The sequence below is a fragment of the Pseudodesulfovibrio sp. 5S69 genome (genome assembly GCF_037094465.1).
Classification (GTDB): domain Bacteria; phylum Desulfobacterota; class Desulfovibrionia; order Desulfovibrionales; family Desulfovibrionaceae; genus Pseudodesulfovibrio; species Pseudodesulfovibrio methanolicus.
In genome coordinates, this window is the sequence record NZ_CP146609.1 from 3,932,050 (window position 1) to 3,989,720 (window position 57,671).

Genomic DNA, 57,671 nt, shown 5'->3' on the forward strand with positions numbered 1-57,671 from the left:
TGGGCACGAGCCCGGCCACCACCGCGTCCACGCCCGGGTCCGTGGCCAGGATGCGCACGGCCTCGGCATGGACATGGTCGTCGGCCCCCGGGGTGATGTCCAGGGGGTTGGTCACGGTGACCAGGCCACCCAGCCGGTTGGCGTCCACCAGGGCCGTCAGCGACTCGCGGGTCGCGTCCGCCAGCGGGGCCAGGACCATGGAGTAGTCGTCGGTCTGGATGGAGTCGGCCATGCCCACGGCCTCGAAGCCCGCGCCGGACATGGCGGCCAGCCGGTTGCCGCCGATGGTCTTGCCGTTGAGGCGCTCGGCCAGCATGAACAGGTTCTCGAACTGGGAGAAGGAGTGGGCCATGATGGCCCCGGCCTGGCGCACGCAGGACTCGCAGACCGCGTAGTCCCCGGCCAGGGAGGCGGTGTGGCCGCTGGTGGCGGACTTGCCCTCCGGGGTCCGGCCCGCCTTGTAGAAAACCACGTCCTTGCCCGCGCGCACGGCCCGGCGCACGGCCCGACAGAAATTCAGCCCGTCCATGTCGTTGAACCCTTCGGCGTAGACCGCGATGACGTCCACGTCGTCGGCCTCGGCGAAATGCGAGACCATGTCGCCCAGGGTCAGGTCGGTCTGGTTGCCCACGGAGACCATGTAGGCCGGGTTGAGGAAGGGGCACTGGGAAAGACGGGTGAGCATGAACGCGCCCGACTGGGAGATGAAGGCCGCCCGTTGGTGATCGCCTGGGGCCAGGGGAGGCAGCTTCTCCTCGGGGATGAACCAGGTGTCGTAGCGGCCGGGCCGGGAGACCACGCCCATGCAGTTGCCGCCCAGGAAGACCGGGCCCGCGCCGCGCGCGTGCGCCTCGTCGATGCGGGCGATGACGTTTGCGGCGCGCTCGCGGCTCTCCTCGGTCTCGCCCAGGCCCCCCGGGATGAGCATGACCGACTCGGCGCAATCCAGGGCCACCAACTCGTCCACCAGGGCCGGGACCTGCTCCGCGCCCACCGCGACCACGAACAGATCGAGCCGACGGTCCAGGGACTTCAGGTCCGGGACGCAGGCCACCCCGTCGATCTCGGTCTCGCCCGGCTTGACCAGACGCACGTCCTCGGCCGGGAAACCCGCTTCGAGCACGTTCTTGAGGATGATCCGCCCGAAATTCATGCGCGAGGCCGAGACCCCGACGATGCCGATGGTCGACGGCTTGAGCAGCTTGGCGATGCGCTCCACGGGCCGGGGGGCGCGTACGTCGGTCCGGTCCGAGAAACGGCACAGCCCGTCCAGGGGGACCATCAGGTAGTCGGCGTAGGCGAACGGGTTGATCTCCAGCTCCTCGATGTGGAAAGGCGCGTCCGGGTTCTCAGGGGAGTAGTGGTTGGCCATGTCGATGAACGAGGAAAAACACTCGATGAGTTGTTCGTCGGTGACTATGCGGCGCTGGCCCCGGGTCAACCCGGCCAGCTTGCGGTAGGAGATGGTCTTGCGGAAGAGCTCGAAGAAACGCGCCCCGTCGGTCAGGGCCGTGGAGGCGATGGTCAGGGCCTGGCCCTTGCGGAAGCGCTCCGCATACAGCTCGGTGTCGGTGCCGCCCAGCCCCGCGGTGACGACCATGCCGAACTCGCGGGTCTTGCGGATGCCGACCAGCAGTTCGTTGCCGAAGGCCGTGGAGTCCGGCTCCATGAACTGGACCATGAGCACCCCGCGCAGGTCGCGGGCCACGGCGGTGACCAGGGGCTCGCCAGCAAGGCCGCGATACGGCGCGGGCGCGGAGCCGGGGTCGCGCTCCAGGGCGGCGGCGAAATTCTCCGGGACCTCGTAGAGCATGCGCCGCACGGCCGAGCGGATGGCGTCCGGGCGGTTCTCGACCACGCGCACCCCGCCCGCCTCGGTCTTGTGCACGATGGAGGGCGAGACGATCTTGAGGACCACTTTTTCGCCGGGCAGGACCGAGAGCTGCTCGTCCGTGAACCGGCCCGAGCGCGGCAGGAGCACGCATTGCGGCGGGGTCTCCGCCCCCGAGGCCTTGAGCAGGTCGTAGACCTCGTACTCGAACAGGGAATCGCGACCCTGTTCATTCGCCTGCGCGAACAGGGCGTCGATGGCCTCGAAATTGATCTCCACCTGAACCGAACCAAAGGCATAATGGGCATCCGCCACGCCGTTCTCCGAATATCCATCGGGCGTCACGCGCCCGGCTGCTGGTTATTTGACGTACTCCGCCCGATCGTAGGCCTGGACGATCCGGTCATAGCTTCCGCTCTCACGGATGGCCGCAAGCCCCTTGTCGAAGCCGTCGCACAGGGACTTCTCGACGAAGACCACCTGCCGCTCCTGGGCCGGGAAGATCGGACTGAACCTCACGGCCTGGTCCAGGTCCACGGCCCGGCCCGCCGGCGAGTTCTTGAGCCGGTTGCGCCAGTAGAGAAAGACGCGCTTCTCGGAGATGACCACGTCGACCCGCCCGGAAAAGAGCATGCGCACCTGCAGGGACTGGTCGGACAGTTCGCTGTACAGGTCGTTGCCCCCGGTCATGGCCGCGAAATCGGGGCCGAGATAGCTGGCCGCATCCTGGAACCCGAGGACCACGTACCCGGCCAGGTCGGCGATGGAGCCGATGTGCAGATGCCGTCCGGCCAGGCTCACGGCATAGTTCCGGAAGGTCAGGGTCGGCACGGAGTAGAAGACCGGGCGTCCGATGCGCTCGGCCATGTCGTAGCCCACGCTGGTGGCCAGGCAGTCCACATCCCCCTCGGCCAGGGCCAGGGGCAGCCGCAAGTTCGGCAGGTAGACGAACTGCGCCTCCATCCCGGCGGCCCGGAAGGCCGCCCGGAGGAGATCCACCTCAAGCCCGGCGTCCTGCTCCCGGAGCACGTAGGGCGCGATGGCGAAGCCCACGCCGACCCGGATCTCGCGCGCCGGGGCGACGGTCGCGGACAGCAGGACCGCGGCCAGCGCGGCCGCGAAGTAAAAGGGGCGCAGTCTCGACATCATGCCGGACCCTACATCGACTCCACCGGCGAGTCCAGCCGGGAGCGGCCGCTCACAGCCAGTCCACCGAGGGCTCCGGGCGCGGAGGGAGGGCCGGATAACGCCGGGCCGGACGGCCGAGCATGAGCGCTCCGTAGACCGCTTCGTCCCCGGCCACGCCGAGGAGCTCGCGCACACCGGCGTCGTACGCGGCGGCGGCCATCAGATAGCCGCACCAGCAGGCGCCGAGCCCGGCGGCCGTCAGGGCCAGCTCCAGGTAGGCGGTGGCGATGACCCCGTCCGGCTGCGGGGTGATGCCCTGCTTGGGCCCCACGGCCACGGCCAGGGCCGGGGCGTTGCGGCAGATGATGTCCGTACCGCCGTCCCAGAGACGGACGATGCCGGGCAGATGCAGGGAAGCGGCCAGCCTGGACTCGGCCTCGGACTCGGCGCGCATCCATTCGGCCACGGCCCCGGCCACCTCGGCTACTTTGGCGCCTCCCTCGGCCACGACCCAGCGGGTGGGCCGGGCGTTGTGGCCCGACGGGCAGTATTCGGTCACGGACAGGACCCGGCCGAGCAGGCCCCGGTCCACGGGCTCGTCGCGGAAGGCGCGCACGGACCGCCGCGCCTTGAGGAACTGCTCGCTCTGGTCAAGGGATATGTTCAGCGAGCGGTCCACCGGGACGCTTCCGTCGGCAAAGCGCGTGAGCCGGATGGCGTCCGCCGGGCAGACGGCCATGCAGTGGCCGCAGTCCAGGCAGTAGGCCTGTTTCCTTTCGTGGGGTTCGGGCAGCCCGCCCTCCTCGAAAACAATGCACCCGGCCGGGCAGTCGGCGGCGCAGAGTCCGTCCCGCTTGCAGCGGGTCTCGTCGATGGTGAACAACGACATATTCTCTCCTCCTTGGAGTGGCCGGGCCAGTGTGTCTTCTTGCGCCGTTCACGGCAAGCATTACGTTGACCGGCAAGCGGTTTTACCGTATTTCCTGTGCCACGGGCAGGATGGGGAGTCTTGCCCTCTTTGCGACGATTCGACCGAAAAACGGTCCATTCATACAACGAGGTTTTTCATGAGCAGCAAACCCGAGGCCCCGGAAAAGGGCAAGGACTTCATCCGCCAGATCATCGACAGGGACATGGAAAGCGGCAAATACCACGGCCGTGTCCACACCCGGTTCCCGCCCGAGCCCAACGGCTACCTGCACATCGGCCACGCCAAGTCCATCTGCCTGAACTTCGGCCTTGCCCGCGACTACGAGGGCAAGTGCAACCTGCGCTTCGACGACACCAACCCGGTCAAGGAGGACATGGAATACGTGGACTCCATCCGCGAGGACGTCCACTGGTTGGGCTTCGACTGGGACAACAACTTCTACGCCTCGGACTACTTCGAGAAGCTCTACTTCATCGCCGAGCTGTTCATCAAGATGGGCAAGGCCTACGTGGACCACCAGTCCGCGGACGAGATCCGCGAAAACCGGGGCACCCTCAAAGAACCGGGCAAGGACTCCCCGTACCGCGACCGGACCGTGGAGGAGAACCTGGCCCTGTTCCGATCCATGCGCGCGGGCGAACTTGCGGACGGCGAGTGCATCCTGCGCGGCAAGATCGACATGAGCGCGCCCAACGTCATGCTCCGCGACCCGGCCCTGTACCGCATCAAGCACGCCGATCACCACCGGACCGGCGATGCCTGGTGCATCTACCCCATGTACGACTTCACCCACGGGCTGTCCGACGCCATCGAGGGCATCACCCACTCCATCTGCACCCTGGAGTTCGAAAACAACCGGCCGCTGTACGACTGGTGCGTGGACACCCTCATGGAAGGACTGAAGCGGCCCGAGCTGTTCGGCGAGAACGCGTCCCTATATAATGAACTGGCCGCGCTCCCCGGCTTCACCGACCGCCCCCGGCAGTACGAGTTCGCCCGCCTGAACATCACCGGCACCGTGCTCTCCAAGCGCAAGCTCATCCAGCTGGTCAAGGAGGGCTTCGTGAACGGCTGGGACGACCCGCGCATGCCGACCATCTCCGGGTTCCGGCGGCGCGGCTTCACGCCCGAGTCCATCCGCGACTTCTGCGACCGCATCGGCGTGGCCAAGGCGGACTCCATGGTCGAATACGCCCTGCTTGAGGCCTGTCTGCGCGAGGACCTGAACAAACGCGCCCCGCGCTACATGGGCATCATGGACCCGGTCAAGCTGGTCATCGAGAACTACCCCGAGGACCAGGAAGACGTCTTCGAGATTGCCCTCAACCCCGAGGACGAGTCCTACGGCGCACGCAAGGTACCCTTCACCCGCGAACTCTGGATCGAGCGCGACGACTTCATGGAGGAGCCGCCCAAGAAATTCTTCCGCCTGGGCCCGGACCGCGAGGTCCGGCTGCGCGGCGCGTACTACGTCAAGTGCACCGGGTATGAAAAGGACGCGGACGGCAAGGTCACCGAGATCCGGGCGACCTACGACCCCGAGTCCAAGGGCGGCTGGCTGGAAGGCGGCCGCAAGGTCAAGGGCACCCTGCACTGGGTCTCGGCCAGACACGGCCTCGACGCCGAGGTACGCAACTACGGCCCGCTGTTCACCAGGGAAAACCCCAACGCCGTGGAAGAAGGCAAGACCTTCACCGACTACGTGGACCCGCACTCCCTGGAATCGCTCAAGGGATGCAAGGTGGAACCGGCCATGGCCGACATGGACGCCGGGACCAACTTCCAGTTCGAGCGCACCGGCTACTACTGCGCCGACCTGCGCGACCACAAGCCGGGGCAGGCCCTGGTCTTCAACAGGACCACCACCCTGCGCGACACCTGGGCCAAGATCCAAAAAAAGTCCAGCTAGTCCGAACCAAATAAATCACCAATGAAAAGGCCGTGTTATGCGGCCTTTTCATTGCCCTTGCGCGCGCCGTTCGAAAAAATATCCATTTCCCGCTTGACACTGATTGCTCAATCAATCTATACCTGCATCAACGACTGATTGCACAATCAATCGATACGAGGAAAACGACACGATGACCAAGAAGGAAGCCATACTCAGCGCAGCCCAGGAGGCCTTCGGGCAACTGGGGTTCCACGCCGCCACCGTCAAGGACGTGGCCGGGCGCGCCGACGTTTCCTTCGGACTCGTTTCGCATTACTTCGGCAGCAAGCAGGAGCTCTTCCTGGCCGCCGGATTCGACATGGCCGACCGGCTGATACTCTGCCTGAGCGAGGCGACGGCCAAGGCCAAGAACGGCATGGAGGCCATCCGCGCCTACATGACCGCGTATTTCGCGTTTACCGAAGACCACCGGGTCGGTTTCCCCGTCCTGCTGCGCTGTTCTCCCTTCAGCCACATGGAGCCCGGTGTGGACGGCGCCAAGGTGATGGAGAAGTTCAGCATCTTCATAGACGAATTGAAACGCTGCGTCGCCCTGGGCATCGAGGACGGGACCATCCGCTCCCTGCCCCTGGAACAGACCGCGCTGATCATCTACGGCAACATCGTCGGCTCCGTCCGTACCAGCCTCCTGTCCCCCTACGAGTCGACCGGGCTGTTTGCCGAGACCATCAATCACGTGGAGCGCAGCATCACCGTGGACACGGACCAGGCAAGCGACTGTAGCCGGATGCACGATCAGCCGTTGGCCCAATAGGGCGAACCGGCAACGAGAAGAGAACGAGCGAGGTAACGAAGATGTTCAAGAATCTTACCGCCGCAAGAATACTGGAAATCATACTGGGCAGCCGCGCTTGGCTGAACTACATGGAATCCTTCAAGACCTGGTCGCAAGACTGGGCGGATAAACAGCACCCTTAGTCCCGAACGGATCAACACCTCCTAAGGCGCACAGAAATGGACCGCAACCCACACCTGACAGCCTGACAGATACGTTTCGGACACCCCGGCCTAGCCGGGTATCAGGGAGCCGCGAAAGCGGCTCCCTTTTTTTGTGTCTCACCGGTGTCGCACTTGCAACATAAATGTTGCACAACGTCGCATCATGCGACATGTGCGACACTGCTGCGACAGTAGTATGGGCGAACCTATTTTGGGTGTTTTTTTATAACCTATAGAAATAGCAAATTATAATAGAAATAACCCAACTTTGGCACGCCGGTTGCTAATTAGCTCATAGCGTTTCGCCAGTAACCAACAAACTCTGCGGGAGGGCATGATGTTTGAAAAGAACGTAACCAAGGTTGTCCAGGACTGCATTCTCGACAGCGGCATTCAGGCCAAGATCGTCGCCCAGAAGATCAACAAGCCGTATTCGACCCTGATGCGCGAAATCAATCCCTTTGACGCCAGCGCCAAGCTGGGCGCGGAGACCCTGCTCGAAATCATGAAGGTGACCCACGACATCCGTCCGCTCCAGTTCATGGCTTCCGAGATGGGCTTCAACCTGGAGACCGGCAACGCCTAGCCGATTCCAGTGACCGATTTTCGGCCGGGCCTCGCGCCCGGCCTTTTTTTTGTCTTTGCGGAAGCACCGGAGAATCCCGTCGGATGCCTTGCCAATGTCGCCCGTTCAGCTTAGAAATACATGGTTATCTGAGAACCCGAGGACGACGAGCGACACATGACCACACACAACGGAGCCAGGCTGCCCAGGGCCGACTCTCTCAGCCGCCGGGCCAAACTGGCCCAACTGGCCTTCATTTCGGCCATCGTCCTCGTCTTTTCCTGCGCGCTGATCCTGTTCAACGCCTACCGCCTGCACGTCCGTCTGTCCGAGCGCGCGGACAGCATCGCCCACCTGGCCCGGACCAGCCTGGCCAGCGCGGTCTGGCAGGTTGACTATGCCTCGGCCCGCGACTTCATCGACGCCGTGCTCCAGGACGACACCGTGGCCTTCGCCCAGGTGGTCACCGGCCGCGAGGTCATGGCCGCCAAGAGCCGCCCGCGCTTCACCGGCCACGACTTCGACTATTTCACCAAGGACCGCCGGTTCATCACCAAGTCCGTGGAGATCCGCAAATACGGCGACTGGATCGGTTCCTTCAACCTGGCCGTGACCACCGAGGGGTACGTCCAGGAGATGGCCATGTACGTGGGCCTGACCCTGGCCCTGGCCCTGCTCCTGATCCTGACCCTGACCCTGGCCGCGGTCCGCTACATGCGCAAGCACTTCCTGACCCCGCTCATGGACCTGGAGGAGTCGGCCACGACCATCGCCGACGGCAACCTGGACGCGCCCATCGACACGTCCGCGTCCAACGAGCTGGGCAGCCTGGCCCGGGCCATCGACGACATGCGCCAGTCAGTGCGCCACCTGATCCGCGACCTCCAGGAGGCCAATGCCAAGCTCCAGAACCACCAGAACCTGTTGGAGAGCAAAGTCAAGGAGCGCACCGAGGAGCTCAAGCGCAAGAACGAGTCCCTGAACGGCGCCCTGGACCAGGTCCGCCGGGCCAAGAAGGCCGCCGAGATGGCCAACACGGCCAAGAGCAGCTTCCTGGCCTCCATGAGCCACGAAATCCGCACGCCCATGAACGCCATCCTGGGCATGGCCGACATCCTCTGGGAGACCGAACTGTCCGAGGACCAGGCGCACTACGTCGACGTCTTCCGCACCGCGGGCGAAAGTCTGCTTGAGATCCTCGACGACATCCTGGACCTGTCCAAGATCGAGGCCGGGCACCTGACACTGGAAAAGACCTGGTTCCAGTTGGCCGACATCCTGGACCGGACCTGCGGCGTGATCCAGGACAAGGCCTCGGAAAAGGGCCTCCGCCTGAGCTGCAACACCGCCCCGGAGGTGCCGGGGAGGATCAACGGCGATCCCACCCGGCTGCGCCAGATCCTCCTCAATCTGCTGGGCAACGCGATCAAGTTCACGGACACGGGCTCGGTATCCCTGAACGTGGACCTGGCCGCGAAGGACGACGAGACCGCCCTGCTCCACTTCTCCATCACGGACACCGGGGTGGGGGTGCCCGGCGACAAGCTCGGCGCCATCTTCGACGCCTTCACCCAGGCGGACAGCTCCACCACCCGCCAGTTCGGCGGCACCGGGCTGGGCCTGGCCATCAGCAAGGAGCTGGTCCACATGATGGGCGGGCGCATCTGGGCGGAAAGCATGCCGGGCAAGGGCAGCATCTTCCACTTCACGGCCCGCTTCGGGGCCGCCGCCGGGACCGAGAGCACCCCGCCGCCCGCACCGGTTCCGCCCGACGACGAAGCCCTCCTGCCCCCCCTGAACATTCTCATGTTCGAGGACTCCCGGTACAACGCCTTCGTGGCCCAAACCTATCTTGGGTCCACTCCCTGCACCATGACCGTGGCCGAGGACGGCGCGAGCGGCGTCGAGCTCTTCAAGAAAGGGGGCTGGGACCTGGTCCTCATGGACATCCAGATGCCGGTCATGGACGGCTTCGAGGCCACCCGGGCCATCCGCGAGTGGGAGCGGGAGCACGGTCTCGACCCGGTGCCCGTGGTGGCCATGACCGCCTTTGCCATGGACGAGGACGCCCGGCGCTGCATCAAGGCTGGGGCGGACTACCACCTGCCCAAGCCGGTCAAGAAGAGCACTCTGTTCGAAACCCTCCGCAAACTGGCCGCAGGCCGTCCGGCCCGGCCTAAAGGAGACGACCATGCCTGATTGCCGCCTGTTGTGGTGTCACGGTTCCCTGAGCCAGCCCTGGGGGACCAAGAGCCTGGCCCTGGCCGACGTTGCCGGGGAGTTCGATCTGACCATGGAAGGCCCGGATTTCAGCGACCTCGCCGACCCCGACGAGCGGGTGGAGCGCCTGGTTTCCATCCTGGCCGAGGACGACCGGCCCGCCATCCTGGCGGGGTCGAGCATGGGCGGCTACGTGGCCGCGGCCGCGGCCCTGCGCGCGCGGATCCCGGCCCTCTTCCTCCTGTCCCCGGCCTTCTATCTCCCCGGCTACGCGGTGCACGTCTTCCCCGCCCTGCCCGGGCGCGTCACCGTGGTCCACGGCTGGAACGACGACGTGGTCCCGCCGGACAACGCCATCCGCTTCGCCCGGACCCACAAGGCCACCCTGCATGTGCTCGACGACGGCCACCGCCTGGAGGCGTCCACCGAGACCCTGTGCATTCTCTTCGCCCGGTTCCTGGCCGGAGCCACGGCGGACTTCGAGGAACGCGCATGACCCGGACCCTGACGGTCCTTGGCCTGGCGCTCCTGTGCGCGGGCCTGGTCCTCCCGGCGCATGCCGGGGACTTTCCCCTGCGGCCCTATTACCCCGAGGTGCCGGTCATCACCGCCGGGCAGCTCCTGGCCGACTACGACGACGCCGTGATCGTGGACACCCGCTCCCGCCTGGAATACGAAGTGGCTCACATCAACAAGGCCGTGCTCCTGCCGCCGGGCAAGGGCGACTTCGCCCGACGGCTCAAGGCCCTGCGCCCGAAGTCCGCCCCGGAGCCCCTGGTCTTCTACTGCAACGACCGCACCTGCCCCAAAAGCTACCAGGCGGCCCGACTCGCCCTGTCCCAAGGGTTCGGCCATGTCTACGCCTATGACGGCGGCATCTTCGACTGGATCACCGCCGCCCCGGACCGGGCCACCCTCATGGGCGAGACCCCGGCCCGCAGGGAGCGGGTCATTTCCCCAAAGACCCTGGAACGCAGGCTGCTGTCCTTCGAGGAATTCGAACGCGAGGCGAAAAAACCGAACACCCTGGTCATCGACATCCGCGACCCGTTCCAGCGGGACGTGATCCCCCGCCTGGGCCACGTCCGGGCCATCCCCCTGGACCCGCTGCTCGACCTGGTCACCTCGCGCATCTGGACCGAAAAGCGGCTGCTCTTCTTCGACGCGGTGGGCAAGCAGGTCCTCTGGCTGCAATACTTCCTCAAGGCCTGCGACTATTTCGACTACGGGTTCCTGGACGGCGGCGTCCGCGCCATCGCCGGCGATCCCGCCCTGGTCCGCCCGGTGGTCGAGGCCGACCGGACCGTGGCCTGCGACCAGGACCTGCTCCTCAGACTCAGCGCCGACCGGCGGCTGAACAACGCCGACAGGCGGGTGATCAGCTACCTGGCGGCCAACGTCCGGTCCAACAACTACGTGGTCATCGACATGTCCCGGCCCGGCGGCGACACCGGCATCGACCCCGCCGTGCTGCTCGACTCCGTGAGGAAGCTGTCGGCCCTGGGCTACGCCGCGCACTCGCTCATGCAGGACACGCTCATCGTCCGCATGGACCCGAGGCTGGCCTGGAAGGGGCCGTCCGACACCGACCTGTGGAAGGACAAGGTCCGCGAATTCAACACCGCCATGGGTAGGTAGCCATGCGCATTGCCGCATCCTCGTCCTCCGTCCCGTTCCTCTTTCCCCTCGTCCTGTTGGCCGCCGTGCTGCTCGCACCGCCGCCCGCCCCGGCGCAGGACCGGGAAAAGGCGTCCATCGTCCTGCAATGGCTGCCCCAGGCCCAGTTCGCCGGTTATTTCGTGGCCCAGGACAAGGGGTTCTACGCGGAGGAGGGCATCGACCTGGCCATCCTGTCCGGCGGCCCCGACATCCAGGCCAGCGAATATCTCGAGGACGGCCGGGCGGACTTCGCCACCCTGTTCCTGACCACCGGGCTGCAACGCAGCGAGAGCGCGCCCCTGGTCAACATTGGCCAGATCGTCCAGCACTCGGCGCTCATGCTCATCGCCAAAAAATCCTCGGGGATCAAGACGTTCCGTGACCTGGACGGCAAGAAGGTCGGTCTGTGGGCCAACGAGTTCCAGATCCAGGCGCGGGCCCTGTTCCGCCGCCAGGGCATCACGGTCACCGTGGTCCCGCAGACCTCGTCCCTGGACCTGTTCATGCGCGACGGCGTGGCCGCCTGCTCGGCCATGTGGTACAACGAGTACCACACCCTGCTGACCTACGGCCTGGACGAGTCCGACCTCCAGCCCCTGTTCTTCAACGACGCAGGCCTGAATTTCCCCGAGGACGGCGTCTACTGCCTGGCGAAGACCGCGAGCGAACGCCCCGAGCTGTGCCGCAGGCTGGTCCGGGCCACCCTCAAGGGGTGGCGCTACGCCTTTGCCCACAAGGACGAAGCCCTGGACATCGTCCTCGCGCACATGGAGGCGGCCAAGGTCCCGGCCAGCCGGGCGCACCAGCGCTGGATGCTCGACCGCATGGAGGACGTGACCATGGCCGACGACGGGGCCATGGGCGTGCTGCGCCGGGAGGACTTCGAGCGCGTGGTCTGGGCCCTGACCGACACCGGGTTCATGGACGCCACCCCGAGCTACGAGGACTTCTACAAGGGGATGGCCCGATGAAACGGTACCCCATCGCCTTCAAGCTGACCTTTCTGATCCTGTCCTGCGCCTTCGTCATCGTGGCCGCCATCGTGGCCTACAACTACGTCTCGTCGCGCGACGTCATCCTGCGCCAGGCCGAGGACAACTCCCGCCTGCTCGTGGACGGGACCGCCGGGCGCATCGACTCGGTCCTGTCCGGGGTGCAGAAGGTGGCCGAGAACGTCGCCTTCTCCCTGGAGGACGCCACGCTGACCACGCGGGAAATCCTCGAACTGAACCGGCGGGTGCTGGCCAACAACCCGGAGATATACGGCATGGCCATCGCCTTCGAGCCGTACTTCCTGCAACCCGACAAGCTCTATTTCGCGCCCTACTACTTCCGCTCGGGCGGGCGCATCGGCTTTACCATGCTCGGCGACGCCAAGTACCGCTATTTCTACATGGACTGGTACCAGATCCCCAAGGAACTGGGCCGCAGCTCCTGGACCGAGCCGTATTTCGACGAGGGGGGCGGCGGCGTGCCCATGGCCACCTATTCCGTGCCCTTCTACCGCACGGTGGACGGCAATTCCGTGTTCGCGGGCGTGGTCACGGCGGACATCTCGCTCAGCCGGCTCCAGGAGCTCGTCAACTCCATCCGCCTGTACGATTCGGGCTTCGCCTTCCTCCTGTCCCGGCACGGCACCTTCATCACCCACCCGGACAAGAACCTGGTCATGAACCAGACCATCTTCTCCCTGGCCGAGGAACGCGGCTCGCGCGAGCTGCGCGAGCTGGGCCAGCGCATGCTCTCGGGCGAGGCCGCCTTCACGTCCGTGGGCACGCTCCTCTCGCCCAAGGCCAGCTACATGTTCAGCGACGGGCTCCAAAACGCCGGCTGGACGCTGGGCGTGGTCTTCCCCCGCGACGAGATGCTGGCCGATGTCGTGCACCTGTCCAGGTCCATGCTCCTCATCGGTGCTGCCGGCTTCGTGCTCCTGGTCCTGGTCACCGTGGGCATCGCCCGGCGCATCACCCGCCCCCTGTGCGAGCTGTCCGCCTCCGCCCGCGAAATCGCCTCGGGCAACCTGGACCTGCGACTCCCCGAGATCCGGGCCAACGACGAGGTCGGCGACCTGGCCGAATCCTTCAAGTACATGAAGACCTCCCTCAAGGAGTTCATCCACGATCTGACCGCCACCACCGCTGCCAAGGAGCGCATCGAGTCCGAGCTGCGCATCGCCCGCGAGATCCAGATGGGCATCCTGCCCAAGCTCTTCCCGGCCTTCCCGGACCGCCGCGAGTTCGAGGTCTTCGCCTCCATCGAACCCGCCAAGGAGGTCGGCGGCGACCTGTACGACTTCTTCTTCGTGGACGACACCCACTTCTGCTTCCTGGTGGGCGACGTGTCCGGCAAGGGGGTACCCGCCGCCTTCTTCATGGCCGTGACCAAGACCCTGCTCAAGGTCGTGTCCGAGCGCGGCCTGGACCCCGGCGACATCCTCACCAGGGTCAACGCGGACCTGTCTTCGGAAAACGAGTCGTGCATGTTCGTGACCCTGTTCCTGGCCATCATGGACATCGAGAGCGGGGAGACCCGCTTCGCCAACGCGGGCCACAACCCGCCGGTCTTCCTGCCCTGCGGGGGCAAGCCCGAGTGGATACGGCCCTTCGGCGAGCCCGTGGCGGGCATCATGGAGGGCATGCGCTACTCGACCAAGACCATGACGCTGAAGCCCGGCGACCTGCTGTTCATCTACACCGACGGCGTGACCGAGGCCATGAACCCGGACGGCGAACTGTTCGGCGACGACCGGCTCATGGCCATGCTCGCCGCCGAAAACGAACCCTTCGCCCCCAAGCTGGTCAAGGACGTCGGCGAAGCCATCCGCGTCTTCGCCAAGGGCGCGGAGCAGTCCGACGACATCACCATGCTGGCCATGCAGTTCATGGGCAAATGCACCCCGTAACCGCGCTCAGGGCGTAAACCGCCAGGCCAAGGTGTTTGCGCCAACAATTCGGGAACACACCTCTTTTATCCTCCAAATCGGATGCCAAAGCGGCTCCGGCCCTTTTTTTTTGCCCTGTTTTTTCAAATTACGTTGACGAAAAAGGAAAAAACGCGATAACTTCCCCTACTAGGCAGAATATCCAACATGTGGGGGGGTAAACATGTTCGAGAAGAATCTGACCAAGAAAATGCAGGACATCGTTTTGGAAGGACACATCCCGGCAAAGGAAGTGTCGCGGGTGATCAAGAAGCCGTATTCGACGCTGCTTCGGGAGCTCAATCCCTTTGACGCCCACGCCAAACTCGGGGCCGAAACCATGTTCGAGATCGTCAAGGCGACCCACAACATCTCGATCCTCGAATTCATGGCCCGTGAACTGGGCTACACGCTCAGACCGCTGGACGGACTGCAAGGCGCCAGGCAGGGCGCCAGGCCCCGCCGCGCCCGCGAGCAGGAAGCGACCATGTAAATGGCCACACTCGGCGCAACAACACACTGCCCGGAGCGTGCCCGTCATGTTCCGGGCAGTGATCCTTGAAGATCAGGCCATCCACCGGCCCTTTCATTTTGACTTTGCCCATCGATTGGTTTTTACTGTCTCAAGCAATCAAACGCTCCAAGGAGGAAGGGCATGTCCCAGGATACATTCAAAAAAGCACTCGCCGTCGGCCGCCCGCCGAACGTCGTCAAGAATTTCCCCAACTCGCAGGCGCTCATCGTCAGCGGCAAGGTCGTGGACCGGGCCATGCGCGCCAAGGGCCACTGCATGACCATCGCGGCCAACGGCCGGAACATCTTCGTCATCGAAGGCGCGCTCAAGGCCGCCCAACAGGCCAATGCCGCCATCATCATCGAGATCGCCCGCTCCGAGTCCACCTACTGCCCGACCACCCTGTGGAACGTGGCCCGCCGCGTGGACTATCTGTGCAACAAGCTCGGCATCATCGTGCCCGTGGCCGTGCACGCCGACCACTACTTCATGAAGAAATGGGACGACGTGGCCGAGGCCAAAGCCGAAATCCCGTCCGTGTTCGACTCGGGCGTGACCTCCATCGCCATCGATGCCTCGCACATGACCGACGACCTCAACCTGCTCGGCAACTTGGCCGTGTCCCCGACCATCCCGGCCTGGGCCGGATACGAGACCGAGATCGGCGAGATCAAGGGCGAGTTCGGCCTGTCCAGCCCGGTGGAGGCCAAGTACCTCATCCAGGGCCTCAACGCCCACGGCCTGTGCCCGGACTGGATCGCCCTGAACAACGGCACCACCCACGGCATCGAAGCCTCGGGCGAAGGCATCCAGGTCGACCTGACCGCCGAAATCCACGAGGCCCTCAAGCCCTATGGCACCTCCGGCGCGCAGCACGGCACCTCGGGCAACGACTCCGCCCGCCTGCGCGAAATCGCCGCCAAGACCGCCACCACCAAGGCCAACGTGGCCACCGCCCTGCAGATGATCTCCTGGGGCGTCAAGGTCAACGACTTCGGCAACGCCATCATGGACGGCGACCAGTTCGCCAAGGTCTCCGGCCAGGGCGTGGAAGACGCCCTCTGGGACGAGATGGTCGCCTACGCCGACGCCAACGGCATCAAGGGCGGCAACTACAAGAAGCTCAACCTCATCTTCGAGCGCCGCTGGCTCGGCCAGAGCGAGTCCGTGCGCGAGCGCATGGCCGGGGCCGTCCAGGACTTCGTCTATGACCTGCTGACCAACGTGTTCAACGCCAAGGACACCGCGCCCATCGCCCAGGACCTCATCCTCGAAGCGGGCTCCTACGACCTCGGCCCCAAGGCCGAACAGTTCGAAGACCCCGCCCAGTGGACCGAAGAAAAAATCAAGGCCCAGGCTGCCGCCATCGACACCGACAAGGGCCCCCACGGCAACTTCGACGACTAACCGAGCGAATGACAATGCAAAAGGGGCGCTCCTGGCGGAGCGCCCCTTTTTCGCCTCCGGCGGCCGAAGAGGAAAGGAAACCCTTCGAGGAAAGGGTTTCCTTCTCCCTTCCCCGGACCCCCATCCCCTTTTCCTTCCTGAAGCTCTTCGGGCCGCTTCGCGGATGGCGGGATCGCGGGGAATTCGCTTTTTTTCTCAGTTCAAATACGCCGCCCTGACGGTTCGACATGGCCCTCGCATTTCCAGGCGGCGTGGGCACCGTCCCGCCAAGCTCTCCGAGCACCTGCCTCTCGCCGAAGGCGACAAAGGGTTTCCAAAGGGGGCCCGCCCCTTTGGCCGCCGGCGGCGAAGTCACCCATCCATCGCCGCCGCAGGCGGCTTCCCTTCCCGCCTTTCCTTCCTCCCCGTCCAACTAAACGTTGAACAGGAAGTGGACCACGTCGCCGTCCTTCATGACGTACTCTTTGCCTTCGACGCGGAGCACGCCTTCGCTGCGGCATTTGGCTTCGGAGCCGTGTTTGACGAAGTTGTCGTAGGAGATGACCTCGGCGCGGATGAAGCCGCGTTCGAAATCGGTGTGGATGACGCCCGCGGCGCGCGGGGCCTTGTCGCCGTTGTGGATGGTCCAGGCGCGGACCTCCTTTTCACCGGCGGTGAAGTAGCTGATCAGCCCGAGGGTGTGGAAGCCGGTACGGATGATCTGGTCCAGGCCGGACTCGGTGATGCCGTAGGACTCCAGGAATTCCCGGTAGTCCTCGTCTTCCAGCCCCACAAGTTCCTCTTCCATCCGTGCGGAAATCTTGACGAATTCGGCACCGCGCTCTTCGGCCAGGCCGCGCACGGCCGCGATGTAGTCGTTGTCCCCGGTCAGGCCGTCCTCGTCCACGTTGGCGCAGTAGATGACGTTCTTGGCCGTGATCAGCCGTAGCTCCCTGAGCAGCTCGGGCAGGGCCTTTGCATCGCTCTCGAAGGTGGACGCGGGCAGCCCCTGGTCCAGGTGGGCCATGAGCTGTTTGGCGGCCTCGATCTTCGGGGCCAGGGTCTTGTCGCCCTTGAGCATCTTTTCCATGCGCTCGATGCGGTTTTCGAGCACCTGGACGTCGGCCAGGATCAGCTCGGTCTCGATGATCTCGATGTCCCGCAGCGGGTCCACGGAGTTGGCCACGTGGATGACGTCGTCATCGTCGAAGCAGCGGACCACGTGCAGGATGGCCTGGGTCTCGCGTATGTTGGCCAGAAACTTGTTGCCCAGCCCCTCGCCCTTGCTCGCGCCCGCCACCAGACCCGCGATGTCCACGAAATCCACGGTGGAATTCAGCACCCGCTGCGGCTTGACCAGACCGGCCAGCACGTCCAGCCGGGCGTCCGGCACCGGGACCACCGCCTTGTTCGGCTCGATGGTGCAAAACGCATAGTTCGCGCTCTCGGCGTTCTGGGCCTTGGTCAGCGCGTTGAACAACGTGGACTTGCCCACGTTGGGCAGTCCGACAATACCTATACTCAGCGACATGGAAACTCCCAAAAAAAAGATTGCCGGAACACAACCCCCGGCGCGGCCCTCTCCTTACCCGTCTTCAGCCCTTGAGGCAAGGGAGGGGGGGGCGCCTCGGCGGCCGGGAAGGGGAAGGAAACCCTTCGAAAGGGTTTTCCCTTCCCCTTCCCCCGGACCTCCATCCCCTTTCCTTTCCTGAAGCCTTTGGTGCCGCTTCGCGGGTGGGAGGGACGGGGGGAAGGCTCGTTCAATGTAAGGGATGCCTGTTACGGTATGGCGAAAAAGCAATGCCGTGTGGAATCCATCCCCCCCAAAAAACACCACCCGCGATTCGGGCAGAGAAAACGGCGCGCATCTTCCGGAGAAGAAGCACGCCGTGATTCCGTTTTCTCTGCCTGAATCGCGCAACCCGCACCGCGGAAGGCGTCCGCACGCCCCCGAGCGGAGCGAGGCGATGGGGGTCCAGGGGGCCCTGCTCCCTGGCGGGTCCAGGGCAGCGCCCTGGTCTCTCCGAAGGAGCCCCCCGGGAGGGCCCGCCGGAGGCATCCCCGCACGCCGCAGTCCCGCCCTACTCCGCCTTGGGCCGTCTGGCCTCGACGGTCTTTCCGGGCTTGAGCTCGTAAGTCTGGCCGAAGATTTCCACGGGCACGATCTTGTCGCCCTGGTGGAAGGCGGTCATGTTCACGCGGTCCTGTTCGATGACCAGGTCGAACCAGATGGACCGCCACATGAAGGACAGGCGCATCTCGCCCCAGTGCGCGGGCGGGTCCGGGTCCACCTTCATGGGGGTGGAGGACAGGTTGAGCCCGGCGAAGTCCTGCTTGATGACCTCCAGGGTCCCGGCCATGACGCCGGTGTGAATGCCCTCCACGGTGGTCCCGCCCTGGGTGTCGTGGATATCGGAGTCCATGGCCTCCATGAACCAGTCCCAGGCCACGTTGCTCGGGTAGATGTACTTGGCGATGACGGCGTGAACCACCTTGGACAGGGTGGAGCCGTGGCTCGTCCGCTTCTCGTAGAAGTCGTAGTTGTCCTTGAGCAGCTTGACCGGATCATCGATCTCATGGCCGAGCTTGCGCAGGATGCGGGCCACCTCGTCGGGTTCGAGGATATACCAGGTCATCAGGGTATCGGCCTGTTTGGCGACCTTGTAGTTGTCCGGGGAATCGCCCTCGGCCTTGAGGATGCGATCCATGCGGTGGATGGAATAGAACCGCTGACGATAGGAGTCCCAGTCCAGCTCGGGCAGGTCCATGTAGCCGTCGAACTGGCTGATGATCCCGTCCTCGGTCATGATCACGTTGAGCTTGGTGGTCATGTCCCGCCACTTGGCGATTTCCTGGTCGGTCAAGCCGATGTACGCGCTGATCTGCTTCCGGATTTTGGGCGGCAGGGCGTCGAGAATGAACAGGGCCTTTTCGAGCAGCCAGACGACCATGATATTGGTGTAGGCGTTGTCGCGCAGGCCGGGCTCGTCCGAGCCGGGCAGTTTCTCATGGAACTCGTCCGGGCCCATGACCCCGTCGATGTGGTACTTGTCCCCGGCCTCGTCATGGGAGGCGATGTTGCCCCAGAACCGGGCGATATCGAGCATCAGTTCCGCGCCGTGTTCGCGCAGGAACGTCTGGTCGCCGGTCCAGGACACGTAGCGCCAGGCATTGACGAAGACCGCGATGGACACGTGCCGCTGGCGGCGGGACAGGTCCGGCCCCCAGGACTTGGCCTCGGGGTTGTAATGGACCTCCTGGGTCTCCTCGCTGCCGTCGTCCGCGGTCTGCCAGGGGAACATGGCCCCCTTGTACCCGTTTTCGCGGGCGTATTCGCGGGCCGCGTCGAGGCGGTTGTAGCGGTACATCAGCAGCGCCTTGGAGATGTCCGGGAAGTTGGCGTCGAAAAACGGCAGGATATAGACTTCGTCCCAGAAGATGTGGCCCCGGTAGGCCTCGCCGGACAGGCCGCGGGCGGGCATGCCCGCGTCGCGGCCCTCGTTGTGCGGGCTGGCCGTAACCAGCAGGTGGTAGACGTGCAGCCGGAGCACCCGCTGGACGAAGCGGTCGCCCTTGATCCGGATGTCGGCCTTCTGCCACAGCCCCTTCCATGACTTGGCATGTGGGCCGCGGACGCCCTTGAAGGTCTTCACGGGCTTGAGCCCGTCCTGACACATCTCGCGGAGATCGCCCGGTTCGCGATCCAAGGAGGTCCGCACGTAGACGAATTTTTCCAGGCCGTAGCAGTGGTTTTCCCTGACCTGTACGCAGATTTCCTCGGACACCCTGGCCCGGTCCTGGACCACGTCCTTGTGCACCTCGATGGGCTTGCCGTCTTCGAGCATGCGGGTCTTGGCGGCCATGACGATCTGGTACCGCGAGTGGGAGGTCTCCATGTGCAGGTAGATGCCCTCCCCGCCCTTGCCGCCGCCCACCCGGTTCAGGTGACGGGTGTTCAGACTGGAGTAGCGGGCCACGCCCTCGTTGCTGACGTTGCCGTCGAGCGACGAGCGGAAGGTCAGCTTGGCCGAGTAGTTGAGCGGGGTATAGTCGAATTGCAGGGCCAGCAGGTGCGGCTCGGCCATGGAGGCCACGCGCCGGGAGGAGATGCGGGTGATGCGCCCCACCTGGTCGCGGACCACCATGTGACGTTCCATGACCCCCTCGCGCATGTTCAGCCGGTGGGAGTAGGCGAGTATCTCCATGGACAGGGGCGAGACGAACTCGCCGTTGCCGATCTTGAAGGAGACGGGCAGCCAGTTGGGGCAGTTGACCATGTCATTGTTCCAGACCTCGCGCCCCTCCACGTCGCTGGGGGTCTTGTTGAAGATGCCGGAGATGTAGGTGCCGGGATAGAAGTAATAGGACGAGCACTCGCACTCGTAGGCCCCGCGCGTGCCGAGGTAGCCGTTGCCCACGCAGGTCAGGGTCTCGCGCAACTTTTCGTCGCCCGGTTCGAAACCGTGGTAGGTCAGGTACCATTCGTCCGTGGCCATGCCGGACTCGAACCACTCCATGAGATCGTCCACGGTGATCTCGCCCAGGTCGGAAACGACCATATCGGCCCCGAAACGCTTCAGCATCTCGCCGCCGATGTTCCGGGCCACGCCGAGCGTCAGGCCGAAGTTGCCCGCGCAGCCGGCCTGGACGCCGGACAGGGCGTCCTCCACCACGGCGCACTCGCCGGGGTTCAAGCCCATCTTTTCGGCGGCGGTGACGAAGATGTCCGGCTCGGGCTTGCCCTTGAGGTCGAGTTCGGCCGAAACCACGCCGTCCACGTGGGCGTCGAACAGGTCGGTCAGCCCGGCCAGTTCGAGGACGAGCATGCCGTTGCGGCTGGAGGTGGCCAGGGCCACGAGCACGCCGTTGCGCTTGAGTTCCTTGACCAGGGCCACGGAGCTGTCGAAGACCTCGGGCCCCTGCTCCTTGAGAATCTCCTGGAAGAGCGCGTTCTTCTTGTTGCCGATGGCGCAGACCGTGTCGAAGCCGGGTGCGTCCTCGGGGGTGCCGGGGTCGAGCCGGATGTTCCGGGACTTGAGGAAGCTGAGCACGCCCTCGAAGCGCGGCTTGCCGTCCACGTAATTCTGGTAGTCGCTGGTGCGGTCAAAGGGTTCGAACGGGGTGTTCGTCTCCTCGGCATGGAGCTTGAGGAATTCGTTGAACGAGGCTTCCCACGCCTGGGCGTGGACCTTCGCGGTCCGGGTGATGACGCCGTCCAGGTCGAAAACGACGCCCTTGAGTGTGATAGCTGCCACGGATCACTCCTTTGAATGTTGATTCTCCGGTGTCCGGGTCACAGGGTACCCAGAATGGTCACGAGCATGTCCGGCTCGGGCACGATGAGCGCCGCGCCGGTCAGGCCGGTCACCCGCTCGGCCAGGTCCTCCTTGCGGGTCACGAAAATTGCGCGCGTTTCCGGCGACAGGGCCAGGGCGGCCTCAAGCATGGGCACGTCCGAGCCGGTATCGCCGCAGATCAGCCCGATCCCGTCGGCCAAGCCCAGGCCGAGCTCCCCGTTGAGGAACTTCACGCCGTCGCCCTTGTCGAAATCCTTGAGCCCTTCGCCCTCGGTCTCCACGGTCAGGATGATCTCCACGTCCAGGCCGGTATCCTCGATGCGGAAGTTGCGTCCGTCCGGGTCCAACTCGGCGACCAGGGCTTCGAGGGTGGTCAGGAAGGCCTCGGATTCGATCGTGTCGATGGACCCGCCGATATCCTGCCGGGCCACGGTGGACTGCCCGAACTTGAATTGCAGGCCCGAGCCGATGAGGGTGAACTTTTCGTATTCGGGCCGCCCGGTCAGCTCGGTCAGCCGCGCGTTGAGGGCGTCCATGGCCTTTTGCTTGTCCGGGGAGATGTCCAGCCGCCGGACGCGGCCGTCGCGGTCCAGGCACTCGCGGCCCTTGGACGCTGCGTAATAGAACTCGCCGTCCGGGTTGACCGATATCCGGACCAGCCCGTCCAGGGGGGCCGAAGTCAGAATGACCGGCTTGTCCACGTGGGTGCGGGCGAAGCGGGTCAGGAAGACCGCGTTGTAGACCGACTGGACCGAGGTCAGGTAGCGGGCGCAGTAGTTGTTGACCGTGCCGTCGCGATCCGTGACCAGGCTGTCCAGATCGACCCTGTGCAGCAGTTCCCGGCCTCGCGCCACGTGGTCGTCGAAACCGGGGTGGAAATCGGCCAGCATCTCCAGGAAGGTCTCCTCGCCCTCCTCCAGGAAGAAGAGGTCCTTGCGCGTCTCGTCGATCTCGTAGCCCATGTCCAGGGAGATGGTCCGTCCGCCGGAAAGGCGCAGCCGTTTGCCGCCCTCTTCCTCGGGGACGGCTTCGAGGGATTCCAGGAGGTTGGACAAGGAGGCGGGGATATCCCGGTCGACCGAGTCCCCGTCGAGAATCGCGGCCACGGCCCGTCTCCGGAGATTCCGGGAAGCGGCCATGAGCGCGTAGAAATCCTTCAGTGTCTTCAGTTCAACGTGGTCGATACCGGCCATCCGCCCTCCTCTTAGTTTGTAAAGCGCACGGTGTAATTGATCACCGTCCCCTCCTTGCCGTCGGAGGGAGCGACGCCCTTCAGGTCGAAGACGATGGTGCCCGCGTCCTCGGCCGTGTAGGGTGTGTCCGCGTTCAGCACGGTCCACTGCCCGGACATGGCCTCCAGGAGCCTGATGTCCTTGGGCTCCCGGGACCCATTGCGCACGGCGATCTTCCAGCCTACCTCGGCCACGTTCTTGCCGATGCGCTGGAAACTCGTCTGCACGCGCTCGACGGTCACGTCGAAGGCGCGGCCGATGACCAGCCGGACCTCCTCGCCCTCGGCCTTGTGGCCGATGCGGGCCTCGCCCGCCAGCAGCTTGGCGCCGCTCGATTCGGGCATGAACACGCGGACCACGCCCGCGGGCATGGGCTTGCCCAGGTTGTTCGCCTCGGTGTTGGTGAAAAGCAAGGCCGACTCCACGCTCTGCGAAATCTTGCCCGCGCGCTGGTTCGGGGTGCTGCGAAAACGGCTGGACAGCTCGGTCCTGACCGGGATGTTCGCAGCCGAGAACAGCCCGACCTGCTTGGACCCGGACGCAGGGATGGAAACGTACCGGCCCGGATCATAGACATGGTACTGGGAAAAGGACTCCTCGGCGGCCGGGGCCGAAGCCGCGTCCATGGGCATGCCCTCGGTCATCATGGCGTTGGCGCGCATGACCATTTTGGGCGCGGCCGCACGCTGCACGTCCCCCGCGATGAGGCGCAGGTCCGCGCCGGGAAAGGCGTGGTCCGAGGTGTTGGTTACCGTGGCCCAGGCGTCCAGGTCGGCGGACCGGCCGGACTGGTTCACGGTCAGATTGTAGTCCGCGCGCCAGGTCAAGCCGCCCATGAGGTAGCTCAGGGCCACGTTCTTGCGCCCGGCAACCGTGCTTTGCGTGGTCAGGGTCAGGGTCGGCTCGGCGTCGAGCCCCTCGGGCATCTCCGGCAGGAGCAGGGCCTCGTACGAGCCCACGTAGACCTCCTTGCCCATGGCGAAGATAGGCCGGTCCGCGTTGGCCAGCAGCTTGGCCTTGCGCAGGACGCGTGCGTTGACGTCCGTCGGGTCCGGCAGGATCACGGACAGTTCCTTGCCGATATAGGCGTCCAGGAGGTTGCCCGCGGTGATCGGCTTGTAGGCGTACTCGACGTCCTGCACCGTCATATCCGGTGCCGTGGCCCGGATGGAGGAGGGATCGACGGTGGACGGGATATCGGTGAAGACCACGGCGGCGGCCCCTTCGGGCAGGGTCACCACGCGGGATTCGTTCACCTGGGCCTGGCCGGAGTTGTACACGGCCAGCACCGATCCGGCGGCCTGGGCGGCCCCGGCAAGGGGAGCAAGGAGAAAAAGCACTACGGCAAGCAGCGGGGCGGCGGGAAAGCATGACCGGTTCATCAGTCCTCCGGGGTTGATTCGAGATTGCGCTGGGACAAAGTATCAGTGCCTAGCCTGCAAGATACACGGCCCGGACCGTTTTTGCAAAAATATAACAAAGAATATCACTGCGGCCAGAAACTGCTGAGGCCTATCGGGACCGGCCCGGTCCGCCGACTTCCGCGGTCCCCGCCCCTGGGCCGGACCGGCCCGGCGCCCTTTTCCCGTCTCGCAATCAAATCCGATATCTGATAGCAATGATTCCACATGAAAATTCTGATTATCGATGATTCCAAAGCCACGGCTGCCCAGTTGACCGAGATGCTGCTGGGCGCGGGCCACACCGACGTGACGGACGTGGATACCCTGGACCTCGCGCTGCTCACCCTGCAACGTTCCGTGGCCGGGGACACGCCCGTGGACCTGGTGCTCATCGATCTCGAAAACCACGACACCGACGGCATCGCCGCCATCCTGACGCTCAAGTCCCACCGCGAGTTCGAGGACATCCCGATCATCGCCGTGGCACCGAACGACGGTTCCGACGAGTTGGACCGCGCCTTCGCGGCCGGGGCCTCGGACTACATCGTCAAGCCCGTGGGCCGCACCGAGCTGCGCGCCCGCGTCCGCTCCGCACTGCAACTGCGCCGCGAGATGCTCAAGCGCATGCTGCGCGAGCGCGAACTGGAACGTCTGGCCCGCAAGCTGGAACGCATGTCCAACCAGGACGGGCTGACCGGCCTGGCCAACCGCCGCTGCTTCGACGACACGCTCATCCGCGAATGGGTGCGCAACGGCCGCGAGGACAACTTTCTGGGGTTGTTGATGATCGACATCGACCATTTCAAGGCCTACAACGACGCGCTGGGCCACGTGGACGGCGACGTCTGCCTGCGCGGAGTGGCCAGGGCCATCCGCGACGCCACCAACCGGCCCGGCGATCTGGTGGCCCGATACGGCGGCGAGGAATTCGCCATCATCCTGCCCAACACCGACTTCGACGGCGCGCGGGTGGTGGCCGAAAACATCCACGCCAACCTGGGCAGATCGTGCATCAGCCACCCCAACTCCCAGGTGGCCTGCAACGTGACCGTGTCCATCGGCGTGGCCGCCACCGTGCCCACCTGCGACACCACCCCGGAACACCTCATCCAGGCCGCCGACCGCGCCCTCTATCAGGCCAAACAGTCCGGCCGGAACCGCACCGAATCCATCTGCCTCCCCGACCCCGGTCAGGTTCGGCAATAGGAATCGGGGGAAGAGGAGAGGGAAACCCTTTAGAAAGGGGTTTCCCTCTCCCTTCCCCGAACCCCCATCCCTCTCCCTTCCTGAACTTTTTGTTGCCGCTCCGCGGGAGGAGCCCTTCTTTGGGGTGATGTTTCGCTGCAAGATGTCTGTTCACAATAGAAAGCAATTCAGATGCGCCCCCCCGCAGCGGCTCTTCGCGCTCGCACAATGTAAGGCTTTCGAGAGTGGGCCAGCCGTGCATTTTCTTCCGGGAGATTTCACCGCAGCGTAGCCATCTACGTGAGGACGAAAGCCTGCCTGGGAAAATGTGCCGATGGCCCAGTATCGGAAGCCGCACGCAAAAAAGAGGGGCCATGCGCTCCGGGGAGGAAAGCGCATGGCCACAGGGATGTGGGCGGTCGCCTGCAAGGTTCAAGCGGCCGCGAGGAACTATGGGGAATACGAAAGATTAGCGAAGGAAATGGATGGACAGGTAGCTGCCGCAGCAAGGGCAGACCTTGACCGGGCTGGTCCTGCCCTCGTCGTCGCGGATGACCGCTTCCCAGGGAATGAAGCCGTCAAGGGTGTACTGAACCATCAGCCTGTGACCACACTTGCAAAAACGTTCCTGCATGACTCTCTCCTTGCCTTGGATCGCACCGAAGTGCGTGTGTCGTATTTGTTGACTGAACGTGACTCTTTAATAAACAAACCTCGGCCACAGTGTCAACTAATATTTTACAATTTGTTTATCATTCCCCAACAAGATGTCAACTAGCAAGAATGCCATGTTATTTCATGATGATAAAAAAAAATACCCCCGCAACGCGACGCGCTGCGGGGGCACTGTTGGCGATAGGGGAAAAGGTCAGCGGTATTCCCTGGAGGCCCACAGGATCTGGCCGATGACGCGCACGTTGTCGAGCTCGTCGCCGGACAGATGGATGGGCGAATAGTCCACGTTGTCGCTCCGGAGCACCAGGGTGCCGGGGAGGCGTTCCACGCGCTTGACCATGACCGTGTCCTCCACGCCCACGGCGTAGATGCCGCCGGACAGGACGTCGGTGCGGGACTGGTCGATGAGGACCATGTCCCCTTCCTTGATCTCCGGTTCCATGGAATTGCCGATGACCTCCATGAGAACCATGTTGGCCGGGTTGCCCCGGTGGTTCAGCCAGTCGGCACGGAAGGAATAGTACCCTTCCACCTGCCCTTCGGTCTCGAACGAGCCGCCGCCCGCGCAGAGCCGGGCGCGCACCTTGGGGATCTCCTCGTAGCACGCCCCGTCCTCGGCAGCGGCCGCCAGGGCCGCCTCGGGCCGGGGAAAGCCCTTGCCCTGCTCCAGCCACAGCGGGTTCAACCCGAACCGGGCGGACAGGTCCAGAATCCAGCGGGCGGGCACCGAGTCCTTGCGCTTGGCCAGGGACACCGCGGCCCGCCCCACGTCCAGCTCGCGGGCCAACTGGGACTGGTTGTTGATCTCCGTTTCCGAACAGAGACGTTTGAAAAACGCTTCAAATCCGTTGCTCATTGTTGCGCCTTGGTTAATGGATGTTGCTGAACAATTGTTTACTATCGATTAACCTGACTGTCAACCATAGAAATATTTTGTGTTGTCCAACACACATGGCCGTGCCCATACCTATGAGAAAAGCAGGTCCGGGGTGAAAGCGGACAGGCTTCCACCCCGGACCATTCCTATTGCGGGCCGCTGCTTCGATGCGGAATCAGATGACCTTGAGGCGACCGTCAAGGGCCAGGCCGGTGGCCGGAGACAGGGTGGGCAGGCTCTTGATGCGCGCGATGATCTCGTTGCGGTAGACCAGCCCGGTGTCGGACTTGGGCAGGGACTTGATGTCGAAGCCTGCGATTCCGCCGGGTACGCCCCCGCCGATGGGGTTGCCGTTCCAGCTTTCGCCGTAGCCGCCCGCCGCCACGTAGGAGTTCATGGCCACGCGGAAGGTCTTGTCCAGCACATCCTTGAGCGGCGCGCCCTGGATGACGATGTCCGATGCCTCGGCACGGGTGGCCGAGCCATTGAGGTTCAGGGTGTAGCGCAGACCGGAGGAAAAATGCAGGAACCCTCGCGACACGTAGCCGGTCACGTCCACCGGCTTGTCGCCCTTCAGTTCCTCGGGCCGGACCAGGCGCTTGGCGTTGCTGTCGAGCATGGCCGCGATCTGCCTGCCGGTCATCTCCACCAGGACCACGGTGTCCGCGAACGGCATGACGTTGTACCAGTCCTGGAAGGTCAGCGCGCCCCCCGTGGGGATGCCGCTGGCGAACCCCGTAGCGTTGAACAAACTGACGTCCACCCGTCCCTCGGGGAAGGTCGCGGACCGCGCGGCCAGGGCGTCATTCATGAAATTGGCCAGTTCCATCTCCCGCGTGTACCGGGCCGCGAAAACCTCGGCGGTGGACACCGGCGGGTTGCCCGACACCGTGCCGATCTCCCCGGCCATCTTGCCCGCCAGGTTGGCCATCAAGGGGGCGACGTGCCCCGCCTCGAACCCGGCGTCGAAATCCCCGTCGTGTTCCAGCCCGGCGTACTTGGCGTCTCCCTCGGCCACGCGCCGGTCGCGCTTTTTGATCTTGTGCAGCCGGGCTTCCACCTTTTGCTTGCCGCCGGGATTGAGGGCCAGGGTGACCTCGCCCATGTGGCTGGCCCGACCGCCCGCCTGGACGATGGGCACACCATGGACCACATTCTCCGGGGCCAGCCCATCCTCGTTCAGCGCGGTGTGGGTGTGGCCGCCGATGACCAGGGCCGGGCAGGACGAGGTCTGGCCCACGGCTTCGGCGATCAGCTTGTCGCCTTCGCTCAGGAAACGGTCCGCCCCGGCCTTGCCCGAGCGGCTGTCGGACAGTCCGTAGCCGCAGTGGGACAAAACCACGAGCAGGTCCACGTGGCGGCTCAGTTCCGGAACCAGGTTGCGCACGGCCCGCACCGGGCTGCCCACGTCCAGGCCGGGGTCCTTCTCGGTCTTGGTGTGGGTGTCCACCGGAGTGGTCAGACCGATGAGTCCGATGCGCACTCCCTTGGCCACGCCGATGACCGCCGGGTAGTAGTCCCGGCCGCTCGCGAGGTGCGCGGAGCCGAACAGGTTGGCGGACAGCAGCGGGAAGCGCGCTGCCTCGCGGATGCCCTTGCGCAGGACCGCCGCGCCCCGGTCGAACTCGTGGTTGCCGAGCGCCCCACAGTCCAGCCCGGCCGCGGTATAGACCGTGTAGGCCGGGTCCACCACGTACTCGTCCGTGCTCCAACCCACCAGCTCGTCGAAGACCGACCCGGTGTGATCGTCGCCCGCGTCCAGGAGCAGAACGATGTCGTCCGGCCCGGCAGCCGCGCGCCGGGCCTCCACCAGGGCGACCATCTGCGAGAACGGATGGGTGGTCCCCTTCTTCGTGTTGGGCAGGGAGATCATGTTGTGCAGGTCATTAAAATGCATTATGTGCAACATCTTGGATTTATTTGCACTTGATTCTATCGGCAAAGACGCTCCGGAGATGACGGAGACCGGCCCGGCCAGGGCGTCCCCGCTCAGCCAGTAGAGCTGGTCGAACGCGCCGTTGGGGTTGGGGGTGCCCGCCTGGGCGACAAGGCTGCCGGGTGCGGCCTGGGCCGGGCGGGTTGGAAAAAAGGGCACGGCGCCGAGTCCGGCGCCGAGCAGTGCGGTCAGGGAAAGCTGGATGAATTCACGACGGGTTGCCATGCGGAAACTCCCTTGAATTGAAAGATGAAACGGGCGTCGGCGGACGCCCTGTTCAGGGGAGAATACATGGCGGTTGCACGCCGGAAGTGACCACGGCGCGGCAATATGGAAACAGGTTGGCGACGGTCGTGCCGCCGCCCGGCCCGCGTGTCGGGCCGGGACATGGCCCGGTCCTAGATCAGGTCCTTGTAGTCCTTGGCGGCGGCCAGCACGGAGCGCAGGCTGAAGTTCAGCTCCAGCCGTTCCACGCTGGCCTCCTCCAGGACCACCTCCACGGTCTGGCCCAGGTAGAAGGACTGGCCGGTGCGCTCGCCCACGAGCATCTCGCGCTGGGGCCAGTAGGTGTAGTAGTCGTCGTCCATGGTGGACAGCCGGACCAGCCCCTCGGCCATGACCTCCTTGAGCTCCACGAAGAAGCCGAAGTCGGTGATGTGCGAGATGACCGCGTCAAAGGTCTCGCCCACCTTGTCGCGCATGAACAGGACGGTCACGCGCTTGAGGATCTCGCGCTCGGCGTCCATGGCCACCCGTTCGCGGCTGGACAGATGGTTGGCCACGTTGAGCAGCTTCTTGTGGCCCGGCACGGGCGCGGGCACGCCTTCGCCTTCATGCAGGGCGGCCTTGACCAACCGGTGGACCACCAGGTCGGCGTAGCGCCGGATGGGCGAGGTGAAATGGGCGTATTCCTCGCTCGCCAGGCCGAAGTGACCCTCGTTGTCCGGCGAGTACTTGGCCTGCTTCATGGAGCGCAGGAGCATGCGGTTGACGATGTATTCCTTGTCCGTGCCCTCCATGGAGGCCACCAGCATCTGGAGTTTTTTGGGGGTGATCTCCTTGGGCATGGTCACGGACTTGTCCGTGCGCGACAGCAGCCGGAACAGGTTCTTGAGCTTCTCCTCGTCCGCCGGGGGGTGGACGCGGAACATGCAGGGCAGGTCTCGCTCGATCAGGAAATGGGCCACGGCCTCGTTGGCCGCGATCATGAACTCTTCGATGAGCTGGTTGGCGAAGTTGCGCTGCTTGGGACGGATGTCCTCGGTCTCGCCGTGCACGTCGAAGAATATCTCCGGCTCGGGCAGGTCGAAGTCCAGCGACCCGCGCTTGACGCGTAGCCCGTTGATCTTGCGGGCCAGCTCCTCGGCCAGTTCGAGCATGCCGATCAGGTCAGGGGCGATGGTCTTGCGGGCCTCGGCCTGCTTCTCGATGATCGCGTCGCGGACCTGGGAGTACGTCAACCGGGCGTGGCTGCGGATGACCGCCGGAAACACCTCGGTCTTCACGGTGTGCCCGGCCGGGTCGGTATCCATACAGGCCACCATGGTCAGGCGCGGCACGTCCGGGTTGAGCGAGCACAACCCGTTGGACAGCTTCTCCGGGAACATGGGCTCCACGGACCGGGGGAAATAATAGGAGTTGCCGCGCTCGAAGGCCTCGCGGTCGAGCGGCGAGCCCTCGGGCACGTAGTGGGACACGTCGGCGATGGCCACCCACAGGCGGTAGCCCTTCTTGAGGCGCTCCACCAGGACGGCGTCGTCGAAGTCGCGGGCCGTGGCCCCGTCGATGGTCACGAAAGGCTTTTTGGTCAGGTTGCGGCGGCCCGCGTAGTCCTTCTTGGACGGCTCGGGCGGCAGAGACTCGGCCTGGGTCTCGGCCCCGGACGGGAACCGCGTGCGGATGTTGTGGTTGGACTTGACCAGGGCCTCCTGCACGGTGATGTCGGTCTCCTCACCCAGCCGCCTGGTGATCTGTCCTTCCCACATGGTCGGGTCAATGCGCTCGCCGGGCGCGCACAGGGCGATCTCACCCGGCTTGACCTTGACGGACTCATCCTTGAGCGTGGCGATGATCCCGAAGTTGAGCCGCGGGTCCGACGGGCGGCAGAGCCACTCGCCGCCGGTCATCTTCTTGACCACCTTGACCGGCAGGACCTTGCGCCCGCGCTCCAGGATGCGGACGATGCGTCCTTCGGCGTTGCGCCCTCCCCGTGCTTCGCCGACCACCGAGACCACCACGCGGTCGCCGTGCCAGGCGTCGTTCAGGTCGCGTTGATTGACGAACACGTCCTTGCGCCGGGAGTCCTCCGGAATCACGAAGCCGTACCCCTGGCGCTGGATTTCCAGCCGCCCGGTGATGCAGTGCATGGCCTCGGCCAGGCCGTAGCCGCGCCGGATGCGCACCAGCTTGCCCTTCTGGACCAGTTCCCTGAGCAGGTCCTTGACCAGGGCCTTGTCCTTCTTCTTGAGCTTGAGCTGACGGATGACCTCGGCCCGGGACATGGGCCGCTTCACTTCCTTGAACAGCTTGAGCAGCACCGCCGGGGACAGGGGCGGTGTGGAGGGCCTGGGTTGATTGCGTTTCTTCTTAGCCATTGTCGTCTCCCTTGGCGGACGACGGGTCCGCCCTGTGCCGGGCCTTGTAGTCCGCCGCGTGTTCGGCGCGATCCGCGCGGCGCAGCCTGAAGGAATCGTAACGCCGGTCCCACCAGGTGGTAAATTTCGCCTTCTCGCCCAGGGTGGACGGCCCGAACTCCAGGCTCAGGTCGAACTGCCAGAACACCTCGGTGCACATCGCCCCGAGCTTGACCGCGTCCTTGGGCGTGCACAGAACGGCTGCACAGCCGAGCCGGGCGGCCTCCTCGGCCAGGTCCAGGACGTCCTGTTTGGAATAGGTGTGATGATCCCGGAAGACCTTGTGCTTCTTGGGCGGATACCCCAGGTATGCCTCGGCCGTGGCCCGGACCTGGGCCGGATCGCCCACGCCCGTGGCCAGCAGGTACGGCGCGCCCTCGAAGTCGCGGACCGTCTCCCCGCCGACCACGCTGCGCAACCCGGTGGGGGCCAGCCGGAAGCTGAACACCGGCTTGCCGAACCGCGACAGCCGCTCCAGGATGCGCGGCTTGAGCAGGGCGAACCCCTTGGGCCCGACCTTGATCAGGAAGGCGTCGGCCCGCCCGAGCGCGGCCTCGGGCTCGCGCCAGGAACCCGCCGGGATGACCCGGTTCCACCCCTCGCGCAAATCCTCGGGCCGGAGCAGGACCAGGTTCACGTGCCGCTGCACGGCCATGTGCTGGAACCCGTCGTCCAGGATGATCAGTTCGGGGCGGGCCTTCTGCACGGCCAGCCTGCCCGCCCTGGCGCGGTCCGGGTCCACCAGGACCAGGGCGTTTTCGTGGGCGCGGGCGAGCATCAACGGCTCGTCCCCTGCCTCCTCGGCCAGCGCGCCCGGCTTGACCTCGTAGGGCAGATGCTTCGGCTTGGCCCGGTAGCCGCGCGTCAGCAGGACCACCGGGATGGACCGGGACTCGGCCCAGCCGAGCAGCCAGTCGGCCACCGGGGTCTTGCCCGAGCCGCCCCAGCCGATGTTGCCCACCGATACGGTCAGCGCGGGCGCTTCCCAACTGGGCAGCAGCCCTCGGCGGTACAGCCCGGCGCGCACCCGCATGACCCCGCCATAGACCCAGGAAAAGGGACGCAGCAGCGGGTACAGGGCACGTTGCACGTGGGTCACGGTCTCGGACATGTCGCTCCAGGGAAAAGATTCGTCATTGAAGAAGCATACGTCCCCCGCAGCAGACTGGCAAGAGGCACATGCACGCAGGCGGCCGGGGGGAGGGGATTGCCGGGGTGCAGCGACAAAAAAAGGCCGTACTCCGGGGAGTACGGCCTTTGGTGTGGCTAGGGTGCCGAGATTATCTGCGGTCGCCCATCAGGCGGAGCAGCATGAGGAACAGGTTGTAGAAGTCCAGGTACAGGGTCAGGGCGCCCAGGATGGTGCCTCGGCGGACCGCCGCGGTGTCGCCCATGGGCACGGTCTCGCCCATGGTCTTGAGCTTCTGGGTGTCGTAGGCGGTCAGGCCCACGAAGATGATCACGCCGATGACCGAGATGGCGAACGACATGCCCGCGCTCTGCAGGAACATGTTCACCACCATGGCGATGATGATGCCGATCAGCCCCATGAAGAGCAGGCTGCCCCACCCGGTCAGGTCTTTTTTGGTGACCATGCCGTAGATGGACATGGCCCCGAACATGCCCGCGGTGGTGATGAAGGTCGAGACCACCGAGGCCGTGGTGTAGGCGAAGAGGATCGGGGCCAGGGAAAATCCGTTGAGTGCGCTGAAGGCCATGAACAGGGTGGTGGCCGTGCTCGGGTTCATGGTCCGGATCTTGAAGCTCATGAAGAAGACCATGCCGAAGGCCAGGAGCAGGGCGATCATCGGCAGCATGGTCGGCGCATACCCGCCGGTCTGGGGGTTGTAAACGAACGCCAGGTTGGTCAGGGCGGGGACGGTCAGGGTGGCGAAGGCGATCAGGGCGGTCAGGCCCAGGCCCGCGCTCATCCAGCCGTAGACGCCGCGCATGAAGGCGTTCAGGACTTCGGCCCTGGAAGTCTCCGTCCGTTGCATGCTGGGATACTGAGTCATTGATATTCCTCCGAATTGATTACGTGCTTGCGGCCGGGAATCTCCCGGCACTGCTTCTATCTAATCAGCTTTTCGGGCCGTGGCAAGGGGATGCAGCAAATTGCACAACCCGCCGCGGTTGGCGGTCCGCCCGGTTCAGCGGTCCATGCGCACGCCGTGCAGCCGCTCGGCCTGCTCCACCGTGACCACGGTCATGCCGATGGGGGCCAGGGTGGCCGCGGCCAGCTTGAGGTGCTGCCAGCCCCACGGGATGCCGAGGATGGTGATGAAACAGCCCAGCGCGGACAGGATGTGCCCGAGCGCCAGCCACCAGCCCGCGAAGACGAACCAGATGATGTTGCCCACCGTGCCCCAGTCCGAGGTGCCGATGTCCTGTTGCCCGGTGAGCACGTCGCGCCGGACCAGGGTCCGGCCGAAGGGCATCAGCGAGAACCCGGCGATGACGAAGGCGGACCGGGCCCAGGGCAAGCCGATGATGGAGATGGCGAAGAGGCAGCCGGCGAAGAGCCAGCCCAGGGCCATGAACACGCCGCCGATGAGCCACCAGATGACATTGCCGAGAAACGAAAGCATGAACACTCCTTCTGCTTGGTTACAAGCTATCGTATTGGCCCATCCCGCCGCGTTCGTCAATGGCGCAGCGCGCTCGCCGCGGGCCTGGCCGTGGTCATGAGCAGCCCGCCCACCAGGGCCGTGAACGGGGCCACGGTGACCAGCCCGAAGCTGCCCACCAGGGTTTTGAGGACCTCGGCGGCCACGTAGATGAAGTTGAAGGTCGTATCCAGCGGAATGCCCTGGGCCATGAAGGCCATGAGCAGGGTCACGAATCCGCCCGAATAGGCTAAAAGCAAGGTGGTGGTCATGGTCCCGACCACGGCCCGGCCCACACGGATGCCCGACCAGACCGCCTCCACCCGCGAGATGCCCGGCTTCTTGTCGACCACCTCGGCCATGGCCGAGGCCACGTCCATGGCCAGGTCCATGACCGCCCCGCAGGAGGACAGGAACACCCCGGCCATGAACACGCGGGTCAGGTTCAGGTGGCCGTAGCCCGCGTAGAGCAGGGTCTCGGCAAAGGGCATAACCGCGCCGTGGACGTGGAAATGCCCCGTGAAATAGATGCCCATGGCGCAACTGGCGACCACCCCGAGGAAGGCCCCGAGAAAGGCGGTCGCGCCGGTCCGGTTGATCCCGGCCACCAGGAAGATGATCACCGCGCAGAGCAACGCCACCACGCACAGGGTCAGCCAGACCGGGTCCACCCCCTTGAGCAGCATGGGCACCAGAACCTTCCATAAAAGGAGGCCGGTGAAGACGAACGAGAGCAGCGCCTTGAACCCGGTCAGCCCGCCGAAGATCAGCAGCAACGCGGCGAACAGTCCGAGCAGGAACAGTTCGAGCCCGAGCCGGTAATGGGCCTGGGGGTTGACGTAGATGACCTTGCCGTCGCTGTCCACGGTCAGGATGACGTAGGCCGTGTCTCCGGCCTTGAACAGCTTGTCGCGGTCCAGTTGGCCCAGGAGCTGGTTGTTGGCCGTAAACGTCTCGCCCTTGAACGGACCGTCCAGAATGTCCAGGGTGACCTCCTGCTCGCCTGCGCGGATCATGCCCAGGTTCTGGACGTGGGCGTCGTCCACGGCCGTGACCCGGCCCGTGCAGTGGACCGCGTCCTTGTCCTTGTTCGATTCGAAGCCGGTGGGCAGGTAATAGAGGCCGACGGAGATGATGATGAAGATCAGGGCCAGGAGCCAGTCGCGTGTGGTCTTGCTGGGTGCGTGCATGGGTTTTCCGAAAAGAGGGGCGGGCGGACCGCAGCCGGTCCGCCCGCCGAAGGGTTGCTGGATTGCGTCTAGTTGGCGGCCACGCGCACGTCGGCGGCGTCCGCGTACACGGGCTTGGCGGGCATGCCCATGGAGGCCATGATCTTGGTGGCCACGTCCTTGTTGTCGTAGCTGCCGTTGAAGGCCTGGCAGTTGACGCCGATGGCCGAGGTGGAAACCGGCACGCCGGTGTGCTTGTAGGAGGTCCAGCCCAGGCCGGCCTTCTGGTTGAGCACGTGGGTCAGGGTGACGGACAGCGGGTCATACTCACCGTACAGCAGGTAGTCGCCGCCCTTGATCTTTTCCCCGGCCATGGTCCGGCGGAAGGCCTGCTCGATGTCGGCCTGCTGGTAGTCGGCCAGGACCATGGGATCGGTCTTGGCGTCGCCCTCGAACTTCAGGCCGAAGTCCGCGGTGATGATCGGCTTCATGGCGTTGAAGTCGCCGCCCTTCTTCTTGAAGTCGGCCAGGGTCTCGTCGGTGAACTTCTGGAAGGAGACCTTCTGGTGGCTGAGGATGTCGTAGTGGGAACCGTACTTGGTGCCCGCAAAGCCCAGGGTCAGGCCGCCGCACTCGTGGTCGCCGGTGACCACAATCAGGGTCTCGTCCGGGTGCTGCTCATAGAAGGCCATGGCCTTCTGCACGGCTTGGTCGAAGGACACGGTGTTGTCGATGGAGGCGGCCGCGTCGTTGGCGTGGCAGGCCCAGTCGATCTTGCCGCCCTCGACCATCAGGAAGAAGCCCTTGTCGTTGTCGAGCATCTCGATGGCCTTCTGGGTGAACTCGGGCAGGGTGATGTCCTGGTCGGTCATGTCCATGACATAGGGCAGCGCCTTGCCGTCCTGGAGCCAGGCGTTCCAGGCGATGACCTTGCCGTCGCCAGGCTTGAGCGCCATGAAGTCCTTCTTGTCGGTGACGATCCTGTAGCCGTTGGCCTTGGCTTTTTCCAGGGCGTCGCCCATGGGGGCCTTGGACTTCTTGCCCTGAGGATCCTTGAGCCCGCCGCCCGCGAAGAAGTCGAAGCCGGAGTCGGCCAGGGCGTGGTCGATCTCGTGGTACATGGAGCGGGTCTTGACGTGGGCGTAGAACGCGGCCGGGGTGGCGTGGTCGACGGACACGGACGAGACGATGCCGACCTTCATGCCCCTGTCGCGGGCCATCTCGGCGATGGTCTTGACCGGCTTGAAGGACGGGTCCACGCCGATGTAGTTGATGTTGGTCTTCACGCCGGTGGCCAGGGCCGTGGCGGACGCGGCGGAACCGGTGATGAACCGGTCGTTGGCAAAGGTGGTGGTGATGCCCTGGGCGGGCATGGCGTCGATGGCCAGCTTCTTGCCCAGATAGGCGGAGCTGGCGGCGCGCTGCGGCAGGCCCATGCCATCGCCGATGAAGAAAAATACGTATTTCGCGTCCTTGGCGTAGGCGGAACCGGCCATGAACATCATGGCCAGCGCCAGCGCCAGGGCGCACCTGACAAACAGTTTTTCCACTCTCAACATGTCAAACCTCCTCGGTCCGTTTGGTGTTGGTTCACGACCCATTATGTACGCCCGGAAAGTTACGGAAACATGGGACAAGGCGAAAAACGGGTCACGACCCCGTGACAAGTACGTCACGTCCGATCCTCTTTATTGTACGGGAAAAGGAAAATGACCGGCCGGGGACGCGCACTTTCCCGCTCGGCCGCGTCCGGGCCCGGCCCCAAGTATTCCCTTGAAAACAGCCCGCGATTGATGAATACTCTTCGAGCAATCAAACATGTTTCGTGCCACTTTTTAATGTAAGTTATCCGCCGGCAGGCCTGACCGGGCCGTACGGCGGCAAGCGACGGGAGCGAATGCAGATGGAGACGACGCCGCAGACTCCGCCCAGGAGCAAGGAATACTGGAACAACCATGCCCGCAGCTTTCCCCGGTTCGAGGAGGGGGAGGACAACTACGAGGCGGGCGTGATGCGCATGATCAGAGATAACGGCGTGGACTTCCGCGGCGCGTCGGTCCTGGACGTGGGCTGCGGCAGCGGCATGTACACCATCCGCATCGCCCGCGAGGCCGCCCGGGTCACGGCGCTGGACGTTTCGGACGTGATGCTGGACATCCTGCGCGAGGACGCCGAGACGCTCGGGCTGCACAACATCGACTACGTGCGCGCCGACTGGATGGACTATGACCGCGACGAGACCTTCGACGTCGTCTTCTGCTCCATGACCCCGGCCATCATGAGCGAGGAATCCCGGCTCAAGCTCCTGCGCCACGCGCGCGGCAAGACCGTGTTCATGGGCTTTGCCGGGCTGATGAAGTCCGACGTCATGACCGGCCTGTACGCCCACTACGGGGTGACCCCCAGGATGTTCGTCAACGGCACCGACATGCGCAACTGGCTGGACGAAAAGGGCATCCCCTACGTCGCCTGCCCGGTGGAAGGCACCTGGACGGTCGAGAACTCCCTGGAGAAGCTGACCGACTCCTGCACCACCTTCCTCTCCCAATACGGCGTGACCGCCGACCAGGACCACCTGCGCCGCCACCTCGCGCAGTTCGAGGAAAAGCCCGGCGTGTTCGTGGAACGGACGGAGTACAAGATCGACCTGCTCATCTGGGACAAGGCGGCCTGATCCCGGCGCGGCGGATTCGGGCTCCGGACGGCCCGTTTCTTGACACCGCCCCGGGGCGCCCGTTATGAGAGGCTCATGCGTTCAACGGAACACCATACGGAACCACGCCGCTGGTGGTGGCAGACTTTACGGAGTATGCCCCCAGCATAGTGTATTTCATGCATCAGAGCTGTCGGCATGCATGGCCGACGGCATCGTCTTTTTTTCAGGGCTGTCGGCATCTCCGGCGGCCCTTTTTTACATCCACATTCGAAGACACCGAAAAGGAGACGTACCAATGCAAAGAATACTGACCGGAGAGCGGACGACCGGCAACCTGCACATAGGCCACTACTTCGGCTCGCTGCAATCGCGGGTCGCGTTGCAGGACGAATACGAGACCTTCATCATCCTGGCGGACATGCAGGTCCTCTACGACCACCTGGAGGACGAAAAGGGCAAGGCCATCCGCGACAACGTCTATCTGGCCCTGCTCGACAACCTGGCCGCGGGGCTGGACCCGGAGAAGACGACCTTCTTCGTGCAGAGCGAGATCCCGGAACTGGCCGAGCTGGCCATGTTCTTCTCCTTCCTGGTCTCCGTGGGCCGGGCCAAGCGGAACCCCACGGTCAAGGCGGAGATGGAACAGGCGGGCACCAGCTATGAGCACATGAACCTCGGTTTTCTCTGCTTCCCGGTCTCCCAGGCGGCCGACATCCTGCTGCCCAAGGCGAACCTGGTGCCCGTGGGCGAGGACCAGATTCCGCACATCGAACAGACCCGCGAGATCGCCCGCCGGTTCAACACGCTCTTCGGCGAGACCTTTCCCGTACCGGACTATCTCGTCTCCGACTTTCCCCGGCTCCCGGGACTCGACGGCAAAAGCAAGATGTCGAAATCGCTGAACAACGTCATCAATCTGACGGACGACGAAGAGACCGTGAACCGCAAGATCAAGAAGGCCTATTCCGGCGAAGGACACGCCCTCTTCACCTACGGCAAACTGTTCGGCGTGGAACCCGATGAGCGCATGGGGGCCTTCAAGCCCGCCCTGGCCGAAAGCGTCAACGCCTTTCTGGAACCGATCCGGGCCCGGCGCAGGGAATTGGAAAAGGAGCCCGGTTTCCTGCGCGAAATCCTGGACAAGGGCCGTGACCGGGTCCGGGAGATCGGCGCCCGAACCCTGGCCGAGGTGAAGGACCGGATGGGGATGGTCTACTAGCGGGCCGTTGCCGCGCCGGGCGGGCGGCCTAGTGCATGAAGTCGTGGGCCCAGCGGACCAGGTTGACGGCGATGAGCAGGGCCCCTTCCCAGCGGCGGACCTTCCAGCCCGTGCGCAGGAGCACGAGGACCAGGCCGACCATGCCCACCAGGACGATCAGGCCGGACGAGGCCTCGGCCGAGACCGGCAGCGGCTTGAGCAGGCAAGTCAGCCCGAGCACGCCCGCGAAGTTGAAGAAATCCGAGCCGATGAGGTTGCCGAGCAGCATCTCGTTCTTGCCCCGGACGGAGGCCGCCAGGCAGGTGACCAGCTCGGGCAGGGAGGTCCCCGCGGCCACGATGGTCACGCCGATGACCCAGGACGACACGCCGAGTTGGGTGGCGATGGACGTGGCCGCCGTGACCATCAGGTCCCCGCCCGCAGCGATGGCCACGAACCCGGCCGCAAGCCAGACCCCGTCGCGCCAGGTGGCGACCTTGCCCCGCGTCTCCTCCAGCTCTTCCTCGCCCACGGCCTCGCGCTTCATGCCCAGATAGGTCAGGTAGCCGACGAGCAGCGCCACGAGGCAGGCCCCGAAGACCCGGCCCAGCGTCCCGGTGAAGGACACGGCCAGGATGCCCGCCGTGGTCAGGAACAGGAGCAGCCCGTCGCGGTAGACGATGGTCCGATTGGAGGTAAGCGGCTTGATCAGGGCCATGAGCCCGAGGATGAAGCCGAGGTTGAAGATGTTGGACCCGACCACGTTGGACAGAGAGATGTCGTTCTGCCCCCGGAAGGCCGCGTTGATGGTCACCAGGAACTCGGGCGCGGACGTGCCCAGCGCCACGATGGTCAGGCCGATGACCAGCTCGGACACGTTGTACTTGCGGGCGATGAGCGATGCCGAGGTGACGATCCAGTTGGCCCCGAACCAGAGCAGCAGCGCGGACACGCTGAAGGTGACGATGTCTATGAACATTGCCGGACTGTAAGGGATGGTGCGAACGGGCGCAAGCTAAGCTTGGGCGCGTTCCTTCTTCCACTCGCGGACGATCTCGGGCTTGGGCTCGGCCCACTGGAGCACGGTCTCGCGGGCCGGAACCACGGCCACGGTCTCGGTGCGTCCTTGGCGGCGGACGGCCACCCGGACGGGCTCGCCCGTGGCCTCGAACCGCTTGCGGGCCTTGCCCGAATAGGAGCAGATGAGCGCGGCGGCGTCCTTGAGGACTTCGGCGTCCCACTCGCCTTGAAGAGGCCTGCCCACGGCCAGGGGGCCGGGGAAGTCGGCCAGTTTGAACACGTAGTCGCCCGCTTCGGCGCAGGCTGCCAACTGGTCGTTGTCCTCGGCGGTCCGGCCGAAGGCCAGCCAGTGCGCACCGGCCCAGACCTGGCGCCCGGTGCGGGCCAGGGTGAAATCATTGGGGGCCGGGCGGTCGCGGTGGGTCAGGAGCTTGACAAACCGGGCCGCGCCCTGGGATTCGGTCAGGCAGCAGCCGCCCGCCGGGGTGGGAATCTCGGTGAACCCGTAGTGCTCGGCCATGGCGTACTGCGGCTTGCGGCCCCGCCCGTGCCAGTCGTGCAGCCTCTCGCGGTCCACCAGCCCGGATTCCTCCATGGGCGTGGGCGGCAGGTTCCTGGCGCATAGGGGGCGCAGGAGCACATCGCGCACCTCGGCCCGCTTGGTGATCAGATTGAGCGCGTCCTCCCGCTGGCTCATGGGCCGCTGGCCGATGACCTCGCCCGAAATCAGGAACTTCGCGCCGTACCCGGCCATGAGCCCGTGGGCGTGTTCGAGCATGATGATCTTGCAGTCGATGCACGGGTTGAGCCACTTGCCGAACCCCTGGGACGGCCCGCCCAGGAGCATGTCCACGTACTCCTGCCGGATGTCCACCTCCACGGCCTCAATACCGTAGTGGTCCCGCCAGAACGGGATGAGATGGGGCTTGCCGAAAAAGGGCGTGACAAAGTGCAGCCCGAGGACCGTCAGGCCCTGGTCCATGACCGTGCGCACGGCCAGGATGGAATCCAGGCCGCCGGACAGCAGCGCCAGTGCGTCGTATGTGTTTCGTTCCGCCATGGAGGGGTCACTTATGTGAGATCGGGGCCGAGGGCAACCCCGCAATGCCGGGCTAGGGGACGATATGCTTCTTGAGCCCGGCGTTGAAGCGGGTCAGGAACTCGTCGGCCGACAGGCCGTGGTCCTTGAAAAAACGGAGGGAGACCGGGACGCACAGGGGCACGCTCTCGCCGATCTCGCCGGGGCAGGCGGTCACTTCATCGAACAGGGGTGCGCCCTGCTCCTTCAGATAGAGCCCGAGGCGGCGGTCGCAGAGAACCCTGTCCAGGCGGCCTTCCAGAAGCATCCGGAAGTTGGCCCGGTTCGGCTCCCTGCCGATGCTCTCTTCCACCCGGAAGGTCCCGGCGGCCAGGGCCTCCTGCCACTTGGGCCCGTAGTAATATCCCTCGATGACCCCGATGCGCAGGCCCGCCAGGTCATCCAGAGTCTGCCAGCAGCCTGCCTGATCCGGCCCCAGTTTCCAGAGCACGGTGTGCATGTGCGCCACGGGATCGGAAAAGCGCATGAAGGCCTGCCGCTCGATGCTGACCACGCACGGGAGCATCATGGACACGGTCCCGTCGCGCATGGCCTCCAGGCAGCGCCGGAACGGCAGGACGCGGAATTTCGGCGTGTAGCCCATGTCGGACAACACCCGCCCCATCGCCTCCACCGTCTCGCCGTTGAGCTTCCCGGCCTTGTCCAACCGGGACATGGGCGGCAACAGATACGCCGCCACCTCGAAGACCGGTCCGCGGGCGTCGGCATTTCCCACAGCCAGACAGAACGCCAGCACCGCTGCGAACAAGAAGCCACCCGATCGTGCAACTTCGCTTCTCACCAGACCTCCCACATCGTTCGTATTGTCAAACATACCTGGGCCTAGACCTGTCCGCAACTCCATTATATCTGGCCCGGAGCGGCACTTCGGAACCGAGCGGAAAAGGTGCAACCGGCTGCACCCCCTTCCTTTTTTTCCATATATATGGGTGTTGCCCGCGAAGGGCGTATCTGGTATCTGAACATGTTGCTCGTTTGTTGCCGCCCGTAAATTCCGGAGGAGACCCCATGGCCCGTAAAGCCGTAGACCCCGAAGCCCTGCGCAAAGAAGCGCTGGGCACCGCCCTGACCACCATTGAACGCAAGTTCGGCAAAGGCTCGATCATGCGCCTGGACGGCGAGGCGTCCCATTCCATCCCGTTCATCCCCACCGGTTCCATCGGCCTGGATATCGCCCTGGGCATCGGCGGCGTACCGCGCGGCCGGGTCATCGAGATCTACGGCCCCGAATCCTCGGGCAAGACCACCCTGGCCCTGCACATCATCGCCCAGGCCCAGAAGGCGGGCGGCTCGGCGGCCTTTGTCGACGCCGAGCACGCGCTGGACCCCGGCTACGCCAAGCGGTTGGGCGTACACACCGACGACCTGCTCATCTCCCAGCCCGACTACGGCGAACAGGCGCTCGAAATCGCCGATCTGCTGGTCCGCTCCGGCGCGCTCGACGTCATCGTCATCGACTCGGTGGCCGCGCTCATCCCGCAGGCCGAGCTCGAAGGCCAGATGGGTGAGACCCAGGTGGGCAGCCAGGCGCGGCTCATGTCCCATGCCCTGCGCAAGCTGACCGGCACCATCCACAAGTCCAACTGCGTGGTCATCTTCATCAACCAGATCCGCATGAAGATCGGCATGACCGGCTACGGCAACCCCGAGACCACCTCGGGCGGCAACGCGCTCAAATTCTACGCCTCCTGCCGCCTGGACATCCGCCGCATCCAGACCCTCAAGGACAAGGACGAGGCCTACGGCATCCGCGCCCGTATCAAAGTGGTCAAAAACAAGGTTGCCCCGCCCTTCCGCCAGGCCGAGGTGGACGTCCTCTACGGCCAGGGCATCTCCCGCATGGGCGAACTCATCGACATGGGCGTGGAGAACGGCATCATTGAGAAATCCGGTTCCTGGTTCGCCTACGGTTCCGAGAAGCTCGGCCAGGGCAAGGAGAACGTCCGCGCCCTGCTGCAGGACAACCCGGACCTGGCCCATTCCATCGAAGAGGCCCTGATGACGCACCTCGGGTTCCGCGACGTGCCCGAGGATGAGGCCGCACCGGCACCGGACGCCGGCGAATAGCCCGAGTATCAGCCCGTAACGAGCGCCCCGGACCGCGAGCGTCGGGGCGCTTTTATATCGGTAATACATTTCCCTGGAGAACAACAACACGATGAAAGCCAACGAAATCCGCCAACGCTTCCTTGAGTACTTCGAGAGAAACGGACACACCATTGTGGAGTCCTCTCCCCTGACGCCCAAGGACGACCCGAGCCTGCTCTTCACCAACGCGGGCATGGTCCAGTTCAAGAAGCTCTTCCTGGGTCAGGAAAAGCGCGACTACAACCGCGCCACCACGGCCCAGAAATGCCTGCGCGTGGGCGGCAAGCACAACGACCTGGAAAACGTGGGCCGCACCGCACGCCATCACACCTTTTTCGAGATGCTCGGCAACTTCTCCTTCGGCGACTACTTCAAGGAAGACGCCATCAAATTCTGCTGGGAGTTTCTGACCGAGGAACTGGGGCTCGACAAGGACCGCCTGTACATCACCATCTACAAGGACGACGACGAGGCGGGCGAGTTGTGGCAGAAGGTGGCCGGGGTCCCGGCCGAGCGCATCTACCGGCTCGGCGAGAAGGACAACTTCTGGTCCATGGGCGACACCGGCCCCTGCGGCCCGTGCTCCGAGGTCCACTACGACCAGGGCGAGGAAGTGGGCTGCGGCCCGAACTGCGGCATCGGCAAGTGCGACTGCGACCGTTACCTGGAGATCTGGAACCTGGTCTTCATGCAGTACGACCAGGCCGAGGACGGCACCCGGAGCGACCTGCCCAGGCCGTCCATCGACACCGGCATGGGATTGGAGCGCATCGCGGCCGTGGCCCAGGGCGTGCACTCCAATTACGAGACCGACCTGTTCCAGTCCATCATCCAATACACCGCCGACCTGGCGGGCGTGAAATACCGGGAATCCGTGGAGGTCGACACCGCCCTGCAGGTCATCGCCGACCACTCGCGGGCCATCGCCTTCCTCATCCCGGACCAGGTCCTGCCCTCCAACGAGGGACGCGGCTACATCCTGCGCCGACTGATCCGCCGCGCCTACCGCTTCGGCAAGCTCATGGGCCTTGAAGGCTCCTTCCTGTGGAAGACCGCCTCCAAGGTCATCGACGACATGGGCGGCCACTACAAGGAGCTGGAGGAGACCCGCGACTTCATGGTCGAGGTGGTCAAAGGCGAGGAGGAATCCTTTGCCAAGACCCTGGACAAGGGGCTGGAGATGCTCGAGGAGGAGCTGGCCGAACTGAAGAAGGCGGGCTCCGCCATCGTGCCCGGCGAGACCACCTTCAAGCTCTACGACACCTACGGCTTTCCCATCGACATCGTCCGCGATGTAGCCGAACAGCAGGGCATCGGTGTGGACGAGACCGAGTTCGACAAATTCATGCAGGAGCAGAAGCAGCGCTCCAAGGCCGCCTGGAAGGGCTCGGGCGAGAAGGACGTGGCTTCCATCTTCCAGACCCTGCTCGAACAGGACGTGACCAGCGAATTCTCCGGCTACGAGACCATGGCCGACCAGTCCGGGATCGCCTATGTCCTCACCCCCGGGGGCGAGGTCGTGGACGAACTCAAGGAAGGCGAGTCCGGCTGGCTGGTGGCCGAGGTCACCCCGTTCTACGGCGAGTCCGGCGGCCAGGTGGGCGACACCGGGGCCATCGCGGCCAGCGGCGGCAAGGCCGACGTGCTCGATACGGTCAAGCCCTCCAAGAAACTGACCGCGCACAAGATCGTCGTCACCGAAGGCGCGCTCAAGCCCGGCGACCAGGCGTTCTTCAACGTGGACCGGACCCAGCGCCTGGCGACCATGCGCAACCACACCACCACCCACCTGCTCCACGCGGCCCTGCAGAAGGTGCTCGGCGACCACGCCAAGCAGGCGGGGTCGCTGGTCGGCCCGGACCGGCTGCGCTTCGATTTCACCCACATCAAGGGCCTCTCCCATGAGGAGATCGCCGAGGTCGAGAAGCTGGTCAACCAGGCCATCTTCGACGCCATCCCCGTGACCCGCGAGGTCATGTCCATCGAGGCCGCCCAGGCCAAGGGCGCCACCGCCCTGTTCGGCGAAAAATACGGCGACACGGTCTCGGTCATCGAGGTGCCCGGCGTGTCCATGGAATTCTGCGGCGGCACCCACCTGGACAATACCGGCATCGCCGGGTCCTTCGTGATCACCTCCGAGTCCGGCGTGGCCGCGGGCATCCGGCGCATCGAGGCCGCCACCGGCCACAACGCCGTGGCCTGGCTGAACGAGCGCCGCGAGGCGGCAAGCGAAGCCGGGGCCATGCTCAAGGCCCTGCCCGCCGACCTGCCCGGCAAGGTCAAGGACCTCCAGCAGCAGGTCAAGGACATGCACAAGGAGATGAAGTCGCTCCAGGCCAAGCTCGCCTCGGGCGCGGGCCGCGACATGATGAGCGAACTTGAAGAGATCAACGGCGTCAAGGTCCTGGCCGTGGAGCTGGAGGCCCCGAACATGGGCGTCATGCTCGAACAGATGGACGCCCTGCGCTCCAAGCTGCCGTCCGGGATCATCTGTCTGATCGCCCCGCACGAGGACGGCAAGGTCTCGGTGGCCCTGTCCGTGACCAAGGACCTGCACGCCCGCTTCAAGGCCGGCGACCTGATCAAGCCCGTGGCCGGCGAAGTCGGCGGCGGAGGCGGCGGACGCCCGGACCTGGCCCGCGCCGGCGGCTCCAACCCGGCGGGCATCCAGAACGCCCTGGCCAAGCTCAAGGAGCTGGTCTCGGCGTAGACAGGACACACGTATATATTGTTTGGACATGCCCCCGAGCGTTCCGGCGCTCGGGGGCTATTTCATAAGAAACGGATTTGGAAGCCGCCTTCGGCGGATTTGTCGGATGATTTCGCCTCTGGCGGGCAAGGGGGCTGACCCCCTTGCATCCCCGTTATGCGCCTCCGGCGGATATTTCACTCGATATGGGGCGTGAGGCGGAGTTTGCGACGATCGGTTTTACGTAAACAAAATGCTTGTGGCCCGCTCCCATTTCAGGTAAGAACTTCCTCCCGGTCTGTACCACCGGCTTAGGAGAACAACCCGTTACAACCCCGTTCTCCCGGGTCCGGCGGCCTGATCGCGCGACCACTCTTATATAGTTGAAATGGGTTGACAGGCGGGCGCAATGCCCGTAAAGGTCCCCTTCTTGAGAATTTGCAAGGAGCATTTTTATGAAGACATATAGCCCGAAGCCGGAAGACGCGAACCGCGAGTGGTTCATCGTCGACGCCACGGACAAGATCCTGGGCCGCCTGGCCACCGAGATCACCACCCGTCTGCGCGGCAAGCACAAGCCTGAGTTCGCCCCCCACATGGATATGGGCGATTTCGTGGTGGTCATCAACGCCGAGAAGATCAAGGTCACCGGTCAGAAGATGGACGCCAAGATGTACTACAAGCACACCAACCATCCCGGCGGTCTCAAGGAAAAGACCCTCCGCCAGATGCTGGACATCAAGCCCGAAAACGTCATCACCGCCGCTGTCAAGGGCATGCTGCCCAAGAACAAGCTGGCCGCCCAGCAGCTCAAGAAGCTGAAGGTCTACGCCGGTCCCGAGCACCCGCACGCGGCCCAGGCTCCCAAAACTCTGGATTTCTAATCGGGGATTATCATGAGCGATTTCACCTACGCCACTGGCAAACGTAAGAATGCGATCTCCCGTACCCGGCTGTACGCCGGTACCGGCCAGATCACCGTCAACGGCCGTCCCTTCGAGGACTACTTCCCCCGCAAGACCCTGCAGATGGTCGTCCAGCAGCCCCTGAAGCTGGTCAAGATGCTCGATCGCTTCGACATCAAGGCCAACTGCTCCGGCGGCGGCGTGTCCGGACAGGCCGAGGCCCTGCGCCACGGCATCACCCGCGCCCTCTGCGCCCTGGACCCGGAACTGCGTTCCGTGCTCAAGCCCGCCGGTCTCCTGACCCGCGACGCCCGTAAGAAAGAGCGCAAAAAGTACGGTCTCCGCGGCGCCCGCGCCTCCTTCCAGTTCTCCAAGCGTTAAGCCGAGACTGGGACACCCAGACCACACAGGCCGGTACCGCATGGTGCCGGCCTTTTCACGTTGGAATGCACTATTCCGCCTCCGACACGCCAGCATTTGCGCCCAGGAGCGGAAAATTCCCATTCAATTCTTGCCCGGACCCGTATTTGTCCATAGAATGCCCTCATTATGCCATCCAAGAAAAAACCGCAGCCACGCATGTTGTTCGCCTCCCCGGACGGCGAAATTTTCGATCATCCCGACCTGCTCCTGATGGTCCGACGGGGCGACGAATTCGGCCTGCCCCGGCCCGACGAAATCATGCCCCTGCCTGACGAATCCGAGTTCTTCATGCTGCCCGGCCGCCACGCCATGGGCTACAGCCAGGAGGATGGACGTGCCGAGGTCATGGAGGAGCTGGCCGTGGCCGCCTTCGCCTGTCCCGGCCACACGGTCACCGGCGTGGCCGCCTATGAATCCGACGACGACGCCCCGGTCCTGCCCCTGCTCTCCTACGCTGCCATCGGCTACGCCAACGGCAAATTCTGGGTCTGCGCCAAGCAGGTGGACGAGGACAAGCGCCAGGTCTTCTCCCACATCCCGCCCGACCGCATCGAGGCGGGCGCGCACGAACTGCTCTCCGAGATGCCCGAAAACCGGCTGGTCAACCATCTGGCGGGCTGCGCCCTGACCAGCGGCTGCCCGGCGGCCAAGAACTTGGCGCTCGGCCGGTTCGAGTGCCCCCTGCCCACCTCGCAGGTGTGCAACGCCGAGTGCGTGGGCTGCATCTCCTACCAGCCCGAGGACTCCGGCTTCCCGTCCCCGCAGTGCCGCATCTCGTTCAGGCCCACCGCGGACGAAATCGTCCAGATCATGCGCCGCCACGAGTCGCGGGAACGCCGCCCCATCTTCTCCTTCGGCCAGGGCTGCGAGGGCGAGCCCCTGCTTGAGGCCGAGCTGATCTGCGAGGCGATCACCAAATACCGCCACGAGGGCGGCATGGGCACCGTCAACGTCAACACCAACGGCTCGCGCCACCAGGCCATGCCCGCGCTCAAAATCGCCGGGGTCAACTCCATCCGGGTCAGCCTCAATTCCGCGCGCAAGGGCCCTTACGAGGCCTACTACCGGCCCAAGGCCTACACCTTCGACGATGTACGCGAGACCATCTGCAAGGCCCACGACGTCGGCCTGTTCGTGTCCCTGAACCTGCTCTTCTTCCCCGGCATCACCGACACCGAAGAGGAGTTCGACGCCCTGGCCGAACTGGGCGAGACCTGCCGCTACGACTTCATCCAACTGCGCAACCTCAACCTCGATCCCGAACTCTACCTCAAACTCATGGAACCCTTCGGGCACTCCCCATCCATGGGCTTCAACAACTTCAGGAAACGACTCAAGAAAGCCCTCCCCTGGCTGGAGTACGGCTATTTCAACCCGTACCTGGGCTGAGTAAGAGGAAGAATGCCTCCGGGCCTCCAGCCGTAGGGCTCGAAGACTCGCCTACGGCTGGAGGCCCGGAGGCATCTTCACCCCGGCTACTTGCCCGCGTCCTTGCGGCCTCGGGAGGCCATGATTTCGGTCATCAGGTCCATTTGCAGTTGCTGGATGTCCAGGAGCCGTTCCCACTGGTTGGAGATGAGGTGGTCCAGCTTTTCGTGCAGGTGGCGGATTTCCAGTTCGGCCTTGAGGTTGACCTTGTAGTCGTTTTCGGCCCGGACCCGGTCCTTGTCCTCCTGACGGTTCTGGCTCATCATGATGATCGGGGCCTGGATGGCGGCCAGCAACGAGAGCATCAGGTTGAGCAGGATGAAAGGGTACGGGTCGAAGGGCCGAAAAATCAGCAGCAGCGTGTTCACCAGCATCCATATGAAGATGAACGCGAAGAACATGATGATGAACTTCCAACTGCCGCCGAAATCGGCGATGAGATCGGCCAGCCGCTCGCCCGCGGTGCGCGTCCGGTCCATCTCCTCTTCCGGATTGCTGGAAAGCAGTTCATGGCGTTCCAGGCTCTGCAGGACCTCCTGGTCCAGTTCGCTCAACTCGCCCTTTTCCGAGCGCATGAGGTCCTCCACGTACTTGAACCGGAAATGGTTCAGATCGTCCGTGCAGATGTATCCGGACGCCGAGAAGTCCGGCCGTTCCTTGGCGATCTCGGCGAGTATCGACGGGCGCAGGGTCGAGACGGGGATCATGTTCGCCTTGCTCCGTCCGCAGATCTGGCAGCTATGCACGGGCTTCGGCGAAACCGCATGGTGGGGGGAGGACTTCGTGGTCATGGCAAAACCTCGCTGTGGCGGCAAAGGGCTCAGGGTGAAACGACGCCTCCCGGGCCGGCCCATGGCCGTCCGTGGACCTGCCCGGATGACGGTCCACACGATCGTTACCCCAGTACGCAGGCCAGGTAAACCGCCTTCCGGGATTCCGGCACCCACTCCAGGTGCGTCCCAAAAGAAAAGCCCCTGCTCCGCGCATGCGGGGCAGGGGCCTTGGCGATTCCATGATGCGGCCTACGGGAAGACGACCTCGACCTGCTCGGCGGCTTCCTTGCGCTTGGTGATTTCGCCGATGCGGTAGGCCTCCACGTCGTCGCGGGCGTCGAGCTTTTCCAGGGCCTCGTCGGCGTGTTCCGGGTCGACGATGAGGATGTAGCCGATGGAGCAGTTGAATATCTGGAGCATCTCGGGCCAGGAAAGGTCGCCCTGGGCCTTGATCCATTCGAACACGGGCAGCATGGCCCAGGTGCCGAAATTGACGGACGCGGCCACGGTCTCGGGCAGGACCCGGGGCACGTTGTCGTAGAAGCCGCCGCCGGTGACGTGGACCATGCCCTTGACCGGCAGCGTGCCGAACAGTTCGAGGACCGGCTTGACGTAGATTTTGGTGGGCTCGATGAGGACCTCGGCCACGGTCTTGTCCGTGCCGGGGAAGGTGTCGTCCTGCTCCAGTCCGGACTCGGCCAGGAGCTTGCGCACCAGGGACCAGCCATTGGAGTGCACGCCCGATGAGGCCAGGCCGATGAGCACGTCGCCGGGGGCGATGTCCTTGCCGGTGACCAGCTTGGGGGTGTCGACCATGCCCACGGCAAAGCCGGACAGGTCGTACTCGCCGTCCGGGTAGAAGCCGGGCATCTCGGCGGTCTCGCCGCCGAGCAGGGCGCAGGCCGACTGGCGGCAGCCTTCGCACACGCCGGAGACAACCTGGGCGGCCACGCCGGGTTCGAGCTTGCCGGTGGCGAAATAGTCGAGGAAGAAGAGCGGGGCCGCGCCCTGGACAAGCACGTCGTTCACCGACATGGCCACCAGATCGATGCCCACGGTGTCGTGGCGGTCGAACATAAAGGCGAGCTTGAGCTTGGTGCCCACGCCGTCGGTCCCGGCCACCAGCATGGGGGCCTCCATTCCGGCGATTTCGGGCTTGAACAGGCCGCCGAAGCCGCCGATGTCCGTGGCCACGCCGGGGGTGAAGGTGGACTTGACCATGTCCTTGATGCGGCGGACGAATTCGTTGCCCGCCTCGATGTCCACACCGGCTTCGGTGTATGCCTGGGATCGCTTGGCGCTGTCGCTCATGGGTCTCTCCTCACTTGGCTTTGGTCGCTTATAGATGGAAGGCGGGCCAAGTTCAAGCAACAAGTGCGCGGCCCGCCATTTGCATTTGCCAACGGAGTATCCGATACCTATAGTATAAAAATGTGGCAGTACCGCAATGCCGAGGAGGAAACCATGCGCCATTTCAGCGTCATAGCCGTTCTGATCCTGGCCGTTGCCCTTTTGACGCCGGCCGTGGGCCTGGCCCAGCACAAGTTCAAGAACGAGGATACGGCCAAGAACCGCCAGGACGAAAGCTTCGGCACCCGGCCCGTAGAGGGCGAGGGGCCGGTGACCACCTTCGGCACCAACCAGGCGGGCGACTCGACCATCGACTCCCACCAGCCCAAGAAGGAGGAGGTCGACTGGTACGACAAGGTGATCATCGCCGTGGACCCGGACGTGTCCTGGCCGAACTCGAAGTCCACCACCTCCAAGACCACGACCACGGACGGCGTGGGCAACACCTCCACCTCGACGACGACCACCACGAGCACGCAGGAATGACCGGGGTCGCATGCGGCCCGGCCCTTCTGGAATAGACAAACCGGGAGGAAATCATGATCGAAGCGAGACTCTGGAAACCGCTCAAGGACGGCGCCGTCCAATGCCGCCTGTGCAACCACTACTGCATGATCCCGCCCGGCGAACGCGGGCAGTGCGGCGTACGCGAAAACCAGGAAGGTACGCTCTACTCCCTGAACTACGGCAAGGTGGCCGCGATCAATCTCGATCCGGTGGAAAAAAAGCCGCTCTACCATTTCCAGCCGGGTTCCATGACCTTTTCCTTTGCCACCATGGGCTGCAACCTGGCCTGCACCTTCTGCCAGAACTGGTCCCTGTCCCAGCCGCCGCGCGACGGTGCGGCCATCCGGGGCCAGGAGGCCACGCCCGAAGGGCTGGTGGCCGAGGCCGTGCGCTCCGGCGCCGCGTCCATCTCCTACACCTACTCGGAGCCGACCATCTTCTTCGAGCTGATGCAGGACACGGCCAAGCTCGCCCATGCGCAGGGCCTGAAGAACATCATGGTCTCCAACGGGTTCATGACCCGCGAGTGCCTGGAGGCGCTCGGGTCCGACATCGACGCCATCAACGTGGACCTCAAGTGCTTTACCGAGGAATTCTACAAGGACATCTCCGGGGCCCGGCTCGGGCCGGTGCTGGAAAATCTCAAGCAGATCAAACATGAACTCAAGTGGTGGCTGGAGGTGACCACTCTGCTCATTCCGGGCAAGAACGACTCGCCCGAGGAATTGGACCGACTGACCGACTTCCTGGCCGGCGAGATCGGCACGGACACGCCGTGGCACATCTCCCGGTTCCACCCGGACTACCGGATGACCGACGCCCCGCCCACGTCCGGCGACTCCCTGGCAATGGCCTACGACATGGGCAAGGCCAAGGGGCTCGAATACGTGTACATCGGCAACATGCCCGGCTCCAACCGGCAGGACACGATCTGTCCCGGCTGCGGCCGGGAGCTGATCAACCGGTCCGGCTTCTCGGCCCGCGTGCAGGGCATCAAGGACGGCAAATGCCAGGCCTGCGGCCGGACCATCCACGGCGTGGACCTCGGCTGACCGGCTTGCAAACAGCCCGCTTTTTCAGTAGGTATGCACACCCTCGCGCGATCGTCGCCATAAGCGGCGAACATTGTCAGGTAGCTGAGGATTTCTCCTGGCAAGGCGCAAGAAAAATTCAGGACCGCCGCGTATCTCAATACGCAAGGGTGTGGATTTTTCGCAGCAACGCAGCCAGGGGGAATCCTCAGCCACCTGACGGAGTGTGGCGCAGACTGGTAGCGCGCCTGCTTTGGGAGCAGGATGCCGGGGGTTCAAATCCCTCCACTCCGACCAGCCAAAAACAGAGCCTTGAATCTTGGTGACCTACCTTGGTTCAAGGCTCTTTTGTTGCGTCTTGGCCTGCTCCTCTCATAGCAAAGAAAACATGTACACCGATCACTGGCGATACCGCCAATTGTTGTTGGCTGCGTCCAGCAGTGTGCACTGTTGCGAATCTTCGTCATCAAAAATGTGCAGAGGCCTATCATCCTGTCGCCATGTCAAGAAAATCGACATACTCGTCGATTTTCTTAACAATTACTTAATATTGCATCTTGGCAAAAACAAAAAAAACCATTAATTAAGCATGTTATAATATGGAACGCTATTTGCTTTCGTCTTCCGTTCAAAGAGTCTGCAACTGTCCTCAATCTTCATCACGCGGAGTACATTGTGCATAAGCTAGCGACACTACTGCTGACAGTCTTCATTCTGTGTTTCACAACGACATCCGGATTTTCTTATCCAATTACATTCGTACATAGTGGTATAGGCTCCGGCAATCTCAACGACACGTACTTTACCAATCGAAATTTCACGATTACGGCCTATGGAGATACTGACGACGTAATGCGAAGGGACCGCTTTAATGCCTTGTGGACCGGGCACAGTGCGGCTTTCATTGACATTGACCAACTCGGTATATTTCAACTCCAAATCCCGACTCAGACATTCGTGAACTATTCAGTACAAGTATTTGGATTTAGTGACAGCAGAAACATAAGTGATCTTTTTGACGGGCCCTATGATCTTTCCGCTGCCACCTGGGACATGCAGACATCCATCGGACCTTTTTCCGGAGTTGGTTTTCAAGGTGTCAGTGCACATGTCTTTTATTGGGATGGAATTCCGACTGATGGAGGAAGCTTGTTCTTCACTCCTGACACTTCCTACGCAACCTTTCAGGCGATCGTTCAGACCTCTCCAGTCCCGACGCCCGAGCCTTCCACCTTCATGCTGCTGTTTGTCGGCCTCTTCGGCCTCGTAGCCATCGGTTGCATGAAGTTCGGACGAGCACGCATAGGTGCAAGCGCATAGCCGCAATGCCCCATATCCGCTGACCGATCGCGGCCGGACGTATTGGCCTGAAGCCCATATCAGAACAGGAATTATGGTGATGCGCCCTACCATCGCATCATAATGTGCGACAGGGAAAACGCTCAACACGATCCGGGAGGGCCGCCCCTCCACTCCGACCAGCCGATTCAGGCCCCGGACCTCGGTCCGGGGCCTTTTCCGTCTCCGGCTTGACCGCGCGGGCTCAAAACGGTCACACTCCCAGCGGCTCTTCCACCCCCACCAACCATTCCGAATCGAAGGATTCTCGGAGAATCCGACAATTTTCACGGAGGATCGGGGCTTTTGCTCTTCTTCAAAAAGAGGTAGTAAAAAAGTCGCAATTAAAGCCTCGGCCGCCGTGACGGCCACGACAACCGAACGGCCCACGAAAGGGAAAGGGATCGACAGGGCCGTTTCCGGCTCACGCCGCATGTTGTCTTGAATACGCAAACCATAAAATGTTTGAGGGAACAATGGAAAAAGCAAAAGTCTACTTCACCAGTTTTCGCACCAAGGCCTTCGGCGACGGGCTGCCCGCCAAGCTCAAGAAAATGATCAAGAAGGCCGGGATCGGTGATATCGACATGAAAGGCAGGTTTGCCGCCATCAAGATGCATTTCGGCGAGCTCGGCAATATCAGCTACCTGCGGCCCAACTATGCCAAGGCCGTGGCCGACGTGGTCAAGGAACTGGGCGGCAAGCCCTTCCTGACCGACTGCAACACCATGTACCCCGGCAAGCGGAAGAACGCCCTGGAGCACCTGGAATGTGCCTGGGAAAACGGCTTCACGCCCCTGACCGTGGGCTGCCCCATCCTGATCGGCGACGGCCTCAAGGGCACCGACGACGTCGAGGTCCCGGTCGAGGGCGGCGAATACGTCAAGATGGCCAAGATCGGCCGGGCCGTCATGGACGCCGACGTGTTCATCAGCCTGACCCATTTCAAGGGCCACGAGATGACCGGCTTCGGCGGCACGCTCAAGAACATCGGCATGGGCTGCGGCTCGCGCGCGGGCAAGACCGAGCAGCACAGCGGCGGCAAGCCCGACATCGACGAAGAGAAGTGCGTGGGCTGCCGGGCCTGCATCAAGGAGTGCGCCAACGACGCCCTGCATTTCGACGAAGAGGCCAAGAAGTCCCGCATCAACCACGACAACTGCGTCGGCTGCGGCCGGTGTCTGGGCGCGTGCAACTTCGACGCGATCGCCTTCGGCCTGGACTCCGCCGTCTGCGACCTCAACCGGAAGATGGCCGAGTACACCAAGGCCGTGGTGGACGGCCGCCCGCAGTTCCACATCTCCCTGATCGTGGACGTCTCCCCCAACTGCGACTGCCATGGCGAGAACGACGTGCCCATCCTGCCCAACCTGGGCATGTTCGCGTCCTCCGATCCCCTGGCCCTGGACCAGGCCTGCGTGGACGCCTGCATGGAGGCCAAGCCGCTTCCCGGCAGCCAGCTCGCGGAGAACCTCGCCAAGAAGGATTTTGTCGACCACCACGACCACTTCACCAACTCCAGGCCGGAATCCGAATGGAAGACCTGCCTGGATCACGCCGAGAAGATCGGGCTGGGAACCAGGGAATACGAACTGGTCGTGGTCAAATAGACAACGGCCGAACCACCGCCCCGGCGGTCTCCCCAATCCCTTCGGAGAGCACACTCAGGCAAATCAAGGCCCCGGACACCGTCCGGGGGCCTTTTTTTTCGCGGCGCTTGCCATCCGACCCGTTTCAGACCTATCTTGTAGGGTATGAAATACCTCCTCATCCTTGCCGTGGCGATCCTGGCCGCCCTGTTCGGGCTGGCGCGCATGTCCGCCCGGACCCCGGACCGGCTGGGGCCGGTGGACGGACGGCTCATGGGCTGCCCCGGCCCGGACAACTGCGTGTCGTCCGAGGCCGAAGCACCGGACCGGCGGGTCGCGCCGCTGCCCGCGAACGGACCCGTGGACGAGGTCATGGCCCGGCTGGCCGCGGTCATCGGGACCATGGAGGGCGCAGAGGTCGCGGAGGTCCGCGGCAACTACCTGCGCGCCGTGTTCACCAGTCGGTTGTGGCGCTTCCGGGACGACCTGGAGTGCCTGTACGACCCACGGGCCGGGCGCATCGAGGTGCGTTCCGCGTCGCGGGTCGGCTACTCGGACTTCGGGGTCAACCGCAAGCGGGTGGAGCGGCTGCGGGAAAGGCTGGCCGACCGGTAGGCGACCCTTCCAAAGACGAAAACGGCTATGGAGACGCATATGCACGAGATTGAATGGCACGACTCCCACTCGGTGGGCGTCCCGTCCATAGACGAACAGCACAAACGGCTCATGGCCCTGACCAACCGGCTCTTCCTGGCCATCATGGACGAGGCCGGGGAAACGGTCCTGGAAGGCGTCCTGAACGACCTGGCCGACTACGCCGTCTACCACTTCACCCACGAGGAAGAGTTGCTGCGCACGCACGGCTATCCCGAGGACCTCCTGACCGAACACCGGGCCGAGCACAAGGCCCTGACCGACGAGGTCCACCGCTACATTGCCCGGTACCGGGAAGACCCCGCCAACCTGGACCTGTCGGTCTACGTCTTCCTGCGCGACTGGACCACCGAGCACATGAGCCGGTCAGACTCCCGGTACTCGGAATTCCTCATAGCCCACCACGCCGAATAACGGCCTCCGACTTCGACTCGCCGCGGATTGACGGCATCAAGGCCCTCCGGCCCCCGGCCGGTGCGGCCCGCGCGTGTCTTTCCCGCGACGATTAAGCATATGTTCAAAAATATCTTGCTATCTTCATAACAGTATCTATTATTGATTTCATCGATCCATCGGGATCGTTCGATTGTAAAACCAAGGAGGCAACCATGCCTGAAATCCAGGATCCCACGTGCGAACGGCCCGCCCCCAAGGTGGCGGCCCCACCGCAGGCCGAGGAACAGGCCCCGGCCCCAACCAGCAAACCCCAAGGAGACGCCATAATCCGCGTCGGCCAGAAGGCCCCCGACTTCACCGCTCCCGCCTATATCGACGGCCGGTTCGGCTCCGTCACCCTGTCCGAGTATCTGGGCAAGTGGGTGGCGCTCTGCTTCTACCCTGGTGACTTCACCTTCGTTTGAGCGACCGAAATTTCCGCGGTCGCGGAAAAGAACGACGAATTCGAAAAACTCGGCGTCCAGGTCCTGTCCATGTCCACGGACTCCATGTTCGTGCACAAGATGTGGGTGGACCACGAACTTTCCAAGATGATCACCTCGGGCAAGGTGCCCTTCCCCATGCTGTCCGACGGCGGCGGCGCGGTGGGCACCCGGTACGGCATCTACGACGAGGCGGGCGGCGTGGACGTGCGCGGCCGCTTCCTCATCGACCCGGACGGCGTGATCCAGGCCTTCGAGGTCCTGACCCCGCCCGTGGGCCGCAACGTCAGCGAGACCCTGCGCCAGCTCCAGGCCTTCCAACTGGTCCGCGAATCCAAGGGCGCCAAGGCCACGCCCTCGGGCTGGAAACCCGGCAAGCCCGTACTCAATCCCGGCCCGGCCCTGGTGGGCAAGGTCTGGGAGGCGTGGAAGGTCTCCATGGCCTTCGAATAGCCCGGAATTGACGTCATGCAGGCCCTCCGGCTACGGTCGGGGGGCCTGTTCTTTCGGGTCCGACAATACCAAGGAGCGACCATGTACTGTCTCTACGCATTCAACGGCGAACTGATGTGTTTCGTACACGTCCTGCTCAACGCGCTCGACATGAAGGAAAAGGGCAAGGAGGCGATCATCGTCTTCGAGGGCATGGCCGTGACCCTCGTGCCCGAACTGGAGAAGGCCGACAACCCGTTCCACGCGCTCTACGGGAAGGCCAAGGCGGCCGGACTGATCGCGGGCGCGTGCAAGGCGTGCTCGTCCAAGCTCGGTGTGCTCGACGCGGTAAAGAACGCGGGACTGCCCCTGCTCGACGACATGTCCGGCCATCCATCCATGGCCGCCTACATGGACAAGGGCTATACCATCCTGACCTTCTGACCGCCGGACCCACGTGCGCGGCAGGCCCCCTGCCGCGCATACGGGCGGCAAAACGTGTTTTTTTCGGCATTTTTCCCGAAAAACACATAAAAACTTCACCATTTTCCCCGCA

Annotated in this window: 47 protein-coding genes and 1 tRNA gene (1 of these 48 running past the window's edge); 27 read left to right on the forward strand and 21 right to left on the reverse strand. The window is 64.2% G+C overall.

Annotated features, from left to right (window positions below):
- The 3 genes in view from V8V93_RS18415 to V8V93_RS18425 are tightly spaced (at most 49 nt apart) and all read right to left on the reverse strand, a layout consistent with a single transcriptional unit that may run on beyond the window.
- Window positions 1–2,146, reverse strand: the 5' portion of a protein-coding gene (locus V8V93_RS18415; RefSeq protein ID WP_338668094.1) for an acetate--CoA ligase family protein. The gene continues 269 nt to the left of window position 1, outside the view; only the first 2,146 of its 2,415 coding nucleotides appear in the window; it begins with the start codon at window positions 2,144–2,146; its stop codon lies off the left edge, out of view.
- Between the two features lie 45 nt (window positions 2,147–2,191).
- Window positions 2,192–2,980 (reverse strand): substrate-binding periplasmic protein, encoded by a 789-nt coding sequence (locus V8V93_RS18420; protein ID WP_338668095.1) that lies wholly within the window; start codon window positions 2,978–2,980, stop codon window positions 2,192–2,194.
- A 49-nt stretch (window positions 2,981–3,029) separates the two neighbouring features.
- Window positions 3,030–3,848, reverse strand: a complete 819-nt coding sequence (locus tag V8V93_RS18425; RefSeq protein WP_338668096.1) for a nitroreductase family protein — start codon at window positions 3,846–3,848, stop codon at window positions 3,030–3,032.
- Window positions 3,849–4,026: 178 nt separating this feature from the next.
- Here V8V93_RS18425 and V8V93_RS18430 point away from each other — a divergent pair, with 178 nt between their 5' ends.
- The 10 genes from V8V93_RS18430 (at window position 4,027) to V8V93_RS18475 (ending at window position 16,065) form a co-directional block, all read left to right on the forward strand.
- Window positions 4,027–5,799, forward strand: coding sequence for a glutamine--tRNA ligase/YqeY domain fusion protein (locus V8V93_RS18430; protein WP_338668097.1), 1,773 nt, complete (start codon window positions 4,027–4,029; stop codon window positions 5,797–5,799).
- Window positions 5,800–5,971: 172 nt separating this feature from the next.
- Window positions 5,972–6,595: a TetR/AcrR family transcriptional regulator gene (locus V8V93_RS18435; RefSeq protein ID WP_338668098.1), complete on the forward strand. Its 624-nt coding sequence runs from the start codon at window positions 5,972–5,974 to the stop codon at window positions 6,593–6,595.
- A 522-nt stretch (window positions 6,596–7,117) separates the two neighbouring features.
- Window positions 7,118–7,366, forward strand: coding sequence for a phage regulatory CII family protein (locus V8V93_RS18440; protein WP_422394427.1), 249 nt, complete (start codon window positions 7,118–7,120; stop codon window positions 7,364–7,366).
- Window positions 7,367–7,522: 156 nt separating this feature from the next.
- Entirely contained in the window at window positions 7,523–9,544 is a 2,022-nt protein-coding gene (locus V8V93_RS18445; protein WP_338668100.1) for an ATP-binding protein, read from the forward strand.
- The gene (locus V8V93_RS18450; protein WP_338668101.1) at window positions 9,537–10,061 is read left to right on the forward strand and encodes an alpha/beta fold hydrolase; all 525 of its coding nucleotides are present in this window, start codon (window positions 9,537–9,539) and stop codon (window positions 10,059–10,061) included. Before V8V93_RS18445 ends, V8V93_RS18450 begins: the two co-directional genes overlap by 8 nt.
- Entirely contained in the window at window positions 10,058–11,203 is a 1,146-nt protein-coding gene (locus V8V93_RS18455; protein WP_338668102.1) for a rhodanese-like domain-containing protein, read from the forward strand. The genes V8V93_RS18450 and V8V93_RS18455 overlap by 4 nt, the downstream gene beginning before the upstream one ends.
- Before the next feature lie 2 nt (window positions 11,204–11,205).
- Window positions 11,206–12,195, forward strand: coding sequence for an ABC transporter substrate-binding protein (locus V8V93_RS18460; RefSeq protein ID WP_338668103.1), 990 nt, complete (start codon window positions 11,206–11,208; stop codon window positions 12,193–12,195).
- Window positions 12,192–14,126, forward strand: coding sequence for a SpoIIE family protein phosphatase (locus V8V93_RS18465; RefSeq protein ID WP_338668104.1), 1,935 nt, complete (start codon window positions 12,192–12,194; stop codon window positions 14,124–14,126). The genes V8V93_RS18460 and V8V93_RS18465 overlap by 4 nt, the downstream gene beginning before the upstream one ends.
- Before the next feature lie 202 nt (window positions 14,127–14,328).
- Window positions 14,329–14,637, forward strand: coding sequence for a phage regulatory CII family protein (locus V8V93_RS18470; protein ID WP_338668105.1), 309 nt, complete (start codon window positions 14,329–14,331; stop codon window positions 14,635–14,637).
- A 162-nt stretch (window positions 14,638–14,799) separates the two neighbouring features.
- Window positions 14,800–16,065 (forward strand): class II fructose-bisphosphate aldolase, encoded by a 1,266-nt coding sequence (locus tag V8V93_RS18475; RefSeq protein WP_338668106.1) that lies wholly within the window; start codon window positions 14,800–14,802, stop codon window positions 16,063–16,065.
- A 412-nt stretch (window positions 16,066–16,477) separates the two neighbouring features.
- Here V8V93_RS18475 and ychF read toward each other — a convergent pair whose 3' ends face one another.
- From ychF to V8V93_RS18495, 4 genes are all read right to left on the reverse strand, one after another.
- On the reverse strand, window positions 16,478–17,575 hold the full coding sequence (gene ychF / locus V8V93_RS18480) for a redox-regulated ATPase YchF (protein ID WP_338668107.1): 1,098 nt from the start codon (window positions 17,573–17,575) through the stop codon (window positions 16,478–16,480).
- Window positions 17,576–18,125: 550 nt separating this feature from the next.
- Window positions 18,126–21,299, reverse strand: coding sequence for a beta-phosphoglucomutase family hydrolase (locus tag V8V93_RS18485; RefSeq protein ID WP_338668108.1), 3,174 nt, complete (start codon window positions 21,297–21,299; stop codon window positions 18,126–18,128).
- A gap of 38 nt (window positions 21,300–21,337) precedes the next feature.
- Complete coding sequence (locus tag V8V93_RS18490; RefSeq protein ID WP_338668109.1) at window positions 21,338–22,534, reverse strand: trehalose 6-phosphate synthase; 1,197 nt, start codon at window positions 22,532–22,534, stop codon at window positions 21,338–21,340.
- Between the two features lie 11 nt (window positions 22,535–22,545).
- Window positions 22,546–23,955 (reverse strand): DUF4139 domain-containing protein, encoded by a 1,410-nt coding sequence (locus V8V93_RS18495; protein ID WP_338668110.1) that lies wholly within the window; start codon window positions 23,953–23,955, stop codon window positions 22,546–22,548.
- 246 nt (window positions 23,956–24,201) lie between these two features.
- Between V8V93_RS18495 and V8V93_RS18500 the strand changes: the two genes are divergently transcribed.
- A complete protein-coding gene (locus V8V93_RS18500) occupies window positions 24,202–25,182 on the forward strand; it encodes a diguanylate cyclase (RefSeq protein WP_338668111.1) in 981 nt (326 codons plus the stop codon).
- 448 nt (window positions 25,183–25,630) lie between these two features.
- On the opposite strand, the gene V8V93_RS18505 is transcribed toward V8V93_RS18500, so the two are convergent.
- The 9 genes from V8V93_RS18505 to V8V93_RS18545 form a co-directional block, all read right to left on the reverse strand.
- Window positions 25,631–25,795, reverse strand: coding sequence for a hypothetical protein (locus tag V8V93_RS18505; RefSeq protein ID WP_338668112.1), 165 nt, complete (start codon window positions 25,793–25,795; stop codon window positions 25,631–25,633).
- A 234-nt stretch (window positions 25,796–26,029) separates the two neighbouring features.
- Window positions 26,030–26,692: a LexA family transcriptional regulator gene (locus tag V8V93_RS18510; protein WP_338668113.1), complete on the reverse strand. Its 663-nt coding sequence runs from the start codon at window positions 26,690–26,692 to the stop codon at window positions 26,030–26,032.
- A gap of 196 nt (window positions 26,693–26,888) precedes the next feature.
- Window positions 26,889–28,874 (reverse strand): bifunctional metallophosphatase/5'-nucleotidase, encoded by a 1,986-nt coding sequence (locus tag V8V93_RS18515; protein WP_338668114.1) that lies wholly within the window; start codon window positions 28,872–28,874, stop codon window positions 26,889–26,891.
- 173 nt (window positions 28,875–29,047) lie between these two features.
- Window positions 29,048–31,243, reverse strand: coding sequence for a ribonuclease R (rnr, locus tag V8V93_RS18520; RefSeq protein ID WP_338668115.1), 2,196 nt, complete (start codon window positions 31,241–31,243; stop codon window positions 29,048–29,050).
- Window positions 31,236–32,393, reverse strand: a complete 1,158-nt coding sequence (gene lpxK, locus V8V93_RS18525; RefSeq protein ID WP_338668116.1) for a tetraacyldisaccharide 4'-kinase — start codon at window positions 32,391–32,393, stop codon at window positions 31,236–31,238. Before lpxK ends, rnr begins: the two co-directional genes overlap by 8 nt.
- Before the next feature lie 169 nt (window positions 32,394–32,562).
- Window positions 32,563–33,297 carry a Bax inhibitor-1/YccA family protein gene (locus V8V93_RS18530; RefSeq protein WP_338668117.1) on the reverse strand — a complete coding sequence of 245 codons (735 nt, stop codon included), beginning with the start codon at window positions 33,295–33,297 and terminating at the stop codon, window positions 32,563–32,565.
- Window positions 33,298–33,432: 135 nt separating this feature from the next.
- Window positions 33,433–33,870, reverse strand: a complete 438-nt coding sequence (locus tag V8V93_RS18535; RefSeq protein WP_338668118.1) for a YccF domain-containing protein — start codon at window positions 33,868–33,870, stop codon at window positions 33,433–33,435.
- A 56-nt stretch (window positions 33,871–33,926) separates the two neighbouring features.
- On the reverse strand, window positions 33,927–35,078 hold the full coding sequence (locus tag V8V93_RS18540; RefSeq protein ID WP_338668119.1) for a YibE/F family protein: 1,152 nt from the start codon (window positions 35,076–35,078) through the stop codon (window positions 33,927–33,929).
- Between the two features lie 68 nt (window positions 35,079–35,146).
- Complete coding sequence (locus V8V93_RS18545; RefSeq protein ID WP_338668120.1) at window positions 35,147–36,616, reverse strand: alkaline phosphatase; 1,470 nt, start codon at window positions 36,614–36,616, stop codon at window positions 35,147–35,149.
- A gap of 338 nt (window positions 36,617–36,954) precedes the next feature.
- Here V8V93_RS18545 and V8V93_RS18550 point away from each other — a divergent pair, with 338 nt between their 5' ends.
- Together V8V93_RS18550 and trpS are read left to right on the forward strand one after the other, a co-directional pair.
- Entirely contained in the window at window positions 36,955–37,731 is a 777-nt protein-coding gene (locus V8V93_RS18550) for a class I SAM-dependent methyltransferase (RefSeq protein ID WP_338668121.1), read from the forward strand.
- Window positions 37,732–38,008: 277 nt separating this feature from the next.
- The gene (gene trpS, locus V8V93_RS18555; RefSeq protein ID WP_338668122.1) at window positions 38,009–38,932 is read left to right on the forward strand and encodes a tryptophan--tRNA ligase; all 924 of its coding nucleotides are present in this window, start codon (window positions 38,009–38,011) and stop codon (window positions 38,930–38,932) included.
- A 28-nt stretch (window positions 38,933–38,960) separates the two neighbouring features.
- Here trpS and V8V93_RS18560 read toward each other — a convergent pair whose 3' ends face one another.
- From V8V93_RS18560 to V8V93_RS18570, 3 genes are read right to left on the reverse strand one after another with little or no spacing between them, the layout of a single operon-like run.
- Window positions 38,961–39,890 carry a calcium/sodium antiporter gene (locus tag V8V93_RS18560; protein ID WP_338668123.1) on the reverse strand — a complete coding sequence of 310 codons (930 nt, stop codon included), beginning with the start codon at window positions 39,888–39,890 and terminating at the stop codon, window positions 38,961–38,963.
- A 36-nt stretch (window positions 39,891–39,926) separates the two neighbouring features.
- Entirely contained in the window at window positions 39,927–40,991 is a 1,065-nt protein-coding gene (locus V8V93_RS18565) for a tRNA(5-methylaminomethyl-2-thiouridylate) methyltransferase (protein ID WP_338668124.1), read from the reverse strand.
- Window positions 40,992–41,043: 52 nt separating this feature from the next.
- A complete protein-coding gene (locus V8V93_RS18570) occupies window positions 41,044–41,778 on the reverse strand; it encodes a substrate-binding periplasmic protein (protein ID WP_338668125.1) in 735 nt (244 codons plus the stop codon).
- Between the two features lie 260 nt (window positions 41,779–42,038).
- Here V8V93_RS18570 and recA point away from each other — a divergent pair, with 260 nt between their 5' ends.
- From recA to V8V93_RS18595, 5 genes are all read left to right on the forward strand, one after another.
- On the forward strand, window positions 42,039–43,097 hold the full coding sequence (gene recA / locus V8V93_RS18575) for a recombinase RecA (protein WP_338668126.1): 1,059 nt from the start codon (window positions 42,039–42,041) through the stop codon (window positions 43,095–43,097).
- A gap of 91 nt (window positions 43,098–43,188) precedes the next feature.
- Window positions 43,189–45,828 carry an alanine--tRNA ligase gene (gene alaS, locus V8V93_RS18580; RefSeq protein ID WP_338668127.1) on the forward strand — a complete coding sequence of 880 codons (2,640 nt, stop codon included), beginning with the start codon at window positions 43,189–43,191 and terminating at the stop codon, window positions 45,826–45,828.
- A gap of 434 nt (window positions 45,829–46,262) precedes the next feature.
- On the forward strand, window positions 46,263–46,691 hold the full coding sequence (gene rplM / locus V8V93_RS18585) for a 50S ribosomal protein L13 (protein WP_338668128.1): 429 nt from the start codon (window positions 46,263–46,265) through the stop codon (window positions 46,689–46,691).
- A 12-nt stretch (window positions 46,692–46,703) separates the two neighbouring features.
- Window positions 46,704–47,093, forward strand: a complete 390-nt coding sequence (rpsI, locus tag V8V93_RS18590) for a 30S ribosomal protein S9 (protein WP_071544789.1) — start codon at window positions 46,704–46,706, stop codon at window positions 47,091–47,093.
- A 168-nt stretch (window positions 47,094–47,261) separates the two neighbouring features.
- Window positions 47,262–48,524, forward strand: coding sequence for a radical SAM protein (locus V8V93_RS18595; protein WP_338668129.1), 1,263 nt, complete (start codon window positions 47,262–47,264; stop codon window positions 48,522–48,524).
- Window positions 48,525–48,610: 86 nt separating this feature from the next.
- Here the strand turns inward: V8V93_RS18595 and V8V93_RS18600 are convergent, their stop codons facing one another.
- Entirely contained in the window at window positions 48,611–49,354 is a 744-nt protein-coding gene (locus V8V93_RS18600) for a DUF1003 domain-containing protein (RefSeq protein ID WP_338668130.1), read from the reverse strand.
- Between the two features lie 231 nt (window positions 49,355–49,585).
- Window positions 49,586–50,647 (reverse strand): phosphoribosylformylglycinamidine cyclo-ligase, encoded by a 1,062-nt coding sequence (gene purM / locus V8V93_RS18605; protein ID WP_338668131.1) that lies wholly within the window; start codon window positions 50,645–50,647, stop codon window positions 49,586–49,588.
- A 153-nt stretch (window positions 50,648–50,800) separates the two neighbouring features.
- On the opposite strand from purM, the gene V8V93_RS18610 reads away from it, so the two are divergent.
- The 9 genes from V8V93_RS18610 (at window position 50,801) to V8V93_RS18650 (ending at window position 57,559) form a co-directional block, all read left to right on the forward strand.
- Window positions 50,801–51,172, forward strand: coding sequence for a hypothetical protein (locus tag V8V93_RS18610; RefSeq protein WP_338668132.1), 372 nt, complete (start codon window positions 50,801–50,803; stop codon window positions 51,170–51,172).
- Between the two features lie 53 nt (window positions 51,173–51,225).
- Complete coding sequence (gene amrS, locus V8V93_RS18615) at window positions 51,226–52,245, forward strand: AmmeMemoRadiSam system radical SAM enzyme (protein ID WP_338668133.1); 1,020 nt, start codon at window positions 51,226–51,228, stop codon at window positions 52,243–52,245.
- Window positions 52,246–52,444: 199 nt separating this feature from the next.
- Window positions 52,445–52,521, forward strand: a tRNA-Pro gene (locus V8V93_RS18620).
- A 378-nt stretch (window positions 52,522–52,899) separates the two neighbouring features.
- The gene (locus V8V93_RS18625; RefSeq protein ID WP_338668135.1) at window positions 52,900–53,544 is read left to right on the forward strand and encodes a PEP-CTERM sorting domain-containing protein; all 645 of its coding nucleotides are present in this window, start codon (window positions 52,900–52,902) and stop codon (window positions 53,542–53,544) included.
- A gap of 494 nt (window positions 53,545–54,038) precedes the next feature.
- A complete protein-coding gene (locus V8V93_RS18630) occupies window positions 54,039–55,172 on the forward strand; it encodes a DUF362 domain-containing protein (RefSeq protein ID WP_338668136.1) in 1,134 nt (377 codons plus the stop codon).
- Between the two features lie 144 nt (window positions 55,173–55,316).
- Window positions 55,317–55,766, forward strand: coding sequence for a DUF1499 domain-containing protein (locus V8V93_RS18635; protein WP_338668137.1), 450 nt, complete (start codon window positions 55,317–55,319; stop codon window positions 55,764–55,766).
- A gap of 39 nt (window positions 55,767–55,805) precedes the next feature.
- On the forward strand, window positions 55,806–56,219 hold the full coding sequence (locus V8V93_RS18640) for a bacteriohemerythrin (RefSeq protein ID WP_338668138.1): 414 nt from the start codon (window positions 55,806–55,808) through the stop codon (window positions 56,217–56,219).
- A gap of 194 nt (window positions 56,220–56,413) precedes the next feature.
- Entirely contained in the window at window positions 56,414–57,136 is a 723-nt protein-coding gene (prxU, locus tag V8V93_RS18645) for a thioredoxin-dependent peroxiredoxin (RefSeq protein ID WP_338668139.1), read from the forward strand.
- Between the two features lie 81 nt (window positions 57,137–57,217).
- A complete protein-coding gene (locus V8V93_RS18650) occupies window positions 57,218–57,559 on the forward strand; it encodes a cytoplasmic protein (protein ID WP_338668141.1) in 342 nt (113 codons plus the stop codon).
- The last annotated feature ends 112 nt before the right edge of the window (window positions 57,560–57,671 follow it).

What these genes read in the sequence shown, in the direction of transcription:
- rnr (WP_338668115.1), bottom strand. Translation starts at nt 31,243, where the DNA reads ATGGCTAAGAAGAAACGCAATCAACCCAGGCCCTCCACACCGCCCCTG.
- V8V93_RS18475 (WP_338668106.1), top strand. Translation starts at nt 14,800, where the DNA reads ATGTCCCAGGATACATTCAAAAAAGCACTCGCCGTCGGCCGCCCGCCG.
- V8V93_RS18440 (WP_422394427.1), top strand. Translation starts at nt 7,118, where the DNA reads ATGTTTGAAAAGAACGTAACCAAGGTTGTCCAGGACTGCATTCTCGAC.
- V8V93_RS18560 (WP_338668123.1), bottom strand. Translation starts at nt 39,890, where the DNA reads ATGTTCATAGACATCGTCACCTTCAGCGTGTCCGCGCTGCTGCTCTGG.
- V8V93_RS18455 (WP_338668102.1), top strand. Translation starts at nt 10,058, where the DNA reads ATGACCCGGACCCTGACGGTCCTTGGCCTGGCGCTCCTGTGCGCGGGC.
- V8V93_RS18550 (WP_338668121.1), top strand. Translation starts at nt 36,955, where the DNA reads ATGCAGATGGAGACGACGCCGCAGACTCCGCCCAGGAGCAAGGAATAC.
- alaS (WP_338668127.1), top strand. Translation starts at nt 43,189, where the DNA reads ATGAAAGCCAACGAAATCCGCCAACGCTTCCTTGAGTACTTCGAGAGA.
- V8V93_RS18465 (WP_338668104.1), top strand. Translation starts at nt 12,192, where the DNA reads ATGAAACGGTACCCCATCGCCTTCAAGCTGACCTTTCTGATCCTGTCC.
- trpS (WP_338668122.1), top strand. Translation starts at nt 38,009, where the DNA reads ATGCAAAGAATACTGACCGGAGAGCGGACGACCGGCAACCTGCACATA.
- V8V93_RS18510 (WP_338668113.1), bottom strand. Translation starts at nt 26,692, where the DNA reads ATGAGCAACGGATTTGAAGCGTTTTTCAAACGTCTCTGTTCGGAAACG.
- V8V93_RS18450 (WP_338668101.1), top strand. Translation starts at nt 9,537, where the DNA reads ATGCCTGATTGCCGCCTGTTGTGGTGTCACGGTTCCCTGAGCCAGCCC.
- rpsI (WP_071544789.1), top strand. Translation starts at nt 46,704, where the DNA reads ATGAGCGATTTCACCTACGCCACTGGCAAACGTAAGAATGCGATCTCC.
- lpxK (WP_338668116.1), bottom strand. Translation starts at nt 32,393, where the DNA reads ATGTCCGAGACCGTGACCCACGTGCAACGTGCCCTGTACCCGCTGCTG.
- V8V93_RS18635 (WP_338668137.1), top strand. Translation starts at nt 55,317, where the DNA reads ATGAAATACCTCCTCATCCTTGCCGTGGCGATCCTGGCCGCCCTGTTC.
- V8V93_RS18445 (WP_338668100.1), top strand. Translation starts at nt 7,523, where the DNA reads ATGACCACACACAACGGAGCCAGGCTGCCCAGGGCCGACTCTCTCAGC.
- rplM (WP_338668128.1), top strand. Translation starts at nt 46,263, where the DNA reads ATGAAGACATATAGCCCGAAGCCGGAAGACGCGAACCGCGAGTGGTTC.
- V8V93_RS18425 (WP_338668096.1), bottom strand. Translation starts at nt 3,848, where the DNA reads ATGTCGTTGTTCACCATCGACGAGACCCGCTGCAAGCGGGACGGACTC.
- purM (WP_338668131.1), bottom strand. Translation starts at nt 50,647, where the DNA reads ATGAGCGACAGCGCCAAGCGATCCCAGGCATACACCGAAGCCGGTGTG.
- V8V93_RS18545 (WP_338668120.1), bottom strand. Translation starts at nt 36,616, where the DNA reads ATGTTGAGAGTGGAAAAACTGTTTGTCAGGTGCGCCCTGGCGCTGGCG.
- V8V93_RS18490 (WP_338668109.1), bottom strand. Translation starts at nt 22,534, where the DNA reads ATGGCCGGTATCGACCACGTTGAACTGAAGACACTGAAGGATTTCTAC.
- V8V93_RS18530 (WP_338668117.1), bottom strand. Translation starts at nt 33,297, where the DNA reads ATGACTCAGTATCCCAGCATGCAACGGACGGAGACTTCCAGGGCCGAA.
- V8V93_RS18460 (WP_338668103.1), top strand. Translation starts at nt 11,206, where the DNA reads ATGCGCATTGCCGCATCCTCGTCCTCCGTCCCGTTCCTCTTTCCCCTC.
- V8V93_RS18420 (WP_338668095.1), bottom strand. Translation starts at nt 2,980, where the DNA reads ATGATGTCGAGACTGCGCCCCTTTTACTTCGCGGCCGCGCTGGCCGCG.
- V8V93_RS18435 (WP_338668098.1), top strand. Translation starts at nt 5,972, where the DNA reads ATGACCAAGAAGGAAGCCATACTCAGCGCAGCCCAGGAGGCCTTCGGG.
- V8V93_RS18600 (WP_338668130.1), bottom strand. Translation starts at nt 49,354, where the DNA reads ATGACCACGAAGTCCTCCCCCCACCATGCGGTTTCGCCGAAGCCCGTG.
- V8V93_RS18610 (WP_338668132.1), top strand. Translation starts at nt 50,801, where the DNA reads ATGCGCCATTTCAGCGTCATAGCCGTTCTGATCCTGGCCGTTGCCCTT.
- V8V93_RS18630 (WP_338668136.1), top strand. Translation starts at nt 54,039, where the DNA reads ATGGAAAAAGCAAAAGTCTACTTCACCAGTTTTCGCACCAAGGCCTTC.
- V8V93_RS18535 (WP_338668118.1), bottom strand. Translation starts at nt 33,870, where the DNA reads ATGCTTTCGTTTCTCGGCAATGTCATCTGGTGGCTCATCGGCGGCGTG.
- recA (WP_338668126.1), top strand. Translation starts at nt 42,039, where the DNA reads ATGGCCCGTAAAGCCGTAGACCCCGAAGCCCTGCGCAAAGAAGCGCTG.
- V8V93_RS18470 (WP_338668105.1), top strand. Translation starts at nt 14,329, where the DNA reads ATGTTCGAGAAGAATCTGACCAAGAAAATGCAGGACATCGTTTTGGAA.
- V8V93_RS18640 (WP_338668138.1), top strand. Translation starts at nt 55,806, where the DNA reads ATGCACGAGATTGAATGGCACGACTCCCACTCGGTGGGCGTCCCGTCC.
- ychF (WP_338668107.1), bottom strand. Translation starts at nt 17,575, where the DNA reads ATGTCGCTGAGTATAGGTATTGTCGGACTGCCCAACGTGGGCAAGTCC.
- V8V93_RS18650 (WP_338668141.1), top strand. Translation starts at nt 57,218, where the DNA reads ATGTACTGTCTCTACGCATTCAACGGCGAACTGATGTGTTTCGTACAC.
- V8V93_RS18500 (WP_338668111.1), top strand. Translation starts at nt 24,202, where the DNA reads ATGAAAATTCTGATTATCGATGATTCCAAAGCCACGGCTGCCCAGTTG.
- V8V93_RS18505 (WP_338668112.1), bottom strand. Translation starts at nt 25,795, where the DNA reads ATGCAGGAACGTTTTTGCAAGTGTGGTCACAGGCTGATGGTTCAGTAC.
- V8V93_RS18515 (WP_338668114.1), bottom strand. Translation starts at nt 28,874, where the DNA reads ATGGCAACCCGTCGTGAATTCATCCAGCTTTCCCTGACCGCACTGCTC.
- V8V93_RS18540 (WP_338668119.1), bottom strand. Translation starts at nt 35,078, where the DNA reads ATGCACGCACCCAGCAAGACCACACGCGACTGGCTCCTGGCCCTGATC.
- V8V93_RS18565 (WP_338668124.1), bottom strand. Translation starts at nt 40,991, where the DNA reads ATGGCGGAACGAAACACATACGACGCACTGGCGCTGCTGTCCGGCGGC.
- amrS (WP_338668133.1), top strand. Translation starts at nt 51,226, where the DNA reads ATGATCGAAGCGAGACTCTGGAAACCGCTCAAGGACGGCGCCGTCCAA.
- V8V93_RS18595 (WP_338668129.1), top strand. Translation starts at nt 47,262, where the DNA reads ATGCCATCCAAGAAAAAACCGCAGCCACGCATGTTGTTCGCCTCCCCG.
- V8V93_RS18430 (WP_338668097.1), top strand. Translation starts at nt 4,027, where the DNA reads ATGAGCAGCAAACCCGAGGCCCCGGAAAAGGGCAAGGACTTCATCCGC.
- V8V93_RS18495 (WP_338668110.1), bottom strand. Translation starts at nt 23,955, where the DNA reads ATGAACCGGTCATGCTTTCCCGCCGCCCCGCTGCTTGCCGTAGTGCTT.